We start from the raw sequence: 56,979 nt of genomic DNA, 5'->3' as shown, positions 1-56,979 counted from the left end.
CGCCAGGCTTCAAATTGCTTAAATGCTGAATAGACACTGCGGAGTGGTAGTTCAGTTGGTTAGAATACCGGCCTGTCACGCCGGGGGTCGCGGGTTCGAGTCCCGTCCACTCCGCCATTATTTAAGACATAGTTAAGTCTTTAAAATAACTACAGGGGTGTAGCTCCAACTGGCAGAGCAGCGGATTCCAAATCCGCGTGTTGGGAGTTCGAATCTCTCCACCCCTGCCATCTTCAAGAAAGCCTCGACAGCAATGTCGGGGCTTTTTTACGTCTGTATCATTATGATAGAGCTCCAACTGGCAGAGCAGCAGCTTCCGCCATACCGAAAATTAGCGCCTGTTGGGCGTTTGAAACTTGTAACCCTTGCCATCTTCAAGAAAGCCTCGACAGCAATGTCGGGGCTTTTTTACGTCTGTATCATTGTGATAGATAGGGTGTAGCTTCAACTGGCAGCGCAGCGGATTCAGCGATACCGAAAATCAGCGCGTGTTGGAAGTTCGAATCCTCTCCACCCCTGCCATCTTCAAGAAAGCCTCGACAGAAATGTCGGGGCTTTTTTACGTCTGTATCATTATGATAGAGCTCCAACTGGCAGAGCAGCAGTTTCCGCCATACCGAAAATCAGCGCGTGTTGGAAGTTCGAATCCTCTCCACCCCTGTCATCTTCAAGAAAGCCTCGACAGCAATGTGAGGATTTTTTACGTCTGTATCATTATGATAGAGCTCCAACTGGCAGAGCAGCAGCTTCCGCCATACCGAAAATCAGCGCCTGTTGGGCGTTTGAAACTTGTAACCCTTGCCATCTTCAAGAAAGCCTCGACAGCAATGTGAGGATTTTTTACGTCTGTATCATTGTGATAGATAGGGTGTAGCTTCAACTAGCAGCGCAGCGGATTCTGCGATACCGAAAATCAGCGCGTGTTGGAAGCTCGAATATCGTAACTCCTGCCATATTCAAGAAAGCCTCGACAGTAATGTCGGGGCTTTTTTACATCTGTATCATTGTGATAGATCGGTGTAGCTTCAACTGGCAGCGCAGCAGATTCAGCGATATCGAAAATCAGCGCGTGTTGGAAGCTTGAATCTCGTTATCTTAGCCATCTTCAAGAAAGTCTCGACAGTAATGTGAGGATTTTTTACATCTGTATCATTGTGATGGATTTTAGTTAAAGGCATCCTGAGCAATAACATCTGCAGCTTTCTCACTTAACATATAAATAGCGATTGTAGGAAAGAAACCTGGAATATTAGGGAAAACACTGGCATCCACGACACGGAGTCCATCGGTACCATAGACTTTAAAATTACTATCTAATACAGCCATTGGATCATCGATAGACCCAATTTTTGCGGTACAAGATGCGTGATGTCCCCATGATTCATTCATAATAAAATTCTGAATTTCTCGATCGGTATTAATATGGTTTCCTGGCCATACTTCTTTATGAAAGACTTTATTAAAGGTAGCTTTAGTTGAGTAGCGTGCTGTTTTTCTTATTAATTTTACCCCTTTCATTATTGCTTCAAGATCATCGTAATGCTCATTACTTGGCATGACACCTGCTTGAGGATCGCCAAAATATTTAAAGTTGATGATTGGTGTATCTAGAGGATCTGCACTTCTTAGTGATACGACGCCTCGATTGTTACTATGGCCTTTTAATAGTAACCAAGTGTATTGGTTGTCTGGATCAAAAGTATCTTTGCTGTAGCCTGGGTAGTAACCTTTGAATGTTCCTCCAATAGCAAATATATATAAGTCAGGATCTAATTGATTAATTTCATTCGTTATCGCTTTTTTATTACCGTGTAAATCATAGCGTTGGGATTTTGTTACCATACTGATTAGTGCGCCTGGTTGTGTATAGACTCCTTTTTGTTGATTTTCCCAATCACGATGACAGTTATCCTTATTGTATGGATCAAAATTACAGTTTGTTAAAGCCGGGAAGTTTTTAGGTCCAAAATCAAAAATCCAAAAGCGACGTCTTTTTTCAAAAACTAAAGGTATTTCGTAACGATCTTGAAGGTTTTTTCCTACTCCCGGTAGATTGACGTTGACAGTAATACCATGTTTTTGGAGTTCTTTTTTGTCTCCAATACCTGATAGCATCAGTAGTTGTGGGGTGTTAAATGCCCCTGCGGATAAAATAACTTCTTTGCTCGCTCTATAGTAGGTTGGGGTTGGAGTAATGCTACCTGCGGAGTTTCGATCTGCTCGATATAAATGTGCGCCATGTAAAACTTCGATACCTTCAGCTTTTGGAAGTGTATTGTGGTGTTTAACCATGACGACTTTCGTTGCTAATGTATGCGTTTTTAGCGTTAGTGGGTATCCAGCTTCAATAGTAGAAGTAATGCGACCAGCCACTCCAGAACGATGTCCTTGTTCATCAACGGCAACGGGCACTTGATATAAACCTTCAGGTTCATTGTTGCTACGGAGTTTATTTATATCTTTAAATGGAAATAAAAAACTAGGATGATCTGCTTGTCCGCGATCCGCTTGTTTTACGGCTCCAGCAAAAATATCTAAATAACTAAATTTGACCGCAGGAGAAAGAGGGGAATATAACTGCCCATTTTTATTTGGTGCTAAGAGGGCATTATGATTGATAGGTTGCCAACCTTGACGTCCATGGCCTGTGGATTCATTTTTACCATAAAGGTTACGTTCAACTTTAGTGAAATAGTGTCGCATATTACTTGCAGACCAAGAGTCATCACCAGTCATTTTGGCGATATTATCCCAATCACTGTTGTGTGGGATAACCGAAATCATGGCATTGACGGCGGTTGAGCCACCGATAGTTGATCCTCGAGGGTAAAAAATGCCGGTTGAGTTATCTGGGCACCCTGATTTTTGCGGACAATGTTTACTATCTAATTTATTTCGGTTGGGATCACTATAATGATTGATGAAATATTGCCACGATAGTCTTGGATGCTCACTGGCTTTAACATGCAGAGCGGGGGCGTCCATAAAATCTTTGTCTGCAGGGTTGAGATCTCCAGCTTCAACCAGTAGTACTTTAAATCCTCGCTCAGCTAAGCTTGAAGCCAATGGACCACCACCGGCTCCTGCACCAACAACGATATAATCATAAACCGCTTTATAATTTTCAGCATGAGCCATAACTGATATCGGTAGTAATAGCCCTGTTATTAATAACTTAGCTATTATTATCAATGTTTTTTTGAATAGTAATATTAAAGATTTTATTGATAACATATTGAAATACCTAAATTCTTGTGATGGTTAAGAAAAAAAGGTCATATGTATAATGTCTAATTAATATAGATATAAATATAGTTGTTAATATTGGTTTCATCAATTGTAGCGGTGTAAGTTAAGGCTGATGCAATAATTGGTATAATAAAAACTCGAGATCGAATGATATTAAGTGGTAATGTAGTCGCGTAACTAGTCATTTATCGGGAGTTTTTATGCCACACCTTCGCTTTCGTGCTATTGCATTTGATACAGTAAAGCAGCTATCAACAAAATTGGTTGATGATTTACAGCCTTTAATGGCTTGCCCTCGTGAAGATTTCACCGTTGAGCATATTCCTGCATCATTTATATTTGACGGGGAAGTGTCAGATGCTTACCCCTTTGTTGAAGTCTTTTGGTTTGATCGTGGACAACAAACCCAAGATCTCGTTGCTGATACAATTACTGCGATCGTTAGATCTGCAGTTGAAGATCCACAGCAAGATGTCGCTGTTATTTTTACCGCGCTGACACCTTCTGCTTATTATGATAATGGTAAACATTATTAAGCCATCTCTATTCTTATACTGATGTTGTTATTTCTAATTTTACGATGATATCAGCCCATTAACGTAATGGGCTGAGTTGTCTTTGTAGGCTGGTATTATGGCGCGTAGAACAAAAACAAAAGTGGTTGCTGGCTTAGGTGTCGTAGCGGGCGCATTGGGTCTAGGAGCATTTAATTCTTCATTTGATGTTTCGATCCAACCTGAAGTCACTAACGAAGTGTTTGCACCTCACTTTAGCTATCATTGTATTGAAAGTGAAATTGCGCCACCACTTGATAATAATGGCATGTTGACGGTAGCGGTATGGAATATTTATAAGCAGCAACGACCAAATTGGCGTTCAGCATTAGCATCATTTACTCAAAAAAGTGATTTAGTATTATTACAAGAGGCAAGTTTAAATACTGAGTTACAAACCTATCTAGATACCAGTCATTGGCAGGTTAGGATGGCGAATGCGTTTCGATTTCTTGATACTCCAGCCGGAGTCATGAATTTATCGCGAGTATCATCGCGTCAAACTTGCGCTTATCTTGCCATGGAGCCGTGGTTACGGTTGCCTAAATCAGCATTACTGTCACAATTTTCATTGTCAGATGGACAAACATTAGCAGTGGTTAATCTACATGGTGTTAATTTTGCGATTGGTTTAAATGAATATAGACAGCAATTGGATAGCTTAAAAGCGGTCTTAGAGCTGCATCAAGGACCGATTATATTAGCCGGTGACTTTAATACATGGCGTAAAGCGCGGATTAAAGTTGTGCGAACTTTTGCACATTCATTGGGATTAAAAGAAGTGCAATATCATAATGACCAGCGAGTTAGGGTATTAGGTAAACCATTAGATCACCTTTATTACCGCGATTTACGCTTGGTAAAAGCAGAAGCACCTAAAACAGATGCTTCTGATCATAATCCATTATTAGCGACGTTTAAGTTAGTGCCACCGATAGTTCATTAAGCTGAAATAATCAGTAATGGCCATACAATAATGGTCAGTATCCAAGGAAGTATCGCAACAATGATAGCTTTAGCACGATCGAGATCAGTCCATGCACTGACTGCTGCGTAGGTTAAAGCGATGTACCATGGCGCTAATAACGGCATGGTTGTCGCGATTGCTGCCCAGCGATTATTCATTGGTAATTTTAACAAACCATTAAAACTGTTTAAATCAGCGGCATTAGGCAGAATATTATTATGGTTGAAAACAATATTAATATAGCTAGCAATGTCACCAATAAAAGATGGCAGCATAATAAAGCAGGCCGCAGCAAGCCATTTACCATAGCTGTGTTGATGCTGACTACCTTTGGTTGCTAACTTTAACCATAAAGCCAGTACAAAAATCACTACCGTGCGGCCAGTGATATCACTAAATACCTCACCAGCAAGTAGCACTTCTCGTGTTAGCCATGATTGTTGTACATTTTCCCCAATATTGCCTAACTGAGCTTGAATCGCTTGTTGTAGCCATGGCATATCGACATGATTAAAGTAACCCCCCCAGACAATGAAGGAGCCTAAAATAATCATCAAGTAGGGTAAAATTGCCCACTTGGGACGTTCATAGATCGCGGCAAAGCATTCTATCGGTGAGCGAAAGAGATCGATGATAGCGATGACTGGGTTTTTCGATGGTGTCATGCTTTAACCTTACGATTATCAATAATTAATTTTAGCTGTTGGCCTTGTTTAATGTATTTGCTGTTAGCTAAATTATTCCATTTTTTGATTTCAGCGACAGAGACATCATAACGCTGCGCGATAACACTTAAACTATCACCACTGCGAATTGTGTAACTGATCGTTTTGCGACCCGCTGTGGTTTTTTTAGCTACGGCAGTTGTTGATACTTTTAATCGTTGCCCTTTTTGCAGTACTGTATTTTTACTCAGGCGGTTAAGTTGCTTGAGTTTGTTGATACTGGTTTTATGCTTGCGTGCAATACTCCATAGGCTATCACCTGACTGGACAACATAATGTTGCGCTTCTACCTTGATAGCGGCACGGTGTTGACGATTAACTAATGAAATAGGTGACGTTGGAATTGTCAGTGACTGTCCAATACGAAGGTTAGTCGTTTTGAGTTTATTTATCTTTTGAATCGCTTTAATACTGCTGTGGTAACGCTCAGCGATTAATCCTAGGCTTTCACCTGCTTTTACGCGGTGATGGTGGGTAACCATGCTTGCATTACGATTCTGGGCTAATTCACGCTTAAAACGTTTAACTTTATCGATGGGTAATAATAACTGATTAAGCCCATTCGGTGCGGTTACACCACGGCGGTATGCTGGGTTAAGATCTTTCAGCTCACTGATACTGATACCTGCAAATTTTGCAGCAATCGAAAGATCCATTTGTACGCCAGGTTTAACGATTTCGATAACGGGCTTGTTACTAATTGGAGCAAGGTGAAAACCATACTTTTTCGGGTGCATGATAATATCAGCAACGGCATAAAGTTTAGGTACATAACTGCTGGTTTCTTTCGGTAAGTCTAGTGCCCAATAATCAGTGGGTTTTCCTTCAGCGCGGTTTTTACGAATGGCACTAAAAACACGTCCTTCACCAGTGTTATAAGCGGCTAGAGCTTGTTGCCAGTTGCCATCAAATTTATTATTTAAGTATTCAAGTAAATTAAGCGCGGCAGTGGTTGATTTAACCACATCACGGCGACCGTCGTACCAGCTATTTTGTTTTAAGCCAAAACGACGTCCAGTATCTGGAATAATTTGCCATAGGCCAGCCGCTGCCATACTTGAATAAGCATGGGGATCAAATGAACTTTCTACTATCGGTAATAAAGCTAATTCAAGTGGCATGCCTCGTTTTTCGACTTGCTCAGTGATGTAGTATAAGAACGGCTGAGCGCGTTGGGCTATGATTTCAAGATTACGCGGATTATCTAGATACCAGTTACGGTAGTATTGTACGCGTTTGTTATTAGGGATCTTGGTCGTAATCTGCATCGCAATGCGATCCCATACATCCTGTTGTTGTTGTGGTGTCAGTTTAACGACCACAGGCTGTGGTTTTTTGACAATAGGTGCCACAGGTACAACAGAAGTATTAGTAGGTTGCTCAACGACAGTATTTTGTTGGTTAGTATCGACCTGTGTTGTCTCTTTGGTAGTTTGACAACCTGCGATAACAAGTACACTTGCTAAAAGGATTTTGAATTTCATGACAGTCGTTTGTAGCCAAAATGGTTGGTGATAATACTTGCCCAACCACCTTGGTTACAAGGGAAGATGCATTAAAACTCATCTTTCCAACGTCGAAGTGCTGCAAATGTCTCAATATCTGAGTTATCGTACGCTTTATCAGCAACAGAACGCTTGATACTTGGCTGATCACAACGTAAAAAAGGGTTAATAAGCTTTTCATTATTGAGGGTCGTCGGCAGAGTACTTTGACCGTTGGCACGCAGTCGATTAACTTGATCACGATAACGTTGTAGATGAGCATTATCCTGTTCTGCCACTAATGCGAAAGCAAGATTTCCTGCAGTGTATTCATGAGCACAATAAATCTTAGTTTCATCTGGTAATGAGGCGATTTTTTGCAATGAATTAAACATTTGGGCTGGTGTACCTTCAAAAATGCGACCACAGCCTGCAGAGAATAATGTATCGCCACAAAATAGCTTTTCATCACCGACATATGCAATATGCCCAAGGGTGTGTCCTGGTACGCTAAGTACCATAAAGCGTTCACCAAAAATATCGACTTGATCGCCATCTTCGACTGGACGAGTGATACCTGGAATTGGCTCATCATTAGGGCCAACAACTTTGATGGTAGGGAAGCGACGTTTTAATTCACTGATACCACCCACATGGTCATGATGATGATGAGTGATCAGGATCGCGTCTAGAATTAAATTATCTTTATCTATTGCCTCAAGAACCGGCGTGGCATCCCCTGGATCAACAACGACACAATGATTGTCTGGGTTTTGAATTAGCCAGATGTAATTGTCTTTAAATGCGGGTATGCTTTTAACAGTTAACATGAATTTTGTCTCCAGCCTTATCAGGTGTTGAGCAGTATCTTATGAAGCCAGCGCGTACAGTAACACACATTGAAGTTCCTTATACATGGTCGAATGTGATCAATGGTGAATGGGTAGCAGAATTATTACAGGCACGCCTCGATGAGTGGTGCCCTAAATTGTTTGGCTACCATATGTTAAAGCTTGGTGGCTTAAGTGCAGAGCTGACCAGTAGCCATTGTAATATTCAACATCAAATCAGCGTCGATAAGCTCAGTCCTAAGCGCACTATTGTGGCTGATGCGTTAGAGTTACCCTTCATTGAAAAGTCATTTGATGCTTGCTTGTTAATGCATCAGTTGGATTATTCTATTGATCCTCATCGATTATTACGGGAAATTGATCGAGTGATGGTTGATGATGGCTACTTGGTATTAAGTGGTAACAACCCGCTGAGCCTCTTAGGTTTACGAGGGTTATTACCGTGGAATCGTCACCAAGCACCGTGGACCGGAAGAATGTATTTACCATTTCGTATTAATGATTGGCTGCGATTGCTTAATTATGAAGTGGTGTATCAAGAAACGTTTGCCATCGTACCCGCAACCCGTCATCTGGCTTGTGCGGAGTGGCTTGAACATGTTCTCTCTGAACCTTTATCGGCAGTAGGTAGTTTGTATTTTATTGTGGCGCGTAAACGCACGTGTCCACTTAAGCCGATCAAACCGACATGGAAATTACGTCGTCAATTAGCACCATTACGGATTAACTGTCGTACCCAAGTTGAAAAAACGTTACCTAAATCCCCACCGCGTTCGTAAAACTAAGCTTAGTTTGGCTGATAACCTGTATCAGCTTGGGTTGGGTTTTCAGCTGCGGTACGGGCCAAGACATCGCAACGTTCATTTTCAGGGTGGCCAGCATGACCTTTAACCCAATGCCATTGCACTTGATGACGCTGAGTTTCTCGATCCAATTGCTGCCATAAGTCAGCATTTTTGACGGGTTTTTTATCAGCAGTTTGCCAACCACGTTTTTTCCAATTATGGATCCATTGAGTAATTCCTTGACGCACATATTGGCTGTCAGTGGTAAGATCTACTGAGCATGGCTGTTTTAGACTTGCCAGTCCCATAATGGCTGCAAGAAGCTCCATGCGGTTATTGGTGGTCATTAAATAGCCGCCACTGAGCTCTTTTTCGTGTTGTTTGTATCTTAGTACTGTGCCATAACCGCCAGGACCTGGATTACCTAAACACGATCCATCGGTGAAAATTTCTACCTGCTTCATCATTGTGGGTAGCTTTGCCTTCTATTATAAAAACTTAAGTCTGACACATTAACTACTATGAAAGCCACTAACCAACGCATTATTGTATTTGATACAGAAACAACCGGTATGAACATGACCGGCCCTCATTATGAAGGCCACGGCATTGTTGAAATTGGTGCTGTTGAAATCATCAATCGTAAATTAACCGGTAATACGTTTCATGTTTATATAAAACCTGATCGAAATATCGATCCAGAAGCGATTGCTGTCCATGGTATTACTGATGAATTTTTGCGTGATAAACCTGTGTATGCTGAAATTCATCAAGAGTTTATTGATTTTATTGATGGCGCTGAACTCGTCGCACATAATGCATCGTTCGATACCGGTTTTATGGATTATGAATTCCATAAAATGGGCGCGTCAATTGCGAAAATAGAAGATATCTGTCAGGTAACCGATACCTTAGAAATGGCAAAAAGGCTGTTTCCTGGTAAACGTAATAATCTTGATATTTTATGTTCACGTTATGGCATTGATAATTCTCATCGTACTTTGCACGGCGCATTACTCGATGCTGAGATTCTAGCTGACGTTTATTTGATGATGACCGGTGGTCAAACATCATTACGTTTAAGTAGTGGTAACGATGATTCTACAACAGAAACCACTATTCGCCGTTTAGCGAGCGGTCGAAAAGTATTAAAGGTTATTCATGCAGCTGCCGATGAACTAACAGCACATCAAGATAGGCTTGATCTGATTGGTAAAAAGGCTGACGTTATTTGGCGTCTTTAGGGGCATTATGTTGCGGCGATTATGGTTACTTCTTTTCTATGTTCCACTTTGTGCTTGGGCACAAACTGAGACGAGATTAACTTGGCTTGATAATCGTTTTCGCGTTGATCCTGAAATAGAACAAATCACATTTGTTGTGACGCGTGAGCAGCCTAGTCAGTCGGTGGTATTAGTTGCACCTGATGGGCGTAAGTATTATGCCGATCGTCATTCTAAAGCTATGTCATGGTACAGCGATAAGGGGATGGATATTATTTCGATTAATCATCCGATGGCTGGGCCTTGGCAAGCATTAGGGAAAGTATCGACTAATAATGGCATTAGAATAATTTCTAATATCCAACTTGACGCTCATCAATTACCGGCGCAATTGTATCAAACCGAAGTGCTAAAATTTAGCGCCCGATTAACCCAAAATCAACAGCCATTATTGCTCCGTGATTTTTTAGATCGAGTGCAGTTAAAAGTAATTTTTTATCCTATAACTTCTGATTTATCCAATGGTACAGTTGATGAATCGACAGCAATAGAAGTCGGTACATTTGCTGATAATGGTCATGAATATGATGAAGTTGCTGGTGACGGTGTATTTACTGTAGCACTTAATATTGATGTTGTGCCTGGTAAGTATCGAGTCAAAATCGCGTCAACGAACGGTGTTTTTGAACGCGCAGTAGAACAAACAGTGTTAGTTTATCCGACCCCAATAACAACCACGTTCACGCAGAGTCATCGGTCATTAATATCCCATGTGGTTAATATTGAAACCAAGCCTGAGCAAATTGTTGCGGGTTCATTAGCGGCTTATTTAGTTGTTAAGCAACCACAGACTAAACCACAAATTCTTCAACGTAGTACTACGGCACCACAGTCACAATTAGAATTGACATGGCTCAATGATAGTCATGTTGGTAAAGCATGGTGGCGTGGTTGGGCTTATGTTACAGATGCTTTGACGCAGAGAGAGTTAGTATTTAGGTTGCCAAAACAAAATTATACTCAGGTGGCAATTGTAACTCCGAGTTTAACTTCACCATTGGCTCAACAACGGTTGGAGCAGCAGTTAACTGCACGTCAGACTGAGCAGCGCCAACAACAGTTATTATGGATAGCTATTACAAATATTATTGTCGTTATTAGCGCGATTACATTGTTATTACTGTGGCGCCGTAAACGAACGTCAAAACATGATTTGATGTTGCCTAACGAGTTAAAATAAAAAGGGGAGCATACAGCTTCCCCTATTTGTAGTAATAATACTTGGTGTTTAAGCTGCACTATGGATCTGTGGTGCAGTTTGAGGTGGGTTGACGGCTAACTGCTGTGGATCAAAATCATCAACATTAATTGTATATAACCGCCCCGTTTCTGCGCGCTGGAGTAATTCAGCTTCTGCTGTGGTAATAACACCTAGCTCTAAGCCTTTAGCTGCGACTTTACCTAATTGCATGAAAGGTAATTGAGTGTTGGCAGCGAGGCAGACTCGATCATAAATAGGCTCGGCAGCAAGAATATCAAGCAGTGCCATTTCCATCATACCGACTGTATTATTTTCAGTGGCTTCTAAAAATTGACCGCGGCCAATACGATTCCTCGTTGCGGATGGAGTTTGAATTAAACGTGCCAGTTGATGATCAAGCTCATCTGTTGGTTTACGACGACGTAATCCAGTTGGCAATATCAATAATCGTAATCCACTGGCAATGGCCTTATTTGGAAAGTTAGCTAAAAAGTTATCAATGGCAACTTCGGTTTGATAAAGCGCATCTTGTAGCCCCCAATGTACTAACGCAATATCCTCTTGCTGCTGACCTTCATCGGTATAGCGTTTTAGAGTGGCAGAGGCTAAGTATAATTGGCTTAACACATCACCTAAACGGGCGGATAAGCGTTCTTTACGTTTGAGTGTGCCACCTAGCGTTACCATTGAAATATCTGCTAATAGTGCCAAGTTAGCACTGTAACGGTTTATTTGTTGATAATAGCGTTGGGTTGCGTTGTGATGTGGTGTAGGTGAACCTCGACCATCGGTTAATCCTAACCATAAACTACGACTCATATTACTGATCACAAAACCGATGTGACTAAATAACGCGGTATCAAACTGATCAATAGCATGGTGTGGATCGTCGTTATAAGCGGCATTAATTTCATCAAGTACATATGGATGGCATCGAATAGCCCCTTGGCCAAAGATGATCATGGAACGGGTTAGAATATTAGCGCCCTCAACGGTGACGGCAATGGGAGCACCTTGATAACCTCGTGCTAGGAAGTTGCGTGGCCCCATACAAATACCTTTCCCGCCTGCGATATCCATAGCATCAATGATACTTTGCTGACTGCGATGGGTGCAGTGGTATTTAACAATTGCAGAGATGACCGCGGGTTTTTCCCCTAAATCTATTCCTGTGACAGTGAGTGTCGTTGCAGCATCAGTGACATAAGCATTACCAACAATACGTGCGAGAGGCTCTTCTATTCCCTCCATTTTACCTATGGGTAACTTAAACTGCCGACGAATACGAGCATAAGCACCGGTTGCCATTGCCGCGGTTTTTAAACCACCCGTTGCATTTGAAGGTAATGTTATTCCACGACCAACAGAGAGGCATTCAACGAGCATTCGCCATCCTTGTCCAGCCATGGCTTGGCCACCAATGATGAAATCGATAGGAACAAATATTTTATCGCCTCGAGTTGGACCGTTTTGGAATGGAATATTAAGAGGGAAATGACGACGACCAATTTCAACCCCATCAATATCGGTAGGAATTAGCGCACAAGTAATGCCAAGATCATCCTCATCGCCGAGTAAATGATCGGGATCGAATAACTTAAATGCCAATCCTAATACCGTTGCGACAGGCGCTAAGGTGATATAACGCTTATTCCACGTTAACTCCATTCCAAGTACTTCTTTTCCTTGCCAAATACCTTTTTTGACTATGCCAAAATCAGGAATAGAGCCTGCATCAGATCCTGCCTCAGGACTTGTGAGTGCAAAACAAGGAATTTCTTTACCTGCAGCTAAACGGGGTAAGTAATAATTTTTTTGTTCTTCAGTACCGTAGTGTTGCAGTAACTCACCAGGGCCTAAAGAGTTCGGTACCCCAACTGTTGATGATAATACCGTTGATACACCAGTAAGTTTTTGTAAAACAAGCGATTGTGCATAGGCTGAAAATTCTAAACCGCCATATTGCTTTTTTATGATCATCGCAAAAAATTTATGCTGCTTGAGCTGTTGCCAAACTTCAGGTGGTAAATCGGCAAGATCATGGGTGACATGAAAGTCATTGACCATACGGCAAACATCATCCACAGGTCCATCTAAAAAGGCTTGTTCTGCGGGGGTTAGAGTCGGGGCTTGAATAGCATGTAGTTTGTTCCAATCAGGCTTGCCACTAAAAAGATCTGCTTCCCACCATACAGTACCTGCATCAATGGCTTCCTGCTCTGTTTGTGACATTTTTGGCATGACTTTTTTAAAGCTATTGAGCGCGTAATGAGTAATAAATTTTTTACGTAATGTGGGGGTATTTAGTACTAAAGCCACGATGGTGAAAATTAGCCAACTGATAATTCCTGTAACATTTAACAGGGTACCTAAAACTAATAATGCAGCAATAGCGACAGTAAACTTAGGACGAGATGTTCGGTGATAGGCAAGAATAGCAAGCACACAGATAAAGCCAGTTAAATATATAAATGTCAGCATGGCGATTCTCCGTAATCATATAGCAGCACTATAGATTGCAGCTAAAAATTTCATTGAACTCATGGGTGATATTTTTAGAGGCAATATTACGCTACGTGTTTTAGAGTAAGGTGACTTAAAAAACCAAGGTAAGAGGTCTAACCACCTTTTGTTTATTGTAATTTATTTTTTAAAGAAATGTAAAATATTTTGTTTAAAAATGGGAGCTAAAGAAGGAAGTAAAAACACTAATGCTACGTTTTTACTGGCATTGATCGAAATCAGGTACGAGTTTATTTTCACTTGCCAATTCTTTATCAAACGTTAACATGTAGCACTATTGTGATACTGTTCACGTTATTGAATCTGTGTGTTTTTTATACACTTGATAAGTGAGCTGTATTTCCGTTTGTTGCCTTTCCCGATTTCCGACTGACAGTTGCCCGCCGGACCCTCTTTCGGGTTGACATCAATACCTATTTTTTATGTGCAAATAAGCGCAGGGGTTTTGTTGTGTTGATTTTTCAAGCTCTCTCTCAATCGTGGAAACAGGGGTACTCCCTTTCCAAGTTTCGTGCCGATTTAGTCTCTGGTATTACCGTTGGTATTGTCGCTATTCCGTTAGGTATGGCATTAGCTATCGCTGTAGGTGTGCCACCACAGCATGGTTTATATACGGTTATCGTAGCGGGTTTTTTGGCTGCACTCTTAGGCGGGTCACGGTTTAATATTACTGGGCCGACTGCAGCTTTTGTGGTGATATTGTTACCGATAACGCAGAAATATGGTTTGTCGGGATTAATGCTAGCTACCATGATGTCAGGCATTATCTTATTACTGATGGGTATTTTTAGGTTAGGACAGCTGGTGGCATATGTACCTTATCCGGTTACAACTGGTTTTACTGCCGGAATTGGATTTGTCATTGCTTTTTTACAACTAAAAGATTTGCTTGGTTTACATGTATTAGGTAGCCCGATTCATTTTCCTGAAAAAGTGATGGCTTATTCACATGCAATATCGACCACCAACTATGCAGATGCTCTAGTGGGTATTATTACCATTATGACCTTTATCGGTTGGGCTAAACTAAAAACCCGAATTCCACCTCATTTAGTTTCTTTGTTTGTGGGTACAGTTTTAGCATTGGTTGTAAATCATTTCAGCCTTGAACATGTGACATTATTAGGTGAAAAATTTACCTACACTATTGGTAATATTATTGGTCACGGTATTCCACAAGAAGCGCCGCAATTTTTTCCATTATGGCAATCTAATAATTTTAATTGGGCCACAGTGATTGAATTGATGCCATCAGCGTTAACGATTGCGATGTTAGGTTGCATTGAATCGTTACTATGTGCCGTTGTTGCCGATGGTATGACGAGTACCAAACATAATCCAAATGCGGAATTAGTTGGGCAAGGTTTAGCTAATATTGTGGTGCCTTTTTTTGGCGGTATACCAGCAACGGCTGCAATTGCTCGCACAGCGACTAATATTCGTTCTGGCGCTTTTTCACCGTTATCTGGCATTATTCATGCGCTGTTTGTGTTGGCTGCAATGATGGTTTTAGCGCCAGCATTGTCTTACGTGCCGATGAGTGCTTTAGCTGGCTTGTTAATCATGGTGGCTTGGAATATGTCGGAAGCACCACACTTTGTGCATACTCTAAAAGTTGCCCCACGGCGTGATGTCGCGGTGTTAATGACCTGTTTTATTTTGACGATTGCATTTGATATGGTTGTTGCGGTGATTGTGGGGCTGTTATTAGCTGGGGTGCTGTTTATTCAACGTATTGCTAGCTTAACCACGGTTACCATTACCCATGATAAACATCCACATCTTAATTTTGGTAATGATGTGGTGGTATACGATATTAATGGACCATTATTTTTTGCGGCCAGTGAAAAAGCATTTTCTGTTATTGAACAGACAAATATGGCAACGCGAGCGGTGGTGCTTGATTTCAGTGATGTATCAACCATTGATATTACCGCGATCCATGCTTTTGAATTAGCACTAGATCGATTATCTGCGTTACCTGTATATTTGTTAGGGGTATTACCACATGTTGAGCGTAAATTGGAACATGCGGGGGTATTTGAACTAGCGAATCTTCACCTAGTGCATTCAATTACGCAATTACAGCAAATATTAGTGGTTAATTCTGGCATTGCGCCACATCAAGAGTCGACACTGTAAGTTATTTGTATGTAAACTGCGATTAACGATGTATTGCAGCATCAAGCGAGCACGTTGCTCGCTTGATTTGTATTTAATGGAAAACATTGAGAGAGCAGCTTATGTATAAAGATCTGATCCGCAGCGAACTAACTGATGCCGCTGACGTCCTTAACCGTTTTTTAAATGATGATAAAAATTTGGCTGATATTGAAGCTGCGGCTAAATTATTAGCTGACTCATTCAAGCAAGGCGGCAAAGTATTGTCATGTGGTAATGGTGGTTCTCATTGTGATGCGATGCATTTTGCCGAAGAATTAACGGGTCGTTATCGTGATGATCGTCCAGGTTACCCAGGGATTGCAATTTCAGATCCTAGTCATCTATCTTGTGTGAGTAATGATTTCGGTTATGAATATGTATTTTCTCGCTATTTAGAAGCCGTTGGCTCTAAAGGTGATGTGTTGTTTGGACTCTCAACTTCAGGCAACTCTGCTAATATTCTTAAAGCTATTGAAGCAGCCCAAGCTAAGGGTATGAAAACTATTGCGTTAACGGGTAAAGATGGCGGTAAAATGGCAGGATTAGCCGATGTGGAAATTCGAGTACCGCATTTTGGTTATGCCGATCGTATTCAGGAAATCCATATTAAAATTATTCATATTTTAATTATGTTAGTTGAAAAAGAAATGGAAAAATAATCGTCCGGCCATTGCTCGTTAATTAAGCAATAACGACGATTATTAATATTAAATGAGCATAACTCAGCGTAAAGAGCAGAAATAAAAATGTGTGAATTATTAGGCATGAGTGCCAATGTGCCAACAGATATTTGTTTTAGCTTTACCGGCTTGATGCAGCGTGGCGGTAATACAGGACCACACCGTGATGGATGGGGAATTACCTTTTATGAAGGTAAAGGATTTCGAACCTTCAAAGATCCTAATCCAAGCTGTCAATCACGTATCGCCGAGTTGGTGCAACAATATCCAATAAAAAGTCAGGCTGTTGTGAGCCATATTCGTCAGGCTAATCGTGGTGGGGTGAGTTTAGAAAATACTCATCCTTTTACGCGTGAGTTATGGGGTAATTATTGGACTTTTGCTCATAATGGCCAATTGACTGGCTATGAGCAATTAGCGACTGGGCGTAATCAAGCTGTTGGTGATACTGATAGTGAGATTGCGTTTTGTTGGTTGATGAATCAATTGGAAATTCGTTTTCCAGTATTGCCTGCTGATATGACGCCGGTGTTTGGTTACTTTGCTGAGTGTTGTGACACATTGCGCCAATTGGGTGTGTATAACATGTTGCTTAGTAATGGTGAGTACGTCCTCACTTATTGTACTAATAACTTACATTGGATCACTCGTCGGGCGCCGTTTGGTAAAGCTTCATTAATAGATGAAGACGTTACCATCGATTTTCAACGTGAGACAACGGCTAATGACGTGGTGACTGTGATTGCAACCCAGCCATTAACGAACGATGAAAGTTGGCAGAAAATGGCAAGTGGTGAGTTTCGCGTATTCCATTTCGGTGAAACGGTTTATCATGCGATAACGACGGATGTTAGTACTCGCTAATCTTAATCTTCTGTATTAACGGCATATAATAAAAAGGCGATCTGAATAAGATCGCCTTTTTTTATATGAGTTTATTATTCGTTACTGTGCAGCATAGCCTTGCGGCGGTAGTTTGTTACCATCTAGCACAGCATGTCCATTTTGCATTGATAATCGTTGACTAAGTAGCCATTGAGTCACTAACGGATAGATATTATGTTCTTGTTGCTGAACACGCTCTATTACTTCATCAACACTGTCAGTTGCAAAAATAGGCACTTTGGCCTGTAGAATAACGGGTCCACCATCAAGTTCTTCGGTAACGAAATGGACACTGGTTCCATGTTCTTTATCACCAGCGTCCATGGCGCGTTGGTGAGTATTTAATCCCGAATATTTAGGTAATAAGGAAGGGTGGATATTAAGCATTCTTCCTTGGTAATGGCTGACAAATTTTGCTGATAATATACGCATAAAACCAGCAAGAATAATTACATCTGGTTGATAAGCATCTATTTTTTCAATTAGAGCTTGATCATAGTCTTGACGGTTTTCGTAGTCAGTTGCCGCAATATAAAGGCTATCTATCTTGGCAAGTTGAGCTCGCTTAAGACCATAAGCATCGGCTTTATTTGAGATCACGGCTGTAACTTGACCATTTTTGATGATGCCATTATTACAACCATCAATAATCGCTTGTAAGTTACTGCCATTTCCTGAGATTAAGACAACGATATTATGCATGGATTTAGTTAATCTCTACTTGCTCTTCACCTGCTGCCGCTGTTGCAATTTTACCTAACAGCCATGCGTTTTCGCCTTCTGCTTGTAAAATTTCAATTGCAAGTGCTGCTTGGGCTTGTGGTAGTGCGATCACTAAACCTACACCACAGTTGAATGTACGGTACATTTCATAAGTATCGACATTACCAGCTTGTTGCAGCCAATTAAAAATAGTCGGCCATTGCCAGCTGTTACCATCAACGACTGCTTTAGTACCTTGTGGTAATACGCGTGGGATATTTTCCCAGAAACCACCGCCAGTAATATGAGAAATTGCGTGAACATCACAGCTTTCAATCATTTTTAGCGCTGATTTTACATAAATTTTAGTTGGGGTTAATAAGTGCTCAGACAGTTTTTTACCGTCAAGATCTTGATCAAGATCGGCTTGAGAAACTTCTAGAATCTTACGTACCAATGAATAACCGTTTGAGTGTGGGCCACTTGAGCCGACAGCAATAAGTGCATCGCCTGCCGTTACTTTTGAACCATCAATGATGTCCGCTTTTTCAACTACACCGACACAGAAACCTGCAACGTCGTAATCTTCACCATGGTACATACCTGGCATCTCTGCAGTTTCGCCACCAATTAGTGCACAACCTGATTGAATACAACCTTCACCAATACCAGCCACAACGCTTGCTGCAGTATCAATATCAAGTTTACCTGTTGCGTAATAATCTAGGAAAAACAAAGGCTCTGCACCTTGTACAATTAGATCGTTAACACACATAGCGACGAGATCTATACCAATAGTGTCATGCTGCTTCAGATCCATCGCTAGGCGAAGTTTGGTGCCGACACCATCTGTTCCTGATACTAAAACAGGCTCTTTGTATTTGGTAGGAAGAGCACATAAAGCGCCAAAACCACCAATACCGCCCATTACTTCAGGACGATGAGTGCGTTTAACAACGCCTTTAATACGGTCAACTAATGCATTACCAGCATCAATATCAACACCAGCATCTTTGTAACTAAGAGAAGAGTTTTTGTTGCTCACAGATGATCCCTCAAACGTATTAAAGTAAAAAACCACAGTATGATAACAGTAGTCATTACATTAGAGCAAACGTTTGCGTTAATTTGTTGCGACGCTTAAATTTCAGTCAATTAAACATTTGATACTATCGGCAATCGATTGGCATGGTATATAATAATGCGATTTTTTTAATTTATTGCCCAGGAGTCAAAATGAAAGTCGTTGAGGTGAAACACCCACTGGTTAAACATAAGATCGGTCTTATGCGTGAAGGTGATATCAGCACTAAGCGTTTTCGTGAATTGGCAACCGAAGTTGGTAGCCTACTAACGTATGAAGCGACTTCAGACTTCGAAACAGAAAAAGTGATGATTGAAGGCTGGAATGGTCCAGTTGAAGTCGATCAGCTAAAGGGTAAAAAAGTGACTGTAGTACCAATTCTTCGTGCTGGTTTAGGCATGATGGATGGTGTATTAGAGCATATGCCAAGTGCACGTATTAGTGTTGTTGGTATCTATCGTGATGAAGAAACGTTAGAGCCAGTACCATACTTTAATAAATTAGCATCACATATTGATGAGCGTATCGCATTAGTTGTTGATCCTATGCTAGCAACTGGTGGTTCAATGATCGCAACGCTTGATCTATTAAAAGAACATGGTTGTACTCAGTTTAAAGTTCTAGTACTTGTTGCTGCCCCTGAAGGTATTGCTGCACTAGAAAAAGCCCACCCAGATGTAGAGCTATACACAGCGGCTATTGATGAGAAGCTAAATGACAAGGGCTATATTGTTCCTGGTCTTGGCGATGCAGGCGATAAAATTTTCGGTACTAAATAATAATTATATTGTTTAGCACTGATATAAAAAACCGGACTGATATAGTCCGGTTTTTTTAACTGTTATTTGTGAACTACCAATAATTAGAGATGCTCAGTATCTTCAATTTGTGCATTATCAACCATGTTTGTTTCGCCTAAATCTTGAGGCAGAATAAGGTTTAATAAAATAGCCACGATGCCACATAAGCTGACACCTTGTAAACTAAACTCCCCAATGCCAAATGCCATACCTCCGATGCCGAACACTAAGGTCACAGCAACGATAACGAGATTGCGAGCTTTATGTAAATCAACTTGGTTTCTAATTAGAGTATTTAAGCCAACGGTTGCAATCGAACCAAATAATAAAATCATAATACCGCCCATTACAGGAACGGGAATGGTTTGTAATATCGCACCAAGTTTACCGACAAATGCTAATACGATAGCGGTTACAGCGGCCCAAGTCATGATCACCGGATTAAATGCTTTGGTTAACATTACCGCACCGGTTACTTCTGAATAGGTGGTATTTGGGGGGGCGCCAACAAGAGATGCCGCGATAGTGGCAATACCATCACCCGCCATTGTACGGTGTAAACCTGGTTTTTTAAGGTAGTCTTTACCGGTAACATTTGAAATCGCTAAAATATCACCAACATGTTCTACTGCAGGTGCAATTGCGACAGGGATCATAAATAGAATGGCGTTGATATTGAATTCGGGAAGGGTAAAGTTTGGTACAGCAAGCCAACTAGCTTGTATGACTGGTGTGAAATCAATCACACCAAAACCAAGGCTAGTAATGTAGCCAGCAGTAATGCCTCCTACGATAGGAATTAATTTTAAAATGCCTTTAGCAAACACACTTAAGATAATCGTTACGGTAAGCGAAATCGCTGAAATCCATAGCGCAGTATCATGGGCGATTAATTGAATGTCACCGCCACCTGTTTTACCTACTGCCATATTTACAGCAGCAGGAGCGAGCCCTAAACCAATAACCATAATCACTGGACCGACGACAACAGGGGGTAATAGACGATGAATAAAGCCAACCCCACGCACTTTGATGATGCCGCCCATAATGACATAGACCACACCAGCCATCATTAACCCGCCCATGGTACTTGCAACGCCCCATGTTTGAATGCCATACATCATTGGGGCAATAAAAGCGAAAGATGAGGCCAGAAAAATGGGTACAGAACGTTTGGTGACGACCTGAAATAAAAGTGTGCCAGCACCTGCGCCAAATAAAGCAACATTAGGATCTAAGCCGGTCAGTAACGGCACTAGAACCAAAGCCCCAAATGCGACAAATAGCATTTGCGCACCTTGAAGAACCTGCATCATGATATGTATTCCTAAGTAAAAAAATCGCGCAATCCTAGCATGGAAGCAAACGATAAGCTTTATGAATAAAAGCTAAAAAACACTTTTAATTGTTCGAATTTAGACCGAGTGGCGCTTTATTTGCATGAAAATAGCTATCACGCAGTTAAAAATGTGCGTTATAAAATTATATTGTCGAAATTGTCGAATGAAATTTACATACTGTGCGCTATGATACGGCACCGATGATAAAACCAGTTGTCTGTCTTACTAGGTCTATTTTTTGAATTAACCATGAGTCTTACTATGTTGCGATTTGCATTATTATTTTTAGCAGTATTGGCATTGCCGATACAAGCTGCGACGGTGAATGATCTTTATCAAACCCAGGTCACCTTGATTGGAAACGATCAACAAGCCGATCAAGCTGCACGCGAGCAGGGATTGGCAAATGTGTTGGTCAAAATATCAGGCAATACTGATATTCTTAATAACCCAGCGATTAAGACGGCAATCACTAACAGTGGTAGCTATATTAGTCAATTTGGTTATAGCCAAGTGGATGGTCAACGTGCGATTGATCTGAGCTTTGATAAAAACCAAATTAAACAATTACTGATTCAGTCAAAAGCCAGTATTTGGAAAGATCAACGCCCTAATATTCTGGTGTGGATGGTTGATAGCGATGGCCAACAGCGCAATATTTTGTGGGATCAATCAACCAATGCTTTGATTAATGATACGAAGCAAGCGGCTGATAGTCGTGGTCTGCCATTAACATTCCCTGTCGGGGATATAACAGATGCAACGGCAGTCAATGTTTCAGACTTATGGGGTAATTTTATTGATCCTATTGCTGCAGCAAGTACACGTTATCATGCTGATGGCGTATTATTGGTTAAAGCACAGCAGCAACCAAATGGTAATGTAAGCTTAAATTGGCAATTTTACCCACAGCAACCAAGTAAGATTGCCACAGCTGATACTCAACCGATTACTGGTACAACATCGGGGACATTGTCACAAACATCAACCAAGATGATTAATCAAGTTACTGATTATTTAGCTCATAAATATGCAGTCGTGTTGGGCGGTGTCGCTGGTGGTAAGATCAATATTGAAGTCGATAATATTCAGTCAACAGAAGATTTTTTTGCATTAGAGAAAATGCTGAATAGTTTAACCACTGTTGGTAGTGCTAATGCCATGAGAATTAAAGGCAATAGTGTGATTTTTCAATTAAATCTTCAAGGTTCTGAGCAGGCATTCCACCAAGAAATTAGCCATGATAATCAGGTTCACCAGACTCAATCTGCGGTGGCTTTTGCCGCTGATCCTGCGCAACCAACACCAACAGCACCTGTTGGAGCATCTACTGCGACCTCGACATCAACAGCTCCAGCAATCACAACACCTTCGGTTCCAGTGGTTAATGCTTTAACGGTAACACCGCAAAATATTTATTATTGGAATAGCTAATTTTACATTGTTACAAAGTGATTAGATGAAGCGTTATTTGTGAAAGAAAAAGCCTCAGTACCTGTGTACTGAGGCTTTTTTATACTTATCCATTTTTATAGAGGATCAGCTGTTATAGCGGGCATGTTCCTCACGTTCAACGTGTGATAAGCGCTTTAATTTAATCCCTAATTCTTTAGCGCGTAAACGGGCAAAAATAATATTACTTACAAAGCAAAGTGTCACTATTGCTAACTCTATGGTTGCGAGAGCTCGTTCACCATCGTTGAGCGTAATTAGGGTTGCTGCATGTAGAAAATAAAACATTAAAATAAAATTTGCCCATGCATGGGTATAAGGTTTTGCAGCTAATATACCGAGTAGGGGAAATAATAATGGTGTGATCCACAACAGACTAATGGCTGTCGCTGATAAGTGTTGATGGGGAGATAGGTATAGCTGCCACATGGCAATAAAAACGATTAAACCGCAATGACTGATTAATGCAGAGTGACGCGCAAAATATGTTAAAGGTTGCATTTTGGGCATGAAATGATCCTTTTTTAGCCATTTAATTTAGATGCAATGGTTGCTAAACGCCGTCCGATGGCTTGAGCAAGTGCTATTTCATCTGGGTGTAACTGCTTACTAATACCATGATTAATATGTGATGCACCATAAGGTGTTCCACCATGGCTGGTGGTATGTAATAGGGGTTCAGAGTAGGGAATCCCCACAATTAACATGCCGTGATGCAACAGCGGTAACATCATTGATTGTAGCGTAGTTTCTTGACCGCCATGCAAAGATGATGATGATGTGAACACACAGGCTGGCTTCCCTATCAATGTTCCCGATAACCATTCGCCACTGGTTGTATCCAAAAAATGTTTAAGTGGCGCCGCCATATTACCAAATCTAACCGGACTCCCCATCGCTATTGCTGCACATTGCTTAAGATCGTGATGGCTAACAATGGGATCGGTTGTGTTGAGCGCGGTGACGGTTTGCGTAGTTGTCGTGATGGTTGCTATCTCAGCAACGGTTCTTAGCACTGCTTCACAGCCATCAACTTGTTCGATACCGCGACTAATATGACGCGCTAATTGGCGAGTATTACCATGAAGGCTGTAATAGAGCACTAAGATTTTTGTCATTATAAAATACTCAAAACCAGCTCTGGTGGACGCCCAATAGCGGCTTTATCATTATTAACGACAATAGGTCGTTCGAGTAATTTAGGCTGCGATGCTATCGCTTCAAATAATGCTAGATCAGTGAGAGTTTGATCACCAAGTTGTAACTCTTGGTATTGTTGCTCTTTAGTACGCATCATATCTCGCACACTGGTGTAGTCTAATTGACGGTAAAGTTGTTGTAGTTGCTTAACCGTTGGTGGCGTGTCTAAATAGTGGATAATCGTAGGCGTAATACCGTGCTCAGTGAGCAAAGCTAATGTTTCACGACTTTTTGAGCATCGTGGATTGTGGTAAATAGCAACTGTCATATTGAGTCCTTTTTGAATCAGTAGAAATTAAAAAGAAGAACGTAAAGCTTCAAATTGTGATTGTTGAATTCGAAGTTGATCTAATCGCGCATCATAGCGAGCCTGATCGAGAGAGCCTAATTTTGCTTTTTGGGCCGCTTGAGTATAGTTACTGATTGCAAGTTTCCATTGGGCACGTAACGCCGCTAACTCACCCATCGCCGCGAGCTCACCTGCACGTTGGTTTTGTTTAGCATAATTTTGAGCTAATAATGCCCAGCCATTGATATCATTAGGGTGTTGATAGCTATATCGATTTAGTATGCTAAGGCTTTGCTTATAATGCTTAGCTTCCAGTAATACATTGGCAAGATTAAGTTGTAATACGCTACTTTCAGGTTGATATTGTAACGCTTTTTCTAACCGTGTAATCGCTTTATCATAGTGCTTTTGATATAAATTTAAATCAGTTATCGCATCAATATAAAACAAATTATTGGGTTCAGATGCGATTAATGGCAACAGTAATTGTTGGGCTTTGGCATATTGACCGTTATCGAGATAAACCAAGCTTTTACCATAATTTAATTCTTTACGTTGGTTAGGGGCGGCTTTTTTGAGTTCAGTATTAAACCAGTTTAGGGCGGAAGTTTGACTAAAACCAAGATTACGCGCCACAATTCGTGATTTTGCTAATAGGTAACGCTCAGAAGGTGGCAATCTCACACTGGGATAGTTATCGGCACGCATACGACTATCAGCTATACGCGATTCAGGCAACGGGTGGCTCAGTAACATTGGCGGTAATTTGGAGGTATAGCGGTACTTTTCAGCTAAGCGGCCAAAGAAATGTGGCATTGCTTGCGGATTAAAACCAGCTCTAGCAAGAGTGGCGATTCCAATTCGATCGGCTTCTTTTTCGTGGCTACGAGTGTGATTGAGCATGCCTTGTATCGAGATGGCAGTCGTGGTGTGTAATGCCGCGATGCCAGCTTCTGGTGCGGCAGCGACTAATAACAATGAGCCTATCATTGCCGCCATTGTTGCTGACTTTTTATTAGCTTGGTCTTCTAAAGTACGTGCAAGGTGTCGTTGAGTGACGTGGGCAATTTCATGGGCAATCACAGAGGCTAATTCACTTTCTGTTTTAGCATGTAAAAATAATCCTGAATGAACACCAATATTGCCGCCAAATAATGCGAACGCGTTGATCTCATAATTTTGGATTAAGAAGAAATTAAATGGGGTTTTAACACCGTCAGCATTAGCAACTAACTTATGCCCGAGATCTTGTATATATTCGGATAATACAGGGTCGTTAATGATTGGACGACTGGCATACATCATTCGCATATACATGTCGCCATATTTGATTTCTTTATCAATGGTCAGTGTCGATGCCGCTGTGGTACCGATATCTGGTAGTGATGTGGCATTACTTGCAACAGCGGATAAGCTAGTCGTTAGCAATGCTGATAGCAAAAGATAGGCTGGCGCTTTAGCTAATTGGAACATATTAATAATACAACCACCATGTCGATTAATATAGGATAACGGGATAATGATCGATAACCTGCTGCGTTGTTATGACAGCTAATTTTAGCTTAGGTTCGCTATTGTGATATTCGTTTTGTGGTTATCTCGCTTATTCCTTGCGGTTAAGGTTACAATACGACAATGGATAATCACTGTCACTCTATTGGAATGGAAATCCTAACGCTTGATCTTATGGCATCCCGTTGCCCGTTAGCATTATTGATGGTAAAGCGAAGCTGTAGAGACTTATCGCCGACCCAGAAACTTGTAATTAAGGTTTCACAACCCACGGCAAAAACGGATATTGTTCGTTATTTACAAAATAATGGATTTATTATTGATATACAGGCTGACGGTATTGATCAGCTGGTGATTATTGTAAAAAAAGGACAGTAACTTCATGCTGGATATGTTTAAAAGTTGGTATCAACGCCGATTCTCTGATCCTCATGCCGTGAGTTTAATGATCATTTTAGCAGGTGCTTTCTTAACCTTATATTTCTTTGGTGGATTAATCACACCGCTATTAGTTGCGATTGTTTTAGCTTATTTACTTGAATCACCCGTCGCTCGTTTGACCCTGTGGGGGATACCGCGAACAATATCTGTTGCGATAGTCTTAATTATTTTTGCAGGGTTAATGGTGTTAGCTTTATTTGGTTTAGTGCCGACTATTTGGCATCAAATTACCAACTTAAGTGCTGATGTGCCTAAAATGCTTAATGACTTGCAGATTTATGTATCAAGTTTACCTGAACGCTACCCTGATTTTGTGCAGCCGCATCAAGTAACAGTGTTAACCAATACGTTGCGCGAAAAAGTATTGTCTTTAGGTGGTAGCGTTGTTAAAGGCTCATTATCATCACTGGTCAGCTTGGCAACGTTAGGTGTCTATTTAATTTTAGTGCCTTTATTAATTTTCTTTTTGCTTAAAGATAAAGACACCATTCTGCGTTCATTTATTGGTGTATTACCTAAGAATCGTCGTTTAGCCAGTAAGGTTAGCACCGAAATGAACCAGCAAATCTCTAATTATATTCGCGGCAAAGTGATTGAGATTTTTATTGTTGGAATCGCAAGTTATATTGTCTTTGTGGTAATGGGACTTCAGTACGCGGCATTACTTGGCGTGTTAGTGGGTTTATCGGTATTGATTCCTTATATTGGTGCCGCTGCTGTCACAGTACCCGTTGCGATGGTCGGTTTATTTCAATGGGGTTGGACACCTGATTTTTGGTGGTTACTGGCTGCCTACGGTATTGTGCAAGCATTAGATGGTAATGTATTGGTTCCAGTATTGTTTTCTGAGGCGGTTAACTTACATCCAGTAGCGATTATCGTTGCAGTGTTAGTGTTTGGCGGTCTATGGGGATTCTGGGGCGTGTTCTTTGCAATTCCATTAGCAACCTTAGTTAAAGCGGTATGGGGGGCTTTAGTGATGAAAGAAAGTGCGCCACCAGTGAGCTACTAATATCGATAATTTATAGTGAAATAATCACGCACAAAAAAGGCCTATATGGCCTTTTTTTGTGGTCGTTGTTTGAAAGGGTATTACTGATTAAGATAATCAAGTACCACTTGATGGTGATCTTTGGTTTTGAGTTTATCAAATACATGCTCAATTTTGCCTTGCTCATCAATTAAGAAACTGATGCGGTGCAAACCATCGTAAATTCTACCCATGAATTTTTTTTCACCCCACACGCCAAATTGATCTGCAACAGCATGATCTTCATCAGATAATAATGTGAAGTTCAGATTGTCGCGCTCAATAAATTTAGGCAAGCGCTTAACGGGATCAATACTGATACCTAACACAACCACGTTATGTGCTTCAAGTTCTGCTTTACTGTCGCGTAAGCCGCAAGCTTGAACAGTACAGCCAGGAGTCATCGCTTTAGGATAGAAATAAGCCAGTACTTTTTTACCTTTGAAGTCATTTAGACTGACGGGTTGGTTGTCTTGATTGAGTAAAGTAAAGGTTGGGGCGAGCATTCCTGCGGTTAGGGTATTCATGCAACTGTCCTTTTAATAAGTCATAAACGGCAAATATGACACATGCTGTTATGGTGGTTTTTAAGGGCTATATTAATTAATGGTGGCCAATAAAGTTTACAGTACCGTGAGCATTGAGTTCATTACAAAGTATTTCATATTCTTCTTGTAAGCTCACTAAATTACAATCTTCTGGTAAATTGGTACTGATTTGAAGCACTAATTGGTTGTCGATATTAGCATGGCCATTTTCAATGGTATTGGCACTCAGCGTTGAAATGTCAATTTTACGACTGGCCATGAAATGGGTGAAATGTTTAATAAGTCCAGGACTGTCTTTTGCTTCAATATGAAAATCAGCAGTATATGGAAAGAAACGAGCAATATGCTTGTTGGTGCGTTTCATCACGGTAATTAAATCATGTTCTTGGCCTTTAAGTGGCAACGTCGATTCAATTCTTGAGATAGCATTGCTATTACCAGAGAGCAACATAATCAGCGTGAACTCAGAACCAAAAAGAGCAATTCGACTATCAATGATGTTACAGCCACTGTGTGCGACAAGATGGGTGATCTCATCGGTGATACCAGGGCGGTCAGTACCTACTGCGGTTATTACGAGGTAATGTTCCATATTTAGCGCCATTTTTTCGTGATCATTATTAGCATGTTAGCACAGACTGATTATTCAAAAGAGAGCAAATTAGCATCAATAATCACAATTTTTTTTATTATAATTGTACGGTTAGCAATAATGATTGCTTAAAAAGATTCGTTTTTGGTGCTAGAAACGTTAAACATTACCGACTTGCTTAAAATGAATACGATAAAGCGCGTCAGTTAACGGTTTTCAGTCACCCTTTGCTTGAGTTTATAGTCATGCAAAAGTACCATGACTTATAACTAGCTATATACCGTAACCATTTTTTATTGATTGGTTGTTAATGTTGTTAGTTTAGAATCGTTGCGATATATAAAATAGGGGAGACGGACATGTTTTCAGGAAGCATGGTAGCACTATTAACGCCATTTGATCCTTCAGGTGAAGTTGATTACATCGGCTTACAGAAGCTAGTTGATTACCATATTAAAGCGGGTACGACGGCTATTATTGCAGTTGGAACAACGGGTGAATCAACCACACTAACAGTTGATGAGCACATTAAAGTTGTTTTAAAAACGCTAGAGTATGTTGATGGACGTATTCCTGTTATTGCTGGTACTGGTGCAAATGCAACCCATGAAGCAGTAACGATTACCAAACTGTTTTCAGGCACCGGAATTGCGGCCTGCCTTAGTGTGACACCATACTATAATAAACCGACGCAAGAAGGTTTATACCAACATTATAAAGCAATTGCAGAAGCGACTGACATACCACAAATTTTATACAATGTGCCAGGCCGCACCGCCGTTGATTTACTGCCAGAAACTGTTGCTCGGTTAGCTAAACTTGACAATATTATTGGTATTAAAGATGCGACCGGTGATATTACTCGCGTTAAAAAAACACGGGAACTTTGTGGCGCAGATTTTATCCAATTAAGCGGTGATGATGCAACGGGTGTTGATTTTGTTGCTGAAGGTGGCCATGGTGTCATTTCTGTGACAGCCAATATTGCAGCAGCAGCAATGGCGACGATGTTTAATCTAGCCTTAGAGGGTAAGATTGAAGCTGCCCAAGAAATAAACCAACGCTTAATGCCATTACATACCAAACTGTTTGTTGAAGCTAATCCAATTCCAGTGAAATGGGCTGCTTACCAAATGGGGTTAATTGAACACGATAACTTACGACTTCCGCTTACTGTTTTAAGCGAATCACAGCAACCTATTGTTAAGCAAGCACTCATTGACGCTAACGTATTATAGTACTTAGTCGTTAATAAGCCGCGGTAACAATATAGGAGCGCAGGAGCATAAATGAATTATAAATACCGGCTAGCACTAGCCGCCGTCGTAGTGACAAGCATTACAGCATGTTCTAGTGGTGCAGATAGTCGCCGACAGGCAGCACAAGATTTTAATTATCTTAATACGCCATCACTTGAAAGTTGGGCGTTGCCGGCAGGTGCTCAACCTTTTAGTAATACTGATTATACGATTCCACACCGTGTTTATCAGGGCGAAATAGGTACTAAGGTTGATATTCGTCCACCACTGCAGGTGCTAGAGTTGATTCCTGGCGTAACTTCTGCTGTTGATCAACAAGGTGTAACGCTGTTTATGCCGTCGTCGAATGAGTTAGCGAAGATTTGGCGCGTAACACAACAGCTGATTACTAATAATAAAGTCGGTATTGTAAAACAAAGTGCTGATCGTATTGATACTGATTGGGTTTCTTGGACTAATGAAGATGAAGATACCAAGATAAGTAGCCGTTATACGATTGAAAAATCACCTAACATCAACAGTTACCGTATTACGTTAACAGATTGGCGTGAAGACGGTAAAGTGAAACCTGTAAGCGTAGATAACAAACGTCGCTATAGCATTTTAATGACCAATTTAGTGATGGCGAAATACGATAATATGTCTCGTGAGCAAGCACGTATTGCTGCCGCTGAACAAATGAAAAACGTGCCGATTATGATGGGTACAGATCGCAGTGGCTTGCCAATTATTATTGCGCGTGCATCATATGATGATATGTGGGATCGTTTACCGATAATGCTGCAAAAATTAGGCTTTACGGTTGAAGATCGTAACCGTTCGCAAGGTTTGATTGATGTTAAATACCGTCAACCTGATGATGCCTTCTGGACTAAACTTGGCACTAAGCCAATTAACTTAACCAATGATAAGTATCGTATTTTGGTTGGTGATTTAGGTAATCGTACCTCATTAAATATTACAGATAATGATGGTAAGCCAGTGACAGAGTCAGTGTTAGCTTCAATTGCACCAGTATTTGGTGCCGCTTTTGCTAAATAATTGACCTGGTTATAGATAAAAAAAACCGCTTTAGCTAATCACTAAAGCGGTTTTTTTATGAGGATTAAGTAATGACAAAAGTGAATTACTTAATTTCAACACCTTGAGCTTGTAAGTCTGCATGATAAGACGAACGGACAAATGGACCACAAGCTGCGTGCGTAAAGCCAAGCTCGAGTGCAATTTGTTTTAACTCATCAAACTCTTCTGGTGGCACATAACGTTCAACCGGTAAGTGGTGACGACTTGGTGCTAAGTATTGGCCTAGTGTTAGCATGGTTACGCCATGAGCACGTAGATCCTTTAATACTTGAATGATCTCTTCTTTGGTTTCACCTAGCCCCATCATGACACCAGATTTTGTTGGTACTGTTGGATGAATTTCTTTAAATTTCTTTAATAGATCCAATGACCACTGGTAGTTTGCTCCAGGACGTGCCTTACGGTATAAGCGTGGTGCAGTTTCAAGGTTATGGTTAAATACATCCGGTGCAGTATCACGGAAAATATCTAACGCACGATCCATACGACCACGGAAATCTGGCACTAAGGTTTCAATGTGAATCTGTGGACTTTTAGCACGAATATCATTAATACAGTCAACAAAATGCTGTGCGCCACCATCACGAAGATCGTCACGGTCGACTGATGTTACTACTACATAACGTAACTTCATATCAGCAATTGTTTGTGCTAAATGACTTGGTTCTTCTGCGTTGGGTGGTAATGGGCGGCCATGGGCAACATCACAAAATGGACAACGACGAGTACAAATCGCACCTAAAATCATAAAGGTGGCTGTGCCATGGTTAAAACATTCTGCCAAATTCGGACATGATGCTTCTTCACATACCGAGTGGAGATTGTTTTTCCGTAGTGCTGATTTGATTTCTTGAATACGTTTACTGTCTGATGGCAGTTTTATTTTCATCCATGAAGGTTTACGTAACACTTCTTTCGGTGCTTCTTCTTGGGCAACATTACGTACCGGAATTAATGCCATTTTATCAGCATCACGGTATTTAACGCCTTGTTCAATTTTAATTGGTTTGCTCATAGTTGATTGCTTTCCGTCATCCACTCGACGTGTGAGTAGTCGAGTAATTTTGTTAATTCTTCAATGAGTACCGGCTGAACTTCCATCAGTTCATTTGGGCCATTTAGTAACGCTGTTTGCGTCATTTCCATTCCAGCATAACCACAAGGGTTAATACGTTGAAATGGGGCCAAATCCATATTTATATTAAGTGCCAGACCATGAAAAGAGCAGCCGCGTCTGATTCGTAATCCTAATGAACATATCTTGCGATTGTCGACATATACACCAGGTGCATCAGGGCGAGCATTAGATTTAATCCCAAATTGAGATAGGGTATTAATAATTGTGTTTTCGATGTGGCTGACTAGGTCACGAACACTCAGTTTTTTTCTGCGTAAGTTAATCAATATATAAGCGACTTGCTGACCAGGACCATGATAAGTCACTTGGCCACCACGATCACTTTGGACGACTGGAATATCACCTGTATTGAGCAGATGTTCTATTTTTCCAGCTTGGCCTTGAGTAAAGACGGGGTGATGTTCAACCAACCATACTTCATCGGCCGACATGTCGGTGCGGTCATTGGTGAATTGATGCATGGCATCAAAGGTGGCTTGATAATCACAACGGCCCAGATTTCTAATAATAAGAGATGTTTGCAAATTTGTGCCTATTTATTGATATAACGCAAAGCGCCATTTAATGGCTGTGAACTGAGCTATTATACCTAAACTGTTCAAAGATGCATGATTAACCAGTTATTCACTTATTATTAATATATTTGATAGTTATATTGCGAGAGTAAAAACGGCTGAATGGGAGTGAAACGGGAAAAAGATGGCGACTAATGTATAGTCGCCATTGGTATGATATTGGTATGGAACGGCTATAGTACTACGCGTACGATATCGATAGCGCCAAGTTCTTTGTATAGCGTTTCAATCTGTTCAACATTGGTTGCGTTAACAGTGACAGAGACAGCGGTATAAGTCCCTTTACTGCTTGGCTTTAATGTTGGTACGTAATCACCAGGAATAGTTTTCTGAATAACTTCAACGATACGATCAGCTAATTCTGGTTTATTTTCACCCATGACTTTGAAAGCAAAGCTACAAGGAAACTCCAGTAGATCTTTTAGTTTTGGTTGCTCTTGTTCTTGCATATAGAACTCCAAGGTTGCATTTATTCAAATTTAGACCGTGTTGTGGATCACAAAACACGAGGTATGCTGGCATCTTAATGCGTCATTAGCTGGAAAACAAGCGTGTAATAGAAGCGATGGATATCGGTTATTGGAAAATGTGTATGCAGGCTTGTAAACCAAAAGAAGCGGCCAAATGGCAGCTTCTTTATTTGGTTTGATTGATGTTATAACGAGCGGTTAAAACCAGCTCTGTACTAGCATCATTACATAATCAACCAAGCGGCTAAAGAAGCTACCTTGTTTTACTTCAGTCAATGCAACTAAAGGGTATTGAGCAATATCGTTATCACCTAAACGGTAATAAAGCGTACCCATTACCTCACCTTTTTGAATCGGTGCTTTAAGCTCTTTAGTTAACACGAAGCTTGCTTTTAAATCTTTAGCTTGGCTACGAGGGATCGTAACGTAAGTATTCTCATTAACACCAAGATTGACTTTATCAGTATTGCCCATCCATACTTTTTCGGTCACAAATGTTTGATCTTTTTTATATGGTGTCAAGGTAGTGAAGAAGCGGAAGCCATAATTTAATAGCTTTTTACTTTCAGCAAGACGCGCATGTTTGCTTGCAGTCCCCATAATGACTGAAATAAGACGCATGTTGCCTTCAGTCGCAGTACTGACTAGGCTATAACCCGCATTATCAGTATGACCGGTTTTTAAGCCGTCAACATGCATGCTTTGATCCCACAATAAACCATTACGGTTATATTGGGTAATGCCGTTATAAGTAAATGATTTCTCATCATAGATCTTAAATTCATTGGGAAGATCGTGAATAAGTGCGCGCGCAAGAATAGAAAGATCGACTGGGGTGGTGTATAGGTCTGGGTTATCTAAGCCATGGACATTCGTAAAGTGAGTTGATTTCATCCCCAGATTTTTTGCCCAGCCATTCATCAGCTCAACAAACGCTTTCTGTGAACCCGCAACGTGCTCAGCCATTGCCACACAAGCATCGTTACCTGAGTCAACAATAATACCGCGGTTAAGATCAGAGACTTTAACGGTTTTACCTACTTCTAAGAACATCTTTGATGATCCAGGGAAGTTTTTAGCCCAAGCGTTTTTACTAATAACGACATTATCATCAGGGGAGATGTTGCCATTTTTAATTTCTTGACCAATCACATAACTGGTCATTATTTTGGTTAGGCTGGCAGGAGCTAATTTTTCATTTTGGTTATGACCAGCAATGATTTTGCCTGAGTTGTAGTCAATAAGAACATAACCCTTAGCCGCAATTTGTGGAGCTTCAGGTACTACTGCTGGTGATGCAGCAACAGTTGCTGAAGCCAGCAGAGTGGCAGAGATGGCTACAGAACGGAAAAGCACAGCTGTTTTCTTCATGATATATCTAACTTTAATTAATCTGTGGCTAAAAAGTGGGCTCACTATAACAGATAACACATTGGCAATCAGTGCCCGAACTGAAGTTTCCACAGTTCTGACATTAGGCAATTAAGATTCACTGTGATGATGTTGTTATTCAGCAGAGCAATAATAAGCCTATAGTTTTATGATTTTAATAACAAACTATAGGCTCGGGGTATGATTAAAAAATATCGATAAGGTTCAATTATCGTTTTTCAGTGATCATAAAAGCTTGTGGATAATGCTTGCTTTTCACTCGGTTGAGCAATAATTCAGCATCTTTATGGTCTAAAAATGGTCCTAATCGAACTCGAAAAATAGTGCGATCAGTGATTTTTTCAATATCAACGCTAGTATTATAAAGTTTCTTTACTTCTCGTTGCATTTGATCCGCTTTTGGCTGGCTATTAACCGCTGCTAATTGGATGAAATATTGGATTGGGATTGGTGCTTTTTTTATCTCAGCTTTAGTTGACGGCTTAGGTACCGTTATTACTTCAATTTTTACAGGTGCGGTGCCATAACTGATCACGCCTAATTTAGATGCTGCCGCCATGCTTAAATCAATAATACGACCATCATGGAAGGGACCACGATCGTTAACACGGACAATCACTGATTTGTGATTAAGAGTATTGGTTACACGCACAAAGCTCGGTAACGGTAAGGTTTTATGGGCCGCTGTCATAGCGAACATATTATAGACTTCGCCGTTAGCTGTTTTATGACCATGAAATTTTTCACCGTACCACGAAGCAAACCCAGTCTCGGTATAACCCTTAGGATTTTTTATAATATGATAGCGTTTACCACGTAATGTGTAGTCTTTATTACCACCACGACTATAGGGTTCGTAGTGTGGAGTGATCAATTTTACTTTTGAAAAATCAGGAACAACCTTAGGCGCACGATCATCTTTAAGAGAATACCGTCCAGCATTGGGATCATCGGTATTCGGTTTAATTACTTGAGTGGTTTTGGTGGTTGTATCTGGCTTCGTTTGTGGTTGTTGAGTTTGTTCAGGCGAAGAACTACACCCAGCAAGAATTAGGAAAAAAATTACAAATAGTGAACGCATTTATTAGGTCGCCTTAGACAACATTTTTCGATGAGTATGGATAGACATCAGAATACCAAAACCAGCCATAAGAGTAACCATTGAGGTACCACCATAACTGACTAGGGGGAGCGGTACACCCACGACAGGTAATAGTCCACTCACCATTCCGATATTAACAAAAATATAAACAAAGAAACTCAGCACAATACTGCCCGCCATCATCCGTCCAAATGCGGTTTGAGCTCGACTTGCAAGTAGTAATCCACGTCCAAGTACAAATAGATACATTGCTAATAAACCAATAACACCAGCTAACCCCCATTCTTCGGCGATCACCGAAAAAATGAAGTCAGTATTACGTTCAGGAACAAACTCTAATTGTGATTGAGTACCATGGAGCCAGCCTTTACCAGTGATTCCTCCGGAACCAATAGCTATCTTTGATTGGATGATATGGTATCCCGCACCTAAAGGGTCAGACTCAGGATTAAATAAGGTCATTACTCGAGTGCGTTGATAGTCATGCATCAGGAAGAACCATAACACAGGAATAAAGGCTCCGAGTAATATCAATGCACCAATTATCACTCGCCAGCTAATTCCTGACAGAAACAGAACAAAGATCCCCGATGCGGCGATCAAAATGGAGGTTCCAAGGTCTGGTTGCTTAGCAATTAAAATCGTTGGCGTAAAAATCAATACTAATGCGATAAAGATATTGGCAAATGTTGGTGGTAGTGGGCGGTTACCTATAAATCGTGCCACCATCAATGGCACTGCTAGTTTTATTAGCTCTGAGGGTTGAAAACGAACAAAGCCTAAATTAAGCCACCGTTGTGCCCCTTTTGATACTTCGCCGAATGAGAGCACGCTTATCAACATGACTAAGCCAATACCAAATAAATAAGGCGCCCATGCTTCATAGTGACGTGGTGCAATTTGGGCTAATAGCAACATAACGCCCAGCGATAATAGCATTCGCATCGCTTGACGTTCCATCATCGGTATACTTTGGCCACTGGCACTGTACATGATTACTAATGAAAAACTCATAATCGCTAATAGTCCCAGTATCAATGGGATATCGATATGTAAGCGATCACTTATGCTAGGTTTTTCGCCGGTTGTTGCCATGATGCTCATTAATGTACCTCTGCTGTGGCTTTAATCGGTGTCACCAAAGGTGGTGATATATCAGCAGGAGATTCGATTAGCATATGATCAAATATCTTGCGTGCAATCGGTCCACCATTACTTGAACCTCCGCCAGCATTTTCTAATACCATTGCCACTACAACTTGTGGTTTTTCAAATGGTGCAAAAGCGGTAAATAAAGCATGGTCACGTAAATGTTCTTCTAATTCATCGGCATTATATTTTTGGTTTTCAGCTAAACCAAAAACTTGAGCTGAACCTGATTTGCCACCGGCTTGATAAGGCGTGCCGTAAAATGCTTTACGCGCTGTACCACGGTTGCCATATAGCACGCGGTGCATACCTTCACGTGCAATCTCCCATGTTTTAGGACTCACCCCAGTAATAGGTGGGAAATCTTCAAATTGTGCCGGTACTTCTACTTTGTCATCAATAATATTTTTAAGCAGATGCGGGCGATGTACAACACCACTATTAACTAATACAGATGTTGCTTTAGCTATCTGTAATGGGGTTGCAGTCCAATAACCTTGGCCAATACCTACTGGAATGGTGTCACCTTGATACCAAGGACGCTTATGGCGAGTTTGTTTCCATTCACGGGTCGGCATATTTGCTCTGCTTTCTTCGTGAATATCAATCCCAGTGTATTCGCCATAACCAAACTTGTTCATCCACGTAGATAGACGATCAATTCCAAGATCATAGGCAACTTGATAGAAATAAGTATCTACTGATTCTTCAATTGCTTTATAAATATTGACTCGGCCATGACCCCAACGTAGCCAGTCACGGAATTTACGACTAGTAGAGTTAGGTATCTGCCACCAACCGGGATCATTACGGGTGGTATTAGGTGTAATAACCCCTTCGGTTAATGCAGCCACTGCTATTAATGGCTTAACTGTCGATGCTGGTGGATAAATGCCAAGCGTAACGCGATTCACCAGTGGTCGATCTGGGTTATTCAATAATGCACGGTATTTTTTGCTTGATATACCACGCACAAATAAATTTGGATCATAACTTGGGCTTGAGACCATCGCTAAAATAGCGTCATCTTTAGGATCTAACACCACGATTGAACCACGTTTGTGTTTAATGATCTCTTTACCTGTTTTAGGATCGATTTTACGTTCAGTTAATAGATTTTGAACATATTGCTGTAACTTAATATCAATATTGATTTTGATATCTTTACCAGGAATTGGCGGAATATATTTTAGAGTACGAATGACACGGCCACGACTATTAACTTCCACTTCTTGATAGCCAGATGTGCCGTGTAATAGATCTTCGTAATAACGTTCAACACCCAATTTCCCCATGTCTCGAGTCGCTTTATAATTACTGAGTTTTCCTGCTTTATCGAGTTTTTTAAGGTCGCGATCGTTAATTTTAGCGACATAACCTAAAACGTGGGTCAGTGTATCGCCATAAGGATAGTAACGTTTTAAATGTGCTTTAACTTCAACGCCAGGAAGACGATGTTGATTGACAGAAAATAATGCAACTTGCTTTTCATTGAGATGATCAAGAATAGGCACAGATTTAAAACGACGGGTACGACGGCGCTCTTTTTGGAAATTAGCAATGTCTTCATCAGTGATGCCCATGATCTGTTTAAGATCGGCAAAAGTCTGATCGAGTTCAGATACTTTTTCTAGCGTGATTTCAAGACTATATATCGGCCTGTTTTCAGCCAATATCACTCCGTTACGGTCGTAAATTAAGCCGCGATTAGGAGAGACTGGGACGATTTTAATACGATTATCATTAGAGCGGGTTTGATAGTCCTGATGTTGTTCAACCTGAATGTGAAACAGATTAAACAGCAGCAGGCCTACAAGTATTGCAATACCAATAAATGAGACAAGAGCTCGACGAAAAAAAAGTGCCGACTCAGCGCGATGATCGCGGATCTGGGTTCGCTTTTGTCTCATTTATGATTATTCCCTGTGGTACGGATGGTTAGCCGTGACACTCCATGCACGGTATAAGCTTTCTGCCATTACCACGCGCACCAATGGGTGTGGTAAAGTCAAGGGTGATAATGACCAGCTTTGTTCTGCCGCTGCCTTGCATGCAGGAGAAAGTCCTTCTGGCCCGCCGATCAAAATTGATACATCACGTCCATCTAGCTTCCATGCATCCAATTGTTGTGCCAATTCTCCGGTATCCCAGCGTTTTCCTGGAATATCTAGCGTGACGATGCGGTTACCTTTAGCTACCGCTGCTAACATCGCTTCGCCTTCTTTTTGTAGAATTCGAGCAATGTCAGCATTTTTACCACGCTTTCCCGCTGAAATTTCAATTAATTCCAGTGGCATATCTTTAGGGAAGCGGCGGCTATATTCTTTATAACCCTCCTCAACCCATTTTGGCATTTTAGTACCAACAGCAATCAGTTGAAGCTTCATGGTCAATTAGCTCCAAAGCTTCTCCAGTTGGTATAGCTCACGTGCATCTTCTTGCATGATATGTAGCATAACATTGCCCATATCAACGATAACCCATTGACCTTCTTTTTCGCCACTGATGCCAAATGGAGGAAAATCAATTAATTTAGATTCTTTATTTACGTGATCTGCAACAGATACCACGTGACGGTTAGATGTACCAGTACAGATAACCATAAAATCGGTGATGCTTGATTTACCGCGAACATCAATAGTTACGATATCTTGTGCTTTAATGTCGTCAATTTTATCAACAATGAAATCGTGTAGTTCTTGAACCTGCAAAGGGATTCCCTCACTTGAGTGTTAGTATAGTATTGGCCGAATGACGCTATAAGTAGCATCGGTAATGTCAAATAGACATACTGACCTTGAATTGTGCCGCAGTATACCATGCTCTTATCAGACAGCGATAAGCGGACAAGGTTCAGACGGTATTTTTTCACATGTTTGTTTGGTGATTTAGTTCAAATGGGCAAAAAGTCGCGATTTTGACCTGTATTGAGACTAATTCAACGGTTGTAAATGGGTTGGAATACCACACATTTCAGCGCATAGGCAGCTTAAGGCTGGCCATGGTTGAGTGTCATAGTCCGTTTTAACTTGGATTTCTAATAATGTCAGTTGTCGAAGAATCATGACTAAGGTCGTAAGCGGTAGTCGATGTAGTGCTCCAACATATATTTCACGGCGGTTTTGCCATATTCTAAATTGTTCAAAAATGAGGTTTAAAGGCGTACCTTTTTTTCCCATTTCTTGCATTTTATACAGTTGGGTCAATTCACGCTGTAAAGTTCGTAATAAAATCGTTGCTTCAACACCTTCCGCTTGTAATTGACGCAATATTCGTTGGCTACGTTTAGCTTGCCCGGCTAATAGCGCGTCTATTAATTGAAAGGGTGTGTAGTGATTATGACGACTTAATGCCTCTTGTAACCGCACAATAGTTAAAATGCCATCAGGATAAAGCAGCACTAATTTATGTAAGCTTTGAGATAGCGCGAGTAAATTACCTTCGTGCCATTGTGCTAACATTTGTACCGATTCATGATCTGGCTTTAAGCCTAATAACTGACAACGGCTTTGAATAAAGCGTGGCATTTGACGCGGATCAGGGGTATTACACGGTACATATAGCCCAATGATATCGAGGGCTTTAAACCACTTGGTACTTTCTTGCTTTTTATTAATCCGTGGCCCAGTAATAATTAATAAAATATCAGGATTAAGTGCGTCAATGACTTCAAGTAATGCTTTGGCTTGATTGGTATTTAAGCCTGTTTCTGCAATTTCAAGCTCGATAATTTGTTGGGCTGAAAATAAGCTCATTGCATGGCAGCAATCTAAAACTGCATTCCAATCAATACTATTATCGATAGTGAAAGCATGGCGTTCTAGGAAGCCTTGTTGTTGGGCGATGTGCTTGATGCTATCGCCCGCTTCTTGTTTTAATAATAGCTCATTACCAAACAGTAAATAAGCCTGACGCAGGCCCTTTGTTAGTTGCTGCGTCAGTTGTTCAGGGTAGACTCTCATTGCGCGTTGTGATCTTGTTTTTTATGTATAACCGCAGGAGTGGTCGTGATGGTAGTAGTACTGCCATCTTTAATTGATACTTTTTGGTTATGCAAAATTTGGTTTAATTCAGCGTTTAACTTATCTTCTTCCATCTTATTAAAGACAGTCGTTAGACGTGCAAGTTTACGCATGATTTGTTGCGCTGCTTGTTCACGCATAACATCAATTAACTCATCACGTTCTACTGATTTTGCTAATGCTGAAAGTGGGTTATCTAAGAAAGTACGGGTTACTTTAGTACTAAACTGCTCAATACCTTGGTTCGGAATTGTCACGGTGTAGTTTACGGTTAAGGTTAAGTCGTATTCTGCTTTACCGTTATTTTGATACAGAGATAACGTACTGTCGCCCGTTGATTCACTGGTGATATTAAGGTTTGGTACTGTTGCTGCAGGTTTAACTTCTTCAATACCATGCAATTTAAATTGGTATTTTACCATACGGGTTAATTTACCGTAGGGGTCAAAACTGGTTAGCGATAGCTTAGCAATTCCTTCTGGTAGCATGTAGTTACCACGGAGGTGAAAGCCACAAGAAGCTGTTGTAAGCGCGAGAAGAGTGATGATAAGTAGTCGAGTTAGGCTGTTGGCCGAGAAAAAACTTTTCACGAAAGTCAGCTCCTTGAAATAAAAGAAGGTGCGCTGGGCGCAAAATTAAATATGACCGTAATTATAAAGATCCCCGCAAAAGCGGGGATCTTGAGGTTATTGTCAATGTTAGCTGAGCTAACAAAGTAAAGTAACCTTGATTAGTTTGCTACGATGTTCAGCAGTTTACCTGGTACATAAATAACTTTACGTACGGTATTGCCATCAGTAAAGCGTGTTACGCCTTCTTCAGTCATAGCGAGTGCTTCTACTTGCTCTTTGGTTGCGTCTGCTGCTACCGTTAATTTAGCACGTAGTTTACCGTTAACCTGCACAATGATCAGTTTTTCATCTTCAACCAATGCTGCTGCATCAGCTTGTGGCCATACTGCATGGTCAATGTCTGTTTGACCAAGTGCTTGCCACATTTCAAAACAGATATGCGGTGTCATTGGGTAAAGCATAGTAACAATAGCTTTTAGTGCTTCATCAAGAATAGCACGATCTTGTGCTGATTCTTGTGGTGCTTTAGCTAGCTTGTTCATTAATTCCATAATTGCAGCAATAGCAGTATTGAATGTCTGACGACGACCAATATCATCGCTTACTTTAGCAATAGTTTTATGGATATCACGACGAAGTGCTTTTTGATCGCTGCTTAGTGCTGCTGTATCAACCGCTTCTGCTACACCTTTGCCTGCATGTTCACGAACTAATTTCCAAACACGCTTAAGGAAACGGTTAGCACCTTCAACGCCTGACTCTTGCCATTCAAGGGTCATATCGGCTGGTGATGCAAACATCATAAATAGACGTACTGTATCAGCACCGTACTTGTCTACCATCTCTTGTGGGTCGATACCGTTGTTCTTAGACTTAGACATTTTGATCATGCCTGAGTGCTCAACATTGTGACCTTGAGAGTCAACGGCTGTTGTAATACGACCTTTGCCGTCACGCTCAACCGTTACATCTGTTGGCGCAACCCACTCTTTACCACCTTTTTCGGTAGTGTAGAAGAACGCATCAGCCAATACCATACCTTGACATAGTAGTTGCTTAAATGGTTCATCAGAGGTTACGTAACCAGCATCACGGAGTAATTTGTGGAAGAAACGTGAGTACAATAGGTGCATACAAGCGTGCTCAATACCACCAACATATTGATCAACGGGTAGCCAGTAGTTTGCCTTTGCTGGATCAAGAATATCGTCAGCTTGTGGTGAACAGTAACGTGCGTAGTACCAAGATGACTCCATAAAGGTGTCAAAGGTATCGGTTTCACGTAATGCTGGTTCGCCATTAAAGGTGGTTTTTGCCCACTCTTTATCAGCTTTAATTGGGCTAGTTACACCATCCATTACTACATCTTCTGGTAGTAGAACAGGTAACTGGTCAGCGGCTACAGGGTGAACCTGACCGTCTTCAGTCGTTACCATTGGAATTGGAGCACCCCAGTAACGTTGACGAGAAACACCCCAGTCACGTAGACGGAAGTTAACGGTTTTCTTGCCTTTAGCGTCAGCTTCAAGTTTCGCTGCAATCGCATCGAAAGCTTGTTGGAAGTTTAGACCGTCGAATTCACCTGAATTGAATAGCACACCTTTTTCGGTGTATGCCGCTTCAGAAATATCAAACTCGCTACCGTCTTCTGGCTTAATAACCGCCATGATATCGATGTTGTATTTAGTTGCAAATTCAAAGTCACGTTGATCGTGAGCTGGAACGGCCATTACCGCACCTGTGCCGTAATCCATTAATACGAAGTTAGCAACGTATACTGGTACTTCACGACCATCTAGTGGATGGATAGCGGTTAAGCCTGTATCCATGCCTTTCTTTTCCATCGTTGCAAGTTCAGCTTCTGCAACTTTGGTGTTACGGCATTCATCGATAAAGGTTGCTAATGCTGGGTTATTCTCTGCTGCTTTGGCTGCTAGAGGGTGACCCGCAGCAATACTAACAAACGTCACACCCATTAGGGTATCAGGACGGGTAGTGTAAACTTCTAAATCGTCTTGACCTTTAACTTTAAAAGTTAGTTCTACACCTTCAGAGCGACCAATCCAGTTACGTTGCATGGTTTTAACCATTTCTGGCCAGCCATCAAGGGTATCAAGATCATCAAGTAGCTCTTGTGCGTATTCAGTAATTTTAATGAACCACTGTGGAATCTCTTTTTGTTCAACAGGGGTATCACAACGCCAGCAACAACCATCTTCTACTTGCTCATTTGCAAGTACAGTTTGGTCATTAGGACACCAGTTTACAGAAGATGTCTTCTTGTAAACCAAGCCTTTGTTGTACAGTTTAGTGAAGAATTCTTGTTCCCAACGGTAGTACTCTGGAGTACACGTTGCGAATTCACGGCTCCAATCGTAACCAAAGCCTAATAGCTTAAGTTGGTTCTTCATGTATTCGATGTTTTCGTAAGTCCAAGGCGCTGGTGCAGTGTTATTTTTAACCGCTGCATTCTCTGCTGGTAGACCAAATGCATCCCAACCAATTGGCTGCATGACATTTTTGCCTTGTAAGCGTTGGTAGCGAGAGATAACATCACCGATAGTGTAGTTACGCACGTGACCCATGTGCAAGCGACCACTTGGGTACGGGAACATGGAGAGACAGTAGAATTTTTCTTTATTAGGGTCTTCACTAACAACAAAGGTCTTATTGTTATCCCAATGTTCTTGAACTTTTTGTTCAATGTCCTGTGGACGATATTGTTCTTGCATCGATGACATCCAGAATTTTGTGAGTTTAATACAAACACATTCATTGTAATCGACATAGGATAACCAAAGGTAAAGGTGTCAACAATAGCTGATAGCGATTCGGCGACCTTAATCTTGTATTTGGACGTAATTACGTAATTATTTCGCACATTGGCGGAGGATTAATCCCATGACTAAGCAACAAAAGCAGTATGAAGCAGTATTAGAAAAAGTAACTGAAGCGCTTAAGCATAGTCCAGAAGAGCTAAAGAAGTTTTTTAAGATGACTGAGCTTTATGGCAAAGCGGCCAGCGATATGACGAAAGATGAGCTGGCATTGATTGAAGCATATATCAAAAGTGATCTTAAAACGACTGAGCTTTACGGCAAAGCTGCTAGTGATATGACAAAAGATGAGTTGTCATTAATTGAAGCTTATGTCAAAAGCGATTTAAAAACCTTTACTGAAGAAGTAAAAAGTAGCTCTGAACCATTCAGTGAAAGTCCATTTTACAAATTAGTTAGTGAAAGTATTTGGAAGAATTTAGCCGAAATTACCGATAAGACTCAATTAGAGTGGATTGAAGTAATGGAAGATATTCAACATAAAGGTGTTTACCAAGCCGGTGAACTGGTTGGATTAGGTAATCTTGTGTGTGAGCAATGTGGTCATTCTGAAATGATCACTCATGTTACGCGTATTGAGCCGTGTGTAAAATGTGGCTGTAAGCACTTTTCACGTTTGCCATTAAACCCATAATGGTTTGTGCGTTACTTATATCAATAAAAAAACGCAGCGCTATAAACGCTGCGTTTTTATTTATATTTTCTAAAAGTAAACGATTAATAGTCAGGTTGTTCAATCGTATCAACCACCACTGCTGAATCTGCGGCTTTAATGGTATTGGCCGGCTTTTGCAGTTGTTGCTGCTGAGGAGCTGTTTGAGTGGGCTGGTTATCGTGATTAAATTCAGGCAGTACCTGATCATAGCCTTTGATTTCACGCGTAGCAGCTGTCATTGGTTCATAAGTGAATTTTTGACCAGCTAACGATGCTTCAATCATTGCGCCACCTTTAGTGCGGGTAAAGATAGCAACACCATTGATATAGCTTTTAGTCATGTAGTCACTGCCAGCATTCATACCAGCGCCTGCGGTACCGACTTTAGCCGATGCGCCTTCATCTAAGGCTACAGCTGATGCTTGGGCATCTAATTCTAGGCCACCATCAATAAAGCGATCGTAAGCGCGCTTATCTTGGAAGAACAATATTTCGCTAAAGGCTTGACCACCAAATTGTAATCCAATCGATAGTTGGTATAACTTAGCAAACCCCATCGCTTTATTCGCTTTAAATACCACGCCAGAGCCGTAAGCGCCACCAACCCAAAAGCCACCTTTACCCACAGATGGAAAAACAGCATATCCATAAGCAGAATGGAAAAAAGGTTGTGTTTGTGGGGATTTGTAAAAATGTGCTAATGCATCTTTGGTGTCATTTTGTTGCTCTTGAGCAAGTACCTGTGTTGATAGCATCAGCATTAATAATGAACACAAAGTGGTAAAAATTTTAGTCGTTGTTTTCATCTGTTGTTCCTTATCTCGCCGTTGGCAATTGAAGCCTGCGGGATGGCTGTTGTTATTGGACAATGAAACTACAATAAACTAACCGTAAAAAAAGGTGAAGTTATTAGCTTCACCTTAGAGTTTATGCTTTTTCCGCTGAGCGTAAGTCACGAAAATGTCCGCGTTTACGTCGAATAAGGATCCAAGATAGCGCTAATGCCCATAAACAGTAGCCGTATAATGGCCAGCTGCCTAATGTGGTATAGGGTGTCATTCCAATGGTTGGAATAACTTTATCTTTTAATACGCCAGTGACAAATTGCGGTAATTCTTTAGTGATATGACCGTTATGGTCAACAACTGCTGTAATACCGGTATTTGTTCCACGTAGTAGCGGCTTGCCAAGTTCTAGCGCTCGCATTTGGGCAATTTGCATGTGTTGGAACGGTCCAATAGAGTGACCAAACCATGCATCATTAGAAAGCGTGAGCAGTAACTCAGTTTTTTTAGTGACGTTTTCACGAATTTGTTCACCAAATGCAATCTCATAACACAGTGCGGGTGCAATTGAATAACCATGAGCTTGAATATTCGGTTGAATATAGGCGCCACGGCTAAACGATGACATCGGTAGATTAAAGAATGGCGCTAATGGGCGTAAAATACTCGCAAACGGTACAAATTCACCAAAAGGTAATAGATGGTGTTTAGTGTAGCGAGTCGCGGTGTTGTAGTTATACGGACCATCGGCATCGACACCCAGTGTCAAAATATTATTGAAAAACTCACCGTCTGCTTTTTGATCTAAAATGCCAGTGATCACAGTGCTGTTATTGGCACGTGCGGCGGCATCAAGATTTTGTAAGAAGGTTGGAATTTCTTCTTCAAGTGCAGGGATGGCCGCTTCTGGCCAAATGATGAGATCTGCACCCCAATTATCACGGGTAAGATCCATGTATTTCATCAAGGTTGGCCAACGATGACTTGGTAGCCATTTCTCTTCTTGAGAAATATTGCCTTGAATAAGAGCAACAGTCACACTGTGTTTAGGATCGGGTTTTACCCACTGCGGAATACCGGCTAATACGGCTAATATCGCCACCAAAATCGCCACCAGTAATGGGCGCCAGTTACGGTAATAAAGGGTTGCGACAATTGATCCAGAGATCAGTACGAGAGCAAGGGTTATACCTTCGACACCAAAGATCGGTGCAAAGTGTGCCAATGGTGTATTGAGCTGACTGTAGCCCATCCATAACCAAGGGAAACCAGTAAATAGCCAACCACGGATCCAATCAAGCACCAGCCAAATAACAGGCCCTGAAAGCAATAATTGATGGAAAGGGCGCTGACGATTAAAGCGATTAAATAAGTAGCCAAATAACGCCGGGTAAAGCGCTAAGTAACTAATTAGTAAGCACATTAAGAACATACTGGCAATTTTAGGCATACCACCAAAGGTATCAATGCTGACATGTACCCAGCTGATGCCAGTACCAAACATGCCTAGACCATAAAAAAAGCCAATCAGTGCAGAGCGTTTAGGTGATTGTTTCTGTAGTAAAAAGAAAAACAGAATTAGTGTTAATGGGGCAATAAATGCGTAGTTATAAGGTGCAAAAGATAGGGTCGCAATTGCACCTGCAGGGACAGCTGCAAGCAGCTGTCCCAACAAGGTTAATGTTTTTTTTGTCATCATTTACGGAGTAATGGTCGGTTGAAATGCTTCATCTGGAACAGTTACTTGTAACTGGATAACGCGGCGGTTATCAGATGATGTCACTTTAAATGAATAACCATTAACTTCAACAACTTCACCGCGCGATGGCAGGTGACCAAAATTCATCATTACAAGGCCGCCGACAGTATCGACTTCCTCATCACAGAATGACGTCTGGAATAGTTCATTGAAATCTTCAATGGTTGTTAGCGCTTTTACTGCGTAAGTATGCTTACTTAATTGACGAACTTCTTGCTCTTCTTCGTCGTCGAATTCATCTTCGATTTCACCAACGATTTGTTCAAGAATATCTTCAATAGTAATAACACCAGATACCCCACCAAACTCATCAACCACAATTGCCATGTGGTAGCGTTCTTCGCGGAATTCTTTTAATAGTCGATCAACGCGCTTACTTTCCGGCACTACAACCGCTGGACGTAATACTTTATCGATATCAAAAGGCTCGCTATCAGGTAATAAATAACGCAGTAAGTCTTTGGCTAATAAAATACCTTCGACATGGTCTTTATCATCACTAATAACAGGGTAGCGAGAGTGTTGGGCTTCAACAATTAAATCAATCAGATCTTCTAGCTTCTGAGAACGCTCGACAGTAGTCATTTGTGAGCGTGGGATCATAATGTCTCGCACTCGCATTTCGGCTATTTCCATTACACCTTCGAGCATGTCGCGAGTGTCATGATCTATCAAATCGTTTTCTTCCGAATCACGGAATACTTCAACTAATTCCTCGCGGTTTTGTGGGTCGCCTTGGAAAAGTTGGCCAATACGTTCAAAGAAGGACTTTCTACTCGGACCTTCAGTTGTTGGAGAGTTATCTTCGTTCATTATTTACTTTTATCAACTAAGTGGATATTGCCACGGAAATGCGGCTTGGTTTATTAAGCCGCGGAATATTTATTAATATATTACTACTTTTCAGAAATGTAAGGGTCGACAAAGCCCATGTTTTGCATTATTTCAGTCTCTAATGTTTCCATTTCTTCAGCTTCATCGTCTTCGATATGATCATAACCTAGCAGATGCAGGCTACCGTGTACAACCATATGTGCCCAATGCGCATTAAGTGGCTTTTGTTGCTCAAGAGCTTCAGCTTCGACAACTTGGCGACAAATAATTAAATCACCCAGTAAATCGATTTCGATTCCCGGCGGTGCTTCAAATGGAAAAGATAGTACATTTGTTGGTCGATCTTTACCACGGTACTCAAGGTTCAGTGCGTGGCTTTCTTGCTCGTCAACTAATCGAATAGTGACTTCAGCATCGGTTTGAAACGGTGTGACCGCTGCATCTAACCATTGTTGGAATTCAGCTTCCGTCGGTAATCCAGCTTCGTCTGCTGTTGCAAGTTGTAGATCAAGATAAATCGCCATTAGTTACTCTTTTGTGATTCGATTTTAGCAGCAGTTGCCGCTGCGAATAAGGCTGCTTCTTTAGCTTCTTGTTCGGTGCGACGGCGTTGCTCTGCTTGTTTACGTTGTTTTTGGTCTTCACTTTCCCACACTTCATAAGCTTGAACGATACGAGCAACCACTGGGTGGCGTACAACATCGTTGGCTAGGAAGAAGTTAAAGCTAATATCATCAACGTTTGATAATACTTCAATTGCATGACGTAAGCCTGAACGAGCACCACGCGGTAAATCTATCTGAGTTACGTCACCAGTGATTACTGCTCGAGAATTAAAGCCAATTCGAGTTAAGAACATTTTCATCTGTTCAACAGTAGTATTTTGGCTTTCATCCAAAATGATAAAGGCATCATTAAGGGTACGGCCACGCATATAAGCCAGTGGTGCAACTTCAATCACATTACGCTCAATGAGCTTTTCTACGCGTTCAAAACCGAGCATTTCAAATAAAGCATCATAAAGAGGACGTAAATATGGATCGACTTTCTGGCTTAAATCACCGGGTAAGAAACCTAATTTTTCACCCGCTTCAACAGCTGGACGCGTTAGTAGAATACGACGAACTTCTTGACGCTCAAGGGCATCAACCGCTGCCGCAACAGCAAGGTAAGTTTTACCCGTACCTGCAGGACCGACACCAAACGTAATATCATGAGTCACAATATTGGCGATGTATTGGGATTGGTTAGGTGTGCGCGGTTTAATGATCCCTTTTTTGGTTTTAATATGAACTTCTTTACCAAAAGGGATGGTGGTTTCTACGGTTTGCTCTAATACGCCGGATGCTTTAATCGCTAGATGAATATGGTCAGGTTCAATATCAGGAATATTGTTATGTACGGGAGCCGTATCAACGTATAAATCTTTTATGATATTAGTGGCACTTTCAGCGGTGTGTGGTTGACCAACAACGCTAAAATGGTTGCTGCGATGATTGATTTCAACACCTAGACGACGTTCTAGCTGTTTGATGTTGTCGTCGAAAGGACCACAAAGGCTGGAAAGTCGCTGATTATTAGCGGGCTCTAGATCAAATTCTACAGTAATTATTTTGCTCAAGGTTTGCCTCTCATTGAGGTCGCCTATTAGTAGGCGACCATGTTTTCAGGGCATGCGAGTTACTTTAAATAATGCGTATAACAGTACGTGGTTAGTCTGCAATAATTTCGCGTTATTCTGGAGTATATACGCCTACACCTAAATCATCTTCACGACGCGTTTTAGCCATCATAGCTGCTGGTGACATTGCAACGCGAAGATCCATCTCTGCTTCAGTGCGAACAAGCTCGCCACGCAATGAGTTAGTAAATACGTCAACGATTTTCACATCAACAAATTGACCAATCAGTTCAGCAGAACCTTCAAAGTTTACAATACGGTTGTTTTCAGTACGACCACGCAGTTCCATCACATTCTTACGCGATGGGCCTTCAACTAAAATACGTTGCTCAGTGCCTAGCATTTGACGTGCGTGGCGCATTGCTTGGCTATTAAGCTGCTGTTGCAGGGCGTACAGGCGCTCTTTCTTCACTTCTTCAGTCAGATCACAAGGGTAATCAGCGGCAGGCGTACCTGGACGTGGTGAGAAGATAAAGCTGTAACTAATATCAAAATCGATATCACGAATCAGTTTCATGGTATCTTCGAAATCTTGATCTGACTCGCCAGGGAACGCGACAATAAAGTCTGAACTCATGGTGATATCTGGACGTACTTTACGTAATTTACGGATTTTTGACTTATATTCAAGCACAGTGTGAGGACGCTTCATCATCGTCAGAATGCGATCTGAGCCACTTTGTACTGGTAGGTGTAAGTAGTTAACCAGTTCAGGGGTATCTTTGTAAACGTCAATAATGTCATCAGTAAATTCAATCGGATGACTGGTTGTGTAACGTACACGGTCAATACCATCGATAGCAGCGACTAAACGTAGCAATTCAGCAAAGCTTGCTAACTCACCATCATACGTTGGACCACGGAATGCGTTAACATTTTGGCCAAGAAGATTAACTTCACGTACGCCTTGATCAGCCAGTTGCGCGATCTCAAATAAAACATCATCAATCGGGCGGCTAACTTCTTCACCACGGGTGTAGGGCACCACACAGTAAGTACAGTACTTAGAACAGCCTTCCATGATAGAAACAAATGCCGTTGCACCATCAGCACGTGGCTCTGGTAAGCTATCGAACTTCTCAATCTCTGGGAATGAAATATCCATAACGGTTTTTTCATTTGCTTGAGAACGTTTAATCATTTCTGGCAAACGGTGTAGGGTTTGTGGGCCAAAGATAACGTCAACGTAAGGTGCGCGCTTACGAATCGAATCACCTTCTTGAGTCGCTACACAGCCACCAACGCCGATCACTAGATCTGGCTTTTTATCTTTTAGTTTTTTCCAGCGGCCTAGCTGATGGAAAACTTTTTCTTGTGCTTTTTCACGGATCGAACAGGTGTTAAGTAGCAGAACATCTGCTTCTTCTGGGATTTCTGTTAACTCGAAGCCATTAGCAGCATTAAGAAGATCGGCCATTTTTGATGAATCGTATTCGTTCATCTGGCAGCCCCAGGTTTTAATCAGCAGTTTCTTCGCCATCTCTCTTCGCTCGTAGTGTTGATTCATTACATTCAGATTACGGGCTGACAGGTTGTATTACTTCAGTTTAGAGTAATGCCCTGTAGCAAGCCGCGTATTGTACTGCTTTAAACTCGGTCTGACTAGATCATCACCACCCCGAAAAAATTGTGGTCTTTTGAACACAACTAACGATAGAGATGAAACGATTTAAAAAGTGATTGTTCATCATAGACTTTATCAAGCGTTACCATTCCTAGTTGGCGCATTTGTTTGCGGATCCATAATGTGCGCTGATAAACATAATTGCTCATTGGACTGGCTTTTATTTTATAAGGGTTAGGTAATACTGCGGCCAGCTGTGCCGCTTGTTGAGCACTGAGTCTACTCGCTGGAATATGGAAAAAGTGCTCACTAGCAGCTTGGACACCATAGATCCCGGGGCCAAATTCAATCACGTTTAAATAGGTTTCTAAAATACGATCCTTGCCCCAAATGATCTCCATCCACAATGCGAAATATAATTCTATGCCTTTACGAATGAAAGAGTGGCTAGGAAACAAAAATACATTCTTGGCTGTTTGTTGAGTGATAGTACTCGCGCCACGATCAGGGCCATTTTTACCACTGTGTTGAAGCACTGATAGGGTCGCGCTGAGATCGATGCCATGATGTTCAGGAAAGGTTTGATCTTCTGATGCAATAACGGCTAACTGCATATTTTTTGAAATCTGATTCAAATTTACCCATTGATGCTGGGTTTGGGTCGGGTAACCTTGAGGCGGAAAGAGTGCGCGACTTATTTCCCAGCCCCAAAAGGGGGGATTAATAAATTTAAAAATAACGATCAATATAATCGGTATAATAAGGGCGCATAAAATAAGTTTAACAATAAAGCGTCGAAAGCCTGCCAGCATAGTGATTTGATTCCTTTCAGCGGTGAGAGACAGTGGTGGCCAATGGGTGATTAGCGGCGAATACGTTATCGTAGTACCCCGTTAAGCGTGTTTTCTTATACAATCATCTAACACGATGGTTTGAAAGATTATAACCAAATAACAAGCCAGGACATAATAGGTAGGTGAAGATATGGAACAATATGATGTCATTGTTGCTGGTGGCGGTATGGTTGGTGCGGCAGCTGCGATTGGGTTAGCTCAGCAAGGGCTTGATGTCGCAGTGATTGAAGGTTATGCGCCATCCCCTTTTGTTACTGAGCAGGCGATGGATTTACGCGTGTCAGCTATTTCTCCACATTCAGTGGCGTTATTAGAACAACTCGGTGCATGGCAGGCAGTGATGGCTATGCGTCTATGTCCTTTTAAACGTCTTGAAACCTGGGAGCACCCAGAATGCAGAACTCGATTCAGTGCTGATGAGATGCAGCTGCAACAATTAGGTTATATCGTTGAAAACCGCGTGATCCAATTGGCGCTATGGCAGCAATTTGAACAATACGACAATATTACCTTATTGTGTCCCGCAACGATGGTGGCAGCGACGGCAATTAATGAGGGTTATCAAGTTGAATTGAATGATGGTTCATTGATTAATTGTGGCTTATTGATTGGTGCTGATGGCGCAAACTCTCAAGTACGCCACCAAGCCAATATAGGTATTACAGCATGGGATTATCGCCAACATTGTATGCTGATTAATATTGCGACAGTATTACCACAACAAGATATTACTTGGCAGCAGTTTACACCTGCAGGCCCACGATCATTTTTACCTTTGCCTGGTCATCAAGGATCGCTAGTTTGGTATGACACTCCTGCACGCATTCGACAATTATCAGCGATGCCCACAATGCAGCTACAGGCTGAGATAACGGCAGCTTTCCCCACTGAGTTAGGTGAGTTTAAGGTACTTAACCATGGTAGTTTTCCGTTAACGCGCCGCCATGCACAAACGTACCATAAGCCGAATGTGGTGCTGTTAGGCGATGCTGCCCACACCATTAATCCATTAGCTGGCCAAGGGGTCAATTTAGGCTTTAAAGACGTCGGTTGTCTATTAGAAAAAATCAGTCAGGCCGGTAATGATTGGCAACAGCCGCAAGTTCTAGCTAATTATGAACGTTGTCGTCGTCCTGATAATTTGATTATGCAAACGGGAATGGATTTTTTCTACAGTACTTTCAGTAATAATATTGGGCCATTAAAGTTACTGCGTAATGTTGGTTTGCGAGTTGCAGATCATACTGGTGGTATAAAAAAACAAGTACTCAAATACGCAATGGGCATTTAAGGAAAGAGTTTCTTTCTTTGCTTGTGTAGAAGTTTATTGGATAGTGCCTGCTGTTTGTGACATCTTTATTGTACTGAGATGAGCTTACAGGAGGAAGCATTGTATATCACTAAAATCAGTCAGTTTTTAACGCGACTTTGGTATTACCCCTCATTAAACATGGGCTTAAGAGGCTCGGCAGGAATTATTCTGATCTTTGCTCTCGGCATGATTGGACATCGATTAGATTTAGCCTCTTATGCCATCGTTGCAATGCCTGCGGCATTACTGAGTGGTTTAGATCAACCCGGGCCTAAACGATGGCAACGGCTCGGAATCTCACTCTTCATGTGGGGACTCGCTGTCACGATTTCATTGGGGCTTTTTTACAGCCCATTACCCCTATGGTTAAGCTTTGCTATTATCGCGATGTTGCTTGCCTCTCCTGCTGTCAATGGTCCATTCTGGACTCGATTAGGTATTTCTTCACTGTATTTGGCTGCTGTTTGTTTTTCTTTATTTAATCAACAAACACCACTCCAGAATTTCCCCGTTTTATTATTTGGTCCGGCTATTTTTGCGCTGTTTAGTTGGTTGTGGTTTGTGGTGTGGCAAAATTTGGCTTTGCGTTCGAGTTTAGCCGCTATTTACAATGCGTTAGCTCACTATATTGCACTGAGGCAACGGATTGTGTTGGGAGAAGCCGATCTACTGTCGACATTATCAAATCAAAAACACCACTTAGTTGACTTATTTAGTCAAACTATTCAATCGAGTATCTCGAACGATGCTGCGACAACAAAGCGACAATCATTGCTAGCGAGTTTACAAGTGGCGAGTGATATTTTTGAACTCGCTATTATTGGTCATTCAACTAATCAGTCACTTCTGGCTCGATTTGATGATCCTATTCGTCGACAGCAATTGATTTTATGGAGCCAACATGCGCAACAGATATTACGTCGTCAAGCCAAAGCTATTCAAAGTGGTGGTAGTTACCATTGTAAGCATCAACTTTCTGCATTAGCCCAACCTTTAGTGGCGAATGCCGCTGATGATGCTCATCCCCAATTACGACTTTGGGGGCGAGCAATTATTCGTATCTCTCAAGTGATTGAAAATAATAAACCATTATATCAACGAGAGTTTCAAGTTCAGCCATTTGAATTAACTTGGCGCTGGCCGTCATTTGGGCACCCTATTTGGCGTTATGTCGCACGAATGGGAATAATTTTTGCTGTCGGATCTGGGATTGCACAATATTTCCAATTGTTGCGACCTGAGTGGGTGGTACTCACAATGGTATTGGTATTACAGCCTGGATTTGTTGCAACTAAAAGCCGTGTTTGGCAGCGTTGTATTGGTACTATCGGTGGATTAGTTTTTGCTGTTGTTGTGATTAAATCAGGGTTACCCGTTGGCGCAATGCAGCTGATTACGTTGATGTTAATTCCGATATCATTAACGCTTATTTTACGTTATTACGTGGTGGCTGTTGGTGGTTTTTGTGCAGTATTGATATTGGCGTTAGAGTTACTTTCTCATCAAGGGTTAGCCTTGATTTTGCCGCGATTAATTGATTGTTTTGTGGGGGCGATAGTGGTGTTGTTAGGGATGACATTTCTGTGGCCGCAATGGCGCAGTCACGATATCAATAACAAAGCAACTCAGGGAATAATCAATGCCGGAGTGTTACTCAGTTACGCTTTCTCTCAGCTAAAAGGGGACAATAAAGCTGACTTTATTGTTGATGAACAAGCACGGCAAACATTGATGGGTTATCGTAAAAATGTATTGATGGCAGAGCATGATTGGGAGTTAGTCTTTAATGAAATGCAGCAAGAGCCAAAGCGGACTCATCAAGATAGTGATTATCAGCAGCAATTATTAGAACAATATCACCAGTTAGTACATTATCTTTGTATTTTGGTTTCTATGCTACGCAAGGGTGTTGTATTGCCTGCTATCGTTGATTATCAAGCGCCTATTGAAGCAGGAATTCAAGCTTTGGTGATACAACTACGGGATGGTACGGACACTACTTTTCCTTATATTGATGATTTAAATACCGAGTTACAAGATGATAGTTTATCTACCGATCAGATGACAGTAAGGGCGGTAATCATGCTCTCAGCTGCAACACTAAAACATATGCATCAATTAAAGAATGGCAGTGAATTGATTTAATCTGTCAATCTAGATATTAAGATCATAAAAAAGCCGCCAACGAAAGTTAGCGGCTTTTTTATTACTGGTGATGGTTGTAATTACCATTCAGCAGATAAAAGAAAACCTACTCAAAGAGTAGGTCTCTAATATGGTGCGGAAGGAGAGACTTGAACTCTCACACCTTACGGCGCTAGAACCTAAATCTAGTGCGTCTACCAATTCCGCCACTTCCGCAAATTTTATTCTTACTGAAATATCAGAAAGAAATGGTGGCTACGACGGGATTCGAACCTGTGACCCCATCATTATGAGTGATGTGCTCTAACCAACTGAGCTACGTAGCCATCATAGAGTACTGACATTTATCAATACTCTTAAAGAGTGGCAGGTCTACCTGGATTCGAACCAGGGAATGACGGCATCAAAAGCCGTTGCCTTACCGCTTGGCGATAGACCTACAGTGCTTATTTTCATAAGACTTTTCACAAACTAGAGAGAATGGTGCGGAAGGAGAGACTTGAACTCTCACACCTTACGGCGCTAGAACCTAAATCTAGTGCGTCTACCAATTCCGCCACTTCCGCATATTGTCAGTTACGAATAACTGTTGTTTCTCTAGTTGTATTAATTAAATCAGTAATTGGTAAAAATCTGATTTAAAGAATAATGGTGCGGAAGGAGAGACTTGAACTCTCACACCTTACGGCGCTAGAACCTAAATCTAGTGCGTCTACCAATTCCGCCACTTCCGCATGATTAACTGTCGCAACAATTAATCTAAATATGGCAGGTCTACCTGGATTCGAACCAGGGAATGACGGCATCAAAAGCCGTTGCCTTACCGCTTGGCGATAGACCTACTGGTTTACTTTTTCAAGTAACCGTTGCTTGTTGGGTAGTAACAAGACTTTAAAATCAGAGAGAATGGTGCGGAAGGAGAGACTTGAACTCTCACACCTTGCGGCGCTAGAACCTAAATCTAGTGCGTCTACCAATTCCGCCACTTCCGCATATTGTCAGTTACGAATAACTGTTGTTTCTCTAGTTGTATTAATTAAATCAGTAATTGGTAAAAATCTGATTTAAAGAATAATGGTGCGGAAGGAGAGACTTGAACTCTCACACCTTACGGCGCTAGAACCTAAATCTAGTGCGTCTACCAATTCCGCCACTTCCGCATGATTAACTGTCGCAACAATTAATCTAAATATGGCAGGTCTACCTGGATTCGAACCAGGGTATGACGGCATCAAAAGCCGTTGCCTTACCGCTTGGCGATAGACCTACTGGTTTACTTTTTCAAGTAACCGTTGCTTGTTGGGTAGTAACAAGACTTTAAAATCAGAGAGAATGGTGCGGAAGGAGAGACTTGAACTCTCACACCTTGCGGCGCTAGAACCTAAATCTAGTGCGTCTACCAATTCCGCCACTTCCGCATATTGTCAGTTACGAATAACTGTTGTTTCTCT

Annotated in this window: 51 protein-coding genes and 12 tRNA genes; 19 read left to right on the top strand and 44 right to left on the bottom strand. The window is 41.3% G+C overall.

Features of this window, described 5'->3' with window-relative positions; all coding sequences use genetic code 11:
* Positions 1-40: 40 nt before the first annotated feature.
* Together C0W29_RS19355 and C0W29_RS19350 are read left to right on the top strand one after the other, a co-directional pair.
* Positions 41-117 (top strand) — tRNA-Asp (locus tag C0W29_RS19355).
* A 36-nt stretch (positions 118-153) separates the two neighbouring features.
* Positions 154-230 (top strand) — tRNA-Trp (locus C0W29_RS19350).
* A gap of 934 nt (positions 231-1,164) precedes the next feature.
* Here C0W29_RS19350 and C0W29_RS19340 read toward each other — a convergent pair.
* Positions 1,165-3,138, bottom strand: a complete 1,974-nt coding sequence (locus tag C0W29_RS19340) for a GMC family oxidoreductase (protein WP_045045675.1) — start codon at positions 3,136-3,138, stop codon at positions 1,165-1,167.
* 311 nt (positions 3,139-3,449) lie between these two features.
* Here C0W29_RS19340 and C0W29_RS19335 point away from each other — a divergent pair, with 311 nt between their 5' ends.
* Together C0W29_RS19335 and C0W29_RS19330 are read left to right on the top strand one after the other, a co-directional pair.
* Positions 3,450-3,785 carry a DUF1904 domain-containing protein gene (locus C0W29_RS19335; protein WP_045043811.1) on the top strand — a complete coding sequence of 112 codons (336 nt, stop codon included), beginning with the start codon at positions 3,450-3,452 and terminating at the stop codon, positions 3,783-3,785.
* Positions 3,786-3,882: 97 nt separating this feature from the next.
* Positions 3,883-4,749 carry an endonuclease/exonuclease/phosphatase family protein gene (locus tag C0W29_RS19330; RefSeq protein WP_045045674.1) on the top strand — a complete coding sequence of 289 codons (867 nt, stop codon included), beginning with the start codon at positions 3,883-3,885 and terminating at the stop codon, positions 4,747-4,749.
* Here the strand turns inward: C0W29_RS19330 and C0W29_RS19325 are convergent.
* From C0W29_RS19325 to gloB, 3 genes are all read right to left on the bottom strand, one after another.
* Positions 4,746-5,435: a Yip1 family protein gene (locus C0W29_RS19325; RefSeq protein WP_045043809.1), complete on the bottom strand. Its 690-nt coding sequence runs from the start codon at positions 5,433-5,435 to the stop codon at positions 4,746-4,748. The two genes, C0W29_RS19330 and C0W29_RS19325, sit on opposite strands and share 4 nt — an antisense overlap.
* On the bottom strand, positions 5,432-6,979 hold the full coding sequence (locus C0W29_RS19320; protein WP_045043812.1) for a LysM peptidoglycan-binding domain-containing protein: 1,548 nt from the start codon (positions 6,977-6,979) through the stop codon (positions 5,432-5,434). Before C0W29_RS19320 ends, C0W29_RS19325 begins: the two co-directional genes overlap by 4 nt.
* A gap of 71 nt (positions 6,980-7,050) precedes the next feature.
* Complete coding sequence (gene gloB / locus C0W29_RS19315) at positions 7,051-7,809, bottom strand: hydroxyacylglutathione hydrolase (RefSeq protein WP_036793459.1); 759 nt, start codon at positions 7,807-7,809, stop codon at positions 7,051-7,053.
* A 41-nt stretch (positions 7,810-7,850) separates the two neighbouring features.
* Here gloB and C0W29_RS19310 point away from each other — a divergent pair, with 41 nt between their 5' ends.
* A complete protein-coding gene (locus tag C0W29_RS19310) occupies positions 7,851-8,609 on the top strand; it encodes a class I SAM-dependent methyltransferase (protein ID WP_045043808.1) in 759 nt (252 codons plus the stop codon).
* Between the two features lie 8 nt (positions 8,610-8,617).
* Here C0W29_RS19310 and rnhA read toward each other — a convergent pair whose 3' ends face one another.
* On the bottom strand, positions 8,618-9,082 hold the full coding sequence (gene rnhA / locus C0W29_RS19305; RefSeq protein ID WP_045043807.1) for a ribonuclease HI: 465 nt from the start codon (positions 9,080-9,082) through the stop codon (positions 8,618-8,620).
* A 54-nt stretch (positions 9,083-9,136) separates the two neighbouring features.
* On the opposite strand from rnhA, the gene dnaQ reads away from it, so the two are divergent.
* Together dnaQ and C0W29_RS19295 are read left to right on the top strand one after the other, a co-directional pair.
* Entirely contained in the window at positions 9,137-9,859 is a 723-nt protein-coding gene (dnaQ, locus tag C0W29_RS19300) for a DNA polymerase III subunit epsilon (RefSeq protein ID WP_045043806.1), read from the top strand.
* A 7-nt stretch (positions 9,860-9,866) separates the two neighbouring features.
* Positions 9,867-11,078, top strand: a complete 1,212-nt coding sequence (locus C0W29_RS19295; RefSeq protein ID WP_045045673.1) for a TIGR03503 family protein — start codon at positions 9,867-9,869, stop codon at positions 11,076-11,078.
* Between the two features lie 48 nt (positions 11,079-11,126).
* Here the strand turns inward: C0W29_RS19295 and fadE are convergent, their stop codons facing one another.
* A complete protein-coding gene (fadE, locus tag C0W29_RS19290) occupies positions 11,127-13,580 on the bottom strand; it encodes an acyl-CoA dehydrogenase FadE (protein WP_045045672.1) in 2,454 nt (817 codons plus the stop codon).
* A gap of 492 nt (positions 13,581-14,072) precedes the next feature.
* On the opposite strand from fadE, the gene dauA reads away from it, so the two are divergent.
* From dauA to C0W29_RS19275, 3 genes are all read left to right on the top strand, one after another.
* Entirely contained in the window at positions 14,073-15,764 is a 1,692-nt protein-coding gene (dauA, locus tag C0W29_RS19285; RefSeq protein ID WP_045045671.1) for a C4-dicarboxylic acid transporter DauA, read from the top strand.
* Between the two features lie 101 nt (positions 15,765-15,865).
* Positions 15,866-16,444: a D-sedoheptulose 7-phosphate isomerase gene (lpcA, locus tag C0W29_RS19280; protein WP_045043802.1), complete on the top strand. Its 579-nt coding sequence runs from the start codon at positions 15,866-15,868 to the stop codon at positions 16,442-16,444.
* Between the two features lie 87 nt (positions 16,445-16,531).
* On the top strand, positions 16,532-17,329 hold the full coding sequence (locus tag C0W29_RS19275; protein ID WP_045043801.1) for a class II glutamine amidotransferase: 798 nt from the start codon (positions 16,532-16,534) through the stop codon (positions 17,327-17,329).
* A gap of 81 nt (positions 17,330-17,410) precedes the next feature.
* On the opposite strand, the gene purN is transcribed toward C0W29_RS19275, so the two are convergent.
* Both purN and purM read right to left on the bottom strand, forming a co-directional pair.
* Positions 17,411-18,052 carry a phosphoribosylglycinamide formyltransferase gene (gene purN, locus C0W29_RS19270; protein WP_045043800.1) on the bottom strand — a complete coding sequence of 214 codons (642 nt, stop codon included), beginning with the start codon at positions 18,050-18,052 and terminating at the stop codon, positions 17,411-17,413.
* Between the two features lie 4 nt (positions 18,053-18,056).
* Positions 18,057-19,097: a phosphoribosylformylglycinamidine cyclo-ligase gene (gene purM, locus C0W29_RS19265; RefSeq protein WP_045043799.1), complete on the bottom strand. Its 1,041-nt coding sequence runs from the start codon at positions 19,095-19,097 to the stop codon at positions 18,057-18,059.
* 191 nt (positions 19,098-19,288) lie between these two features.
* Here purM and upp point away from each other — a divergent pair, with 191 nt between their 5' ends.
* Positions 19,289-19,915: a uracil phosphoribosyltransferase gene (gene upp, locus C0W29_RS19260; protein WP_036793470.1), complete on the top strand. Its 627-nt coding sequence runs from the start codon at positions 19,289-19,291 to the stop codon at positions 19,913-19,915.
* A gap of 83 nt (positions 19,916-19,998) precedes the next feature.
* Here upp and C0W29_RS19255 read toward each other — a convergent pair whose 3' ends face one another.
* Positions 19,999-21,252, bottom strand: coding sequence for a uracil-xanthine permease family protein (locus C0W29_RS19255; RefSeq protein WP_036793471.1), 1,254 nt, complete (start codon positions 21,250-21,252; stop codon positions 19,999-20,001).
* 273 nt (positions 21,253-21,525) lie between these two features.
* Here C0W29_RS19255 and C0W29_RS19250 point away from each other — a divergent pair, with 273 nt between their 5' ends.
* The gene (locus C0W29_RS19250) at positions 21,526-22,710 is read left to right on the top strand and encodes a DUF2066 domain-containing protein (protein ID WP_235869053.1); all 1,185 of its coding nucleotides are present in this window, start codon (positions 21,526-21,528) and stop codon (positions 22,708-22,710) included.
* Positions 22,711-22,815: 105 nt separating this feature from the next.
* Here the strand turns inward: C0W29_RS19250 and C0W29_RS19245 are convergent, their stop codons facing one another.
* From C0W29_RS19245 to bepA, 4 genes are read right to left on the bottom strand one after another with little or no spacing between them, the layout of a single operon-like run.
* Positions 22,816-23,238 (bottom strand): DUF2069 domain-containing protein, encoded by a 423-nt coding sequence (locus C0W29_RS19245; RefSeq protein ID WP_045045669.1) that lies wholly within the window; start codon positions 23,236-23,238, stop codon positions 22,816-22,818.
* Positions 23,239-23,252: 14 nt separating this feature from the next.
* Positions 23,253-23,846, bottom strand: coding sequence for an NAD(P)H:quinone oxidoreductase (gene wrbA / locus C0W29_RS19240; protein ID WP_045045668.1), 594 nt, complete (start codon positions 23,844-23,846; stop codon positions 23,253-23,255).
* On the bottom strand, positions 23,846-24,196 hold the full coding sequence (gene arsC, locus C0W29_RS19235; protein ID WP_045043795.1) for an arsenate reductase (glutaredoxin): 351 nt from the start codon (positions 24,194-24,196) through the stop codon (positions 23,846-23,848). Before arsC ends, wrbA begins: the two co-directional genes overlap by 1 nt.
* A gap of 27 nt (positions 24,197-24,223) precedes the next feature.
* On the bottom strand, positions 24,224-25,690 hold the full coding sequence (bepA, locus tag C0W29_RS19230) for a beta-barrel assembly-enhancing protease (protein WP_045045667.1): 1,467 nt from the start codon (positions 25,688-25,690) through the stop codon (positions 24,224-24,226).
* 162 nt (positions 25,691-25,852) lie between these two features.
* Here bepA and C0W29_RS19225 point away from each other — a divergent pair, with 162 nt between their 5' ends.
* Together C0W29_RS19225 and C0W29_RS19220 are read left to right on the top strand one after the other, a co-directional pair.
* Positions 25,853-26,107: a sulfurtransferase TusA family protein gene (locus tag C0W29_RS19225; RefSeq protein ID WP_230850464.1), complete on the top strand. Its 255-nt coding sequence runs from the start codon at positions 25,853-25,855 to the stop codon at positions 26,105-26,107.
* 4 nt (positions 26,108-26,111) lie between these two features.
* Entirely contained in the window at positions 26,112-27,182 is a 1,071-nt protein-coding gene (locus tag C0W29_RS19220; protein WP_045043792.1) for an AI-2E family transporter, read from the top strand.
* Between the two features lie 80 nt (positions 27,183-27,262).
* Here the strand turns inward: C0W29_RS19220 and bcp are convergent, their stop codons facing one another.
* Positions 27,263-27,727, bottom strand: coding sequence for a thioredoxin-dependent thiol peroxidase (gene bcp, locus C0W29_RS19215; RefSeq protein WP_045045666.1), 465 nt, complete (start codon positions 27,725-27,727; stop codon positions 27,263-27,265).
* Positions 27,728-27,803: 76 nt separating this feature from the next.
* Entirely contained in the window at positions 27,804-28,340 is a 537-nt protein-coding gene (locus C0W29_RS19210; RefSeq protein ID WP_036793478.1) for an ACT domain-containing protein, read from the bottom strand.
* A 359-nt stretch (positions 28,341-28,699) separates the two neighbouring features.
* Between C0W29_RS19210 and dapA the strand changes: the two genes are divergently transcribed.
* Together dapA and bamC are read left to right on the top strand one after the other, a co-directional pair.
* Complete coding sequence (gene dapA / locus C0W29_RS19205; RefSeq protein ID WP_045045665.1) at positions 28,700-29,578, top strand: 4-hydroxy-tetrahydrodipicolinate synthase; 879 nt, start codon at positions 28,700-28,702, stop codon at positions 29,576-29,578.
* A 51-nt stretch (positions 29,579-29,629) separates the two neighbouring features.
* Positions 29,630-30,640, top strand: coding sequence for an outer membrane protein assembly factor BamC (gene bamC / locus C0W29_RS19200; RefSeq protein WP_045043790.1), 1,011 nt, complete (start codon positions 29,630-29,632; stop codon positions 30,638-30,640).
* Between the two features lie 85 nt (positions 30,641-30,725).
* Here bamC and lipA read toward each other — a convergent pair whose 3' ends face one another.
* The 12 genes from lipA to leuS all read right to left on the bottom strand — a co-directional run bounded on the left by lipA (position 30,726) and on the right by leuS (position 43,834).
* Positions 30,726-31,697 (bottom strand): lipoyl synthase, encoded by a 972-nt coding sequence (gene lipA, locus C0W29_RS19195; protein WP_036793481.1) that lies wholly within the window; start codon positions 31,695-31,697, stop codon positions 30,726-30,728.
* Complete coding sequence (gene lipB / locus C0W29_RS19190; protein ID WP_036793483.1) at positions 31,694-32,344, bottom strand: lipoyl(octanoyl) transferase LipB; 651 nt, start codon at positions 32,342-32,344, stop codon at positions 31,694-31,696. The genes lipA and lipB overlap by 4 nt, the downstream gene beginning before the upstream one ends.
* A gap of 224 nt (positions 32,345-32,568) precedes the next feature.
* A complete protein-coding gene (ybeD, locus tag C0W29_RS19185) occupies positions 32,569-32,844 on the bottom strand; it encodes a DUF493 family protein YbeD (protein WP_036793484.1) in 276 nt (91 codons plus the stop codon).
* 219 nt (positions 32,845-33,063) lie between these two features.
* Positions 33,064-34,236 (bottom strand): serine hydrolase, encoded by a 1,173-nt coding sequence (locus C0W29_RS19180; protein ID WP_045043789.1) that lies wholly within the window; start codon positions 34,234-34,236, stop codon positions 33,064-33,066.
* A gap of 229 nt (positions 34,237-34,465) precedes the next feature.
* Entirely contained in the window at positions 34,466-35,338 is an 873-nt protein-coding gene (locus C0W29_RS19175; protein ID WP_045043788.1) for a septal ring lytic transglycosylase RlpA family protein, read from the bottom strand.
* 3 nt (positions 35,339-35,341) lie between these two features.
* On the bottom strand, positions 35,342-36,463 hold the full coding sequence (gene rodA, locus C0W29_RS19170; protein WP_045043787.1) for a rod shape-determining protein RodA: 1,122 nt from the start codon (positions 36,461-36,463) through the stop codon (positions 35,342-35,344).
* The gene (gene mrdA, locus C0W29_RS19165; RefSeq protein ID WP_045045664.1) at positions 36,463-38,418 is read right to left on the bottom strand and encodes a penicillin-binding protein 2; all 1,956 of its coding nucleotides are present in this window, start codon (positions 38,416-38,418) and stop codon (positions 36,463-36,465) included. The genes rodA and mrdA overlap by 1 nt, the downstream gene beginning before the upstream one ends.
* Before the next feature lie 6 nt (positions 38,419-38,424).
* A complete protein-coding gene (rlmH, locus tag C0W29_RS19160) occupies positions 38,425-38,895 on the bottom strand; it encodes a 23S rRNA (pseudouridine(1915)-N(3))-methyltransferase RlmH (protein ID WP_036793492.1) in 471 nt (156 codons plus the stop codon).
* Positions 38,896-38,901: 6 nt separating this feature from the next.
* Entirely contained in the window at positions 38,902-39,219 is a 318-nt protein-coding gene (rsfS, locus tag C0W29_RS19155; protein WP_045043785.1) for a ribosome silencing factor, read from the bottom strand.
* Between the two features lie 222 nt (positions 39,220-39,441).
* Positions 39,442-40,470, bottom strand: a complete 1,029-nt coding sequence (holA, locus tag C0W29_RS19150) for a DNA polymerase III subunit delta (protein WP_045045663.1) — start codon at positions 40,468-40,470, stop codon at positions 39,442-39,444.
* Complete coding sequence (locus C0W29_RS19145; protein ID WP_045043784.1) at positions 40,467-41,120, bottom strand: LPS-assembly lipoprotein LptE; 654 nt, start codon at positions 41,118-41,120, stop codon at positions 40,467-40,469. The genes holA and C0W29_RS19145 overlap by 4 nt, the downstream gene beginning before the upstream one ends.
* A gap of 140 nt (positions 41,121-41,260) precedes the next feature.
* Positions 41,261-43,834 (bottom strand): leucine--tRNA ligase, encoded by a 2,574-nt coding sequence (gene leuS / locus C0W29_RS19140; RefSeq protein ID WP_045043783.1) that lies wholly within the window; start codon positions 43,832-43,834, stop codon positions 41,261-41,263.
* A gap of 169 nt (positions 43,835-44,003) precedes the next feature.
* On the opposite strand from leuS, the gene C0W29_RS19135 reads away from it, so the two are divergent.
* Positions 44,004-44,573 (top strand): zinc ribbon-containing protein, encoded by a 570-nt coding sequence (locus C0W29_RS19135; protein WP_036793502.1) that lies wholly within the window; start codon positions 44,004-44,006, stop codon positions 44,571-44,573.
* A gap of 83 nt (positions 44,574-44,656) precedes the next feature.
* Here the strand turns inward: C0W29_RS19135 and C0W29_RS19130 are convergent, their stop codons facing one another.
* The 7 genes from C0W29_RS19130 to mtgA form a co-directional block, all read right to left on the bottom strand.
* Positions 44,657-45,400, bottom strand: coding sequence for a lipid-binding SYLF domain-containing protein (locus tag C0W29_RS19130; RefSeq protein ID WP_045043781.1), 744 nt, complete (start codon positions 45,398-45,400; stop codon positions 44,657-44,659).
* A gap of 121 nt (positions 45,401-45,521) precedes the next feature.
* The gene (lnt, locus tag C0W29_RS19125; RefSeq protein ID WP_036796250.1) at positions 45,522-47,075 is read right to left on the bottom strand and encodes an apolipoprotein N-acyltransferase; all 1,554 of its coding nucleotides are present in this window, start codon (positions 47,073-47,075) and stop codon (positions 45,522-45,524) included.
* 3 nt (positions 47,076-47,078) lie between these two features.
* Complete coding sequence (gene corC, locus C0W29_RS19120) at positions 47,079-47,951, bottom strand: CNNM family magnesium/cobalt transport protein CorC (protein ID WP_036793506.1); 873 nt, start codon at positions 47,949-47,951, stop codon at positions 47,079-47,081.
* An 83-nt stretch (positions 47,952-48,034) separates the two neighbouring features.
* Entirely contained in the window at positions 48,035-48,496 is a 462-nt protein-coding gene (ybeY, locus tag C0W29_RS19115; RefSeq protein ID WP_045045662.1) for an rRNA maturation RNase YbeY, read from the bottom strand.
* Complete coding sequence (locus C0W29_RS19110; protein ID WP_045043779.1) at positions 48,496-49,593, bottom strand: PhoH family protein; 1,098 nt, start codon at positions 49,591-49,593, stop codon at positions 48,496-48,498. The genes ybeY and C0W29_RS19110 overlap by 1 nt, the downstream gene beginning before the upstream one ends.
* 112 nt (positions 49,594-49,705) lie before the next feature.
* The gene (gene miaB, locus C0W29_RS19105) at positions 49,706-51,133 is read right to left on the bottom strand and encodes a tRNA (N6-isopentenyl adenosine(37)-C2)-methylthiotransferase MiaB (protein WP_036793510.1); all 1,428 of its coding nucleotides are present in this window, start codon (positions 51,131-51,133) and stop codon (positions 49,706-49,708) included.
* Positions 51,134-51,300: 167 nt separating this feature from the next.
* Positions 51,301-52,029, bottom strand: a complete 729-nt coding sequence (gene mtgA, locus C0W29_RS19100; protein WP_045045661.1) for a monofunctional biosynthetic peptidoglycan transglycosylase — start codon at positions 52,027-52,029, stop codon at positions 51,301-51,303.
* Between the two features lie 172 nt (positions 52,030-52,201).
* On the opposite strand from mtgA, the gene C0W29_RS19095 reads away from it, so the two are divergent.
* A complete protein-coding gene (locus C0W29_RS19095) occupies positions 52,202-53,362 on the top strand; it encodes a 2-octaprenyl-3-methyl-6-methoxy-1,4-benzoquinol hydroxylase (protein ID WP_045045660.1) in 1,161 nt (386 codons plus the stop codon).
* A gap of 99 nt (positions 53,363-53,461) precedes the next feature.
* On the top strand, positions 53,462-55,528 hold the full coding sequence (locus C0W29_RS19090; RefSeq protein ID WP_052671719.1) for an FUSC family protein: 2,067 nt from the start codon (positions 53,462-53,464) through the stop codon (positions 55,526-55,528).
* Positions 55,529-55,659: 131 nt separating this feature from the next.
* Here the strand turns inward: C0W29_RS19090 and C0W29_RS19085 are convergent.
* The 10 genes from C0W29_RS19085 to C0W29_RS19040 form a co-directional block, all read right to left on the bottom strand.
* Positions 55,660-55,744 (bottom strand) — tRNA-Leu (locus C0W29_RS19085).
* Between the two features lie 33 nt (positions 55,745-55,777).
* A tRNA-Met gene (locus tag C0W29_RS19080) sits at positions 55,778-55,854 on the bottom strand.
* Positions 55,855-55,892: 38 nt separating this feature from the next.
* Positions 55,893-55,967, bottom strand: a tRNA-Gln gene (locus C0W29_RS19075).
* A 42-nt stretch (positions 55,968-56,009) separates the two neighbouring features.
* Positions 56,010-56,094 (bottom strand) — tRNA-Leu (locus C0W29_RS19070).
* A gap of 83 nt (positions 56,095-56,177) precedes the next feature.
* A tRNA-Leu gene (locus tag C0W29_RS19065) sits at positions 56,178-56,262 on the bottom strand.
* A gap of 32 nt (positions 56,263-56,294) precedes the next feature.
* Positions 56,295-56,369, bottom strand: a tRNA-Gln gene (locus C0W29_RS19060).
* 66 nt (positions 56,370-56,435) lie between these two features.
* Positions 56,436-56,520: transfer RNA gene (locus C0W29_RS19055), tRNA-Leu, on the bottom strand.
* 83 nt (positions 56,521-56,603) lie between these two features.
* Positions 56,604-56,688 (bottom strand) — tRNA-Leu (locus C0W29_RS19050).
* Positions 56,689-56,720: 32 nt separating this feature from the next.
* A tRNA-Gln gene (locus C0W29_RS19045) sits at positions 56,721-56,795 on the bottom strand.
* 66 nt (positions 56,796-56,861) lie between these two features.
* Positions 56,862-56,946, bottom strand: a tRNA-Leu gene (locus C0W29_RS19040).
* Between the last annotated feature and the right edge of the window lie 33 nt (positions 56,947-56,979).

Source organism: Photobacterium kishitanii (genome assembly GCF_003026355.1).
GTDB lineage: Bacteria > Pseudomonadota > Gammaproteobacteria > Enterobacterales > Vibrionaceae > Photobacterium > Photobacterium kishitanii.
Note: the sequence above shows the minus strand (reverse complement) of the source record. Positions and strands in the feature narration are given on the sequence as shown.

What these genes read in the sequence shown, in the direction of transcription:
- wrbA (WP_045045668.1), bottom strand. Translation starts at nt 23,846, where the DNA reads ATGACAAAAATCTTAGTGCTCTATTACAGCCTTCATGGTAATACTCGC.
- C0W29_RS19135 (WP_036793502.1), top strand. Translation starts at nt 44,004, where the DNA reads ATGACTAAGCAACAAAAGCAGTATGAAGCAGTATTAGAAAAAGTAACT.
- C0W29_RS19330 (WP_045045674.1), top strand. Translation starts at nt 3,883, where the DNA reads ATGGCGCGTAGAACAAAAACAAAAGTGGTTGCTGGCTTAGGTGTCGTA.
- holA (WP_045045663.1), bottom strand. Translation starts at nt 40,470, where the DNA reads ATGAGAGTCTACCCTGAACAACTGACGCAGCAACTAACAAAGGGCCTG.
- dapA (WP_045045665.1), top strand. Translation starts at nt 28,700, where the DNA reads ATGTTTTCAGGAAGCATGGTAGCACTATTAACGCCATTTGATCCTTCA.
- rnhA (WP_045043807.1), bottom strand. Translation starts at nt 9,082, where the DNA reads ATGATGAAGCAGGTAGAAATTTTCACCGATGGATCGTGTTTAGGTAAT.
- arsC (WP_045043795.1), bottom strand. Translation starts at nt 24,196, where the DNA reads ATGACAGTTGCTATTTACCACAATCCACGATGCTCAAAAAGTCGTGAA.
- mtgA (WP_045045661.1), bottom strand. Translation starts at nt 52,029, where the DNA reads ATGCTGGCAGGCTTTCGACGCTTTATTGTTAAACTTATTTTATGCGCC.
- corC (WP_036793506.1), bottom strand. Translation starts at nt 47,951, where the DNA reads ATGAACGAAGATAACTCTCCAACAACTGAAGGTCCGAGTAGAAAGTCC.
- rlmH (WP_036793492.1), bottom strand. Translation starts at nt 38,895, where the DNA reads ATGAAGCTTCAACTGATTGCTGTTGGTACTAAAATGCCAAAATGGGTT.
- C0W29_RS19310 (WP_045043808.1), top strand. Translation starts at nt 7,851, where the DNA reads ATGAAGCCAGCGCGTACAGTAACACACATTGAAGTTCCTTATACATGG.
- C0W29_RS19245 (WP_045045669.1), bottom strand. Translation starts at nt 23,238, where the DNA reads ATGCCCAAAATGCAACCTTTAACATATTTTGCGCGTCACTCTGCATTA.
- C0W29_RS19325 (WP_045043809.1), bottom strand. Translation starts at nt 5,435, where the DNA reads ATGACACCATCGAAAAACCCAGTCATCGCTATCATCGATCTCTTTCGC.
- fadE (WP_045045672.1), bottom strand. Translation starts at nt 13,580, where the DNA reads ATGCTGACATTTATATATTTAACTGGCTTTATCTGTGTGCTTGCTATT.
- C0W29_RS19295 (WP_045045673.1), top strand. Translation starts at nt 9,867, where the DNA reads ATGTTGCGGCGATTATGGTTACTTCTTTTCTATGTTCCACTTTGTGCT.
- purN (WP_045043800.1), bottom strand. Translation starts at nt 18,052, where the DNA reads ATGCATAATATCGTTGTCTTAATCTCAGGAAATGGCAGTAACTTACAA.
- gloB (WP_036793459.1), bottom strand. Translation starts at nt 7,809, where the DNA reads ATGTTAACTGTTAAAAGCATACCCGCATTTAAAGACAATTACATCTGG.
- C0W29_RS19225 (WP_230850464.1), top strand. Translation starts at nt 25,853, where the DNA reads ATGGATAATCACTGTCACTCTATTGGAATGGAAATCCTAACGCTTGAT.
- C0W29_RS19340 (WP_045045675.1), bottom strand. Translation starts at nt 3,138, where the DNA reads ATGGCTCATGCTGAAAATTATAAAGCGGTTTATGATTATATCGTTGTT.
- mrdA (WP_045045664.1), bottom strand. Translation starts at nt 38,418, where the DNA reads ATGAGACAAAAGCGAACCCAGATCCGCGATCATCGCGCTGAGTCGGCA.
- C0W29_RS19220 (WP_045043792.1), top strand. Translation starts at nt 26,112, where the DNA reads ATGCTGGATATGTTTAAAAGTTGGTATCAACGCCGATTCTCTGATCCT.
- miaB (WP_036793510.1), bottom strand. Translation starts at nt 51,133, where the DNA reads ATGGCGAAGAAACTGCTGATTAAAACCTGGGGCTGCCAGATGAACGAA.
- lnt (WP_036796250.1), bottom strand. Translation starts at nt 47,075, where the DNA reads ATGACAAAAAAAACATTAACCTTGTTGGGACAGCTGCTTGCAGCTGTC.
- leuS (WP_045043783.1), bottom strand. Translation starts at nt 43,834, where the DNA reads ATGCAAGAACAATATCGTCCACAGGACATTGAACAAAAAGTTCAAGAA.
- lipA (WP_036793481.1), bottom strand. Translation starts at nt 31,697, where the DNA reads ATGAGCAAACCAATTAAAATTGAACAAGGCGTTAAATACCGTGATGCT.
- upp (WP_036793470.1), top strand. Translation starts at nt 19,289, where the DNA reads ATGAAAGTCGTTGAGGTGAAACACCCACTGGTTAAACATAAGATCGGT.
- C0W29_RS19210 (WP_036793478.1), bottom strand. Translation starts at nt 28,340, where the DNA reads ATGGAACATTACCTCGTAATAACCGCAGTAGGTACTGACCGCCCTGGT.
- C0W29_RS19335 (WP_045043811.1), top strand. Translation starts at nt 3,450, where the DNA reads ATGCCACACCTTCGCTTTCGTGCTATTGCATTTGATACAGTAAAGCAG.
- C0W29_RS19320 (WP_045043812.1), bottom strand. Translation starts at nt 6,979, where the DNA reads ATGAAATTCAAAATCCTTTTAGCAAGTGTACTTGTTATCGCAGGTTGT.
- C0W29_RS19175 (WP_045043788.1), bottom strand. Translation starts at nt 35,338, where the DNA reads ATGCGTTCACTATTTGTAATTTTTTTCCTAATTCTTGCTGGGTGTAGT.
- C0W29_RS19275 (WP_045043801.1), top strand. Translation starts at nt 16,532, where the DNA reads ATGTGTGAATTATTAGGCATGAGTGCCAATGTGCCAACAGATATTTGT.
- dnaQ (WP_045043806.1), top strand. Translation starts at nt 9,137, where the DNA reads ATGAAAGCCACTAACCAACGCATTATTGTATTTGATACAGAAACAACC.
- lpcA (WP_045043802.1), top strand. Translation starts at nt 15,866, where the DNA reads ATGTATAAAGATCTGATCCGCAGCGAACTAACTGATGCCGCTGACGTC.
- bepA (WP_045045667.1), bottom strand. Translation starts at nt 25,690, where the DNA reads ATGTTCCAATTAGCTAAAGCGCCAGCCTATCTTTTGCTATCAGCATTG.
- rodA (WP_045043787.1), bottom strand. Translation starts at nt 36,463, where the DNA reads ATGAGCATCATGGCAACAACCGGCGAAAAACCTAGCATAAGTGATCGC.
- bcp (WP_045045666.1), bottom strand. Translation starts at nt 27,727, where the DNA reads ATGAATACCCTAACCGCAGGAATGCTCGCCCCAACCTTTACTTTACTC.
- C0W29_RS19095 (WP_045045660.1), top strand. Translation starts at nt 52,202, where the DNA reads ATGGAACAATATGATGTCATTGTTGCTGGTGGCGGTATGGTTGGTGCG.
- bamC (WP_045043790.1), top strand. Translation starts at nt 29,630, where the DNA reads ATGAATTATAAATACCGGCTAGCACTAGCCGCCGTCGTAGTGACAAGC.
- C0W29_RS19130 (WP_045043781.1), bottom strand. Translation starts at nt 45,400, where the DNA reads ATGAAAACAACGACTAAAATTTTTACCACTTTGTGTTCATTATTAATG.
- C0W29_RS19180 (WP_045043789.1), bottom strand. Translation starts at nt 34,236, where the DNA reads ATGAAGAAAACAGCTGTGCTTTTCCGTTCTGTAGCCATCTCTGCCACT.
- ybeY (WP_045045662.1), bottom strand. Translation starts at nt 48,496, where the DNA reads ATGGCGATTTATCTTGATCTACAACTTGCAACAGCAGACGAAGCTGGA.
- C0W29_RS19255 (WP_036793471.1), bottom strand. Translation starts at nt 21,252, where the DNA reads ATGATGCAGGTTCTTCAAGGTGCGCAAATGCTATTTGTCGCATTTGGG.
- C0W29_RS19250 (WP_235869053.1), top strand. Translation starts at nt 21,526, where the DNA reads ATGAGTCTTACTATGTTGCGATTTGCATTATTATTTTTAGCAGTATTG.
- ybeD (WP_036793484.1), bottom strand. Translation starts at nt 32,844, where the DNA reads ATGCAAGAACAAGAGCAACCAAAACTAAAAGATCTACTGGAGTTTCCT.